This window comes from Bacillus sp. T2.9-1 (assembly GCF_950097965.1).
GTDB lineage: Bacteria > Bacillota > Bacilli > Bacillales > Cytobacillaceae > Niallia > Niallia hominis.
The window spans coordinates 1-57,671 of sequence record NZ_CATNHG010000075.1; the positions used below are offsets into that span (position 1 = coordinate 1).

Here is a 57,671-nt window from a genome sequence, read left to right on the forward strand (position 1 = left end):
TCTCTTACTACCGCCCATTTAATCTCTTTTGTATATACAGTTTTTTTGCCCACGCAAAAACACCTCCGAATAATGTCACAATACTTATCTCAAGTATTGCCATTTTGGAGGTGTTTTATATTGTCTCGCTATTTTAGGTTAGTCCAAATGCTTCATATAATTGTTTGGGTTTTTTATGAATGTTGAAAAAGACGGTTGTGGTAATTAACCGCAGACTGAATGATATATTTTGTTCCATTGCTGTTTTAAGAAAACGCTCATTATTAACAGCTATCATAAAAGGAGAGTAATAAAATTTAATTCTTATCGGGAACAAGGAAAGGGTAGTGGTAGCTGATAAAAATTTATGATATATTTCATAAGTAATAATTTATTCTTTCTGAATGAAAGTTCCTGATAAGGGAATATGTAAACATAATTGCTTAGGAAAAATTAAATGGAGTTGAAAACAAATGTTGCACCAATTTTCGAGAAATGAGTTAGCTATTGGTAAAGAAGGGCTAGAGACGATGAAAAACAGCACTGTGGCTGTTCTAGGAATCGGGGGCGTAGGTTCATTTGCTGCAGAAGCGTTAGCTCGTTCAGGCGTAGGAAGATTAATCTTAATCGATAAAGATGATGTAGATATTACGAATGTCAACAGACAGGTAATTGCATTATTATCCACTGTTGGTCGTCCTAAAGTAGATATTATGAAAGAACGTATCGCAGATATTAATCCAGACTGTGAAGTAATTGCGTTGAAAATGTTCTATACAGAAGAAACGTATGAAGAAATTTTTGCATATGGCTTAGATTTTGTAATGGATGCTTCCGATACAATCTCTTATAAAATACATTTAATGAAAGAATGTTTACAAAGAAATATCCCAATTATTTCAAGTATGGGAGCAGCAAATAAAATGGATCCAACCCGTTTTCAAATTGCAGACATCAGTAAAACACATACAGATCCAATTGCAAAGGTAATTCGAACAAGACTTCGTAAAGAAGGAATTAGAAAAGGGATTAATGTTGTATTCTCTGATGAAAGTCCAATAGTCATTCTCGAAGATGTTCGTAAAGTGGTCGGAAAAGATAATGCGCCAATTCGAAAGGCGAAAATGCCGCCTTCTTCTAATGCTTTTGTTCCTTCTGTAGCTGGTTTAATAATGGCGAGTCATGTTGTTAAAGAGCTATTAACGGATATAAAAATTACACGTGTTAAGGATGAAAAATAAGCTTTTATTTTGGCCATTCTTTAAATAATAGTTAAAATTAAAAAAGGATGATCTCATGAACAATAGAGGTCATCCTTTTGTTTTAATAGAGAAACTGTCCATTAGCAATGAACATAGCCTATTGTATCAGTGTGATCCAAATAGTAAACTAATACAATGAGTTAGATTCCAAGTTTTCTTTAATAAGGCTAATAAAAAATAGATAGTTGAGTGATGAAGAAAATATAAAATAACGAAAGGTAGGTAGTGATATTGTCTTCCGTTGTAGAACTAAAAAATGTTTCTAAAGTAATAAAGGGTAGAAAAATAATTGATTCTTTAAGTTTCCAGGTAGAAGCGGGAGAAGTATTTGGCTTTCTTGGTCCAAATGGTGCAGGTAAAACGACAACAATACGTATGATTGTTGGATTAATAAATATGAGTGATGGAGATATTTATATTTGTAACGAGAGTGTCCGCGATCAATTTGAGAAAGCAATAAAGCATGTAGGAGCAATTGTAGAGAATCCAGAGATGTATAAATTTTTAAGTGGGTATGAGAATCTCATACATTATGCAAGAATGATGAAGGGGATATCTAAAGAGAAAATAATGGAAACTGTTGAATTAGTTGGATTAACAGACCGAATCCATGACAAAGTGCGTACATATTCACTCGGAATGAGACAACGATTAGGTCTTGCTCAAAGCCTCTTGCATGATCCGAAGGTATTGATTTTAGATGAACCAACAAATGGTTTAGACCCAGCCGGGATTCGAGAAATTAGGGATCATTTAAGAATGCTAGCAAGAGAAAGAAATATGGCAGTAATTGTTTCAAGCCACTTATTATCTGAAATGGAAATGATGTGTGACCGAATTGGCATAATTCAAGATGGGAGACTAGTTGATGTACAATTAGTCAAGGACTTTGTTGCCGTTGAGCAAGTGTTTGAAATAGAGCTAAATCCTATTGATGAAGCGATAAATCACTTACAAGAAATTTCACCTGATGTGCTATGTATTAAAAGGGGACAAGGACTTTTAATAACTGTAACGAAGGAAAAAATACCAGAAATAATTAAAACCCTTGTTATACACAATATTGATATTTTTGGAATAAGAGAAGTTTCAAAAACATTAGAGGATCGATTCTTGGAATTGACTAATCAAAAGGAGGGAGAATAATTTTGATTCAGTTAATAAGGAATGAATGGATGAAAATTTGGAAACGTCCAGCAACTCTGGTGATGATTGGTATCTTATTACTTGCTGTTCTACTATTTGGAGCATTTAATAAATATCAATCTAGCGGTTTTTCTGTTCCAGATAATGAAAACTGGAAGCATGGACTTGAATTGGAAAATAAACGCTACCAAGAAATGCTTGAGGATGAACATCTTCCAACAGAAATGAGAGAATATTATACAAAGGAAATGACGATAAATGAGTATCGAATAAAGCATGATTATAGTACAAATGTAGAGTATTCTGCATGGGATTTTGTTTCTGATTGTATCCAGTTAATTAGTATCTCCGGTTTATTTACGATTATTATAGCTGCTGGAATAGTCGCAAATGAGTTTAATTGGGGAACAGTAAAGCTTCTGCTTATCCGACCTTTGAACAGATCGAAGATATTACTATCCAAATATTTAACGGTATTGCTATTCGGTTTGTTATCCATACTTGTCGTGTTTGCCTTTTCGTTTATTCTAGGAGCTATTTTATTTGGTCTTCCAGATGATGCATATCCGTATTTACTTTACAATAATGGGATAGTGAAGGAACAAAGTATGCTCCTTCATTTAATTAGTTTTTATGGGCTAAATTCAATTAGTCTCCTTATGCTTACTACGATGGCGTTTATGATATCGTCAGTTTTCCGGAACAGTTCTCTTGCAATCGGTATTTCCATTTTCTTAATGTTTATGGGGAGTACAGTAACCGTATTGTTAGCCAATTGGTTTGATTGGGCTAAATTTTTATTATTTGCTAATACAGATTTGACACAGTATTTTGAAGGAACACCATTGGTAAGCGGCATGACGTTGACTTTCTCCATTACTATGCTATCCGTTTACTTTATTGTGTTCATTGGTTTAGCCTTTTGGGTATTTAAGAAGAGAGATGTGGCAGCATAATTTTTTGAATGAAGGTTCTTTTGACTTTCATTCTTTTTTCTTCTGTTCTTCTTTTACGATATAATAAATGAAAGAAGTTAAACAAGAAGGTGTATAAATGAACGGGGAACCACTTGCATATCGAATGCGCCCTACTAATCTTGATGAAGTAGTTGGTCAAAAAGAAATTATTGGTAAAACAACAAGTTTATATAAAATGATTAAAAATGGACATGTTCCATCTATGCTTCTATATGGTGAACCTGGAATTGGCAAAACCTCGATTGCTTTTGCCATTGCTGGTACAACAAAGCTTCCCTTTATTGCCCTAAATGCGACTACATCAGGAAAAAAGGATGTAGAAGCTGTAGTGGATGAAGCAAGATTAACAGGTAAAGTCATTCTTTTTTTAGATGAAATTCATCGTTTTAATAAAGCCCAGCAGGATTATTTATTACCCCATGTAGAAAGAGGGGATATTGTTCTAATAGGTGCAACAACAGAAAATCCCTTTCATGATGTGAACCCTGCGATCAGAAGCAGATGTGGTCAAATTAAACAGTTAAAAAGATTAACAGATAGCGATATAGAAGAATTATTGCATCGAGCTTTAAAAGAGGAAAGAGGTCTAGGAAATCTTTCCATTCAAATTAGGGAGGAGCAAATTAAGCGAATATCAAAAGGTACAAATGGGGATGCAAGAAAATCATTAACTCTTCTAGAGTCTATTGTCTATTCATCAGATAAAGAGGACGGCATTTTTACTATCAAGGATGAAACAATTGACCAAATGATAGAAAAGGTTGGCGTTTTTGGCGATAAAAAAGGTTCGCATTTCTATAACCTTTTATCTAGTCTTCAAAAAAGCATCCGTGGTAGTGATGTCGACGCAGCCCTTTACTATCTGGCCCATTTACTTGAAACAGGAGATTTGGTGGCAGTAAATAGAAGATTACTCGTAATTGCCTATGAAGATATTGGCCTTGCGAAAACATCTGTCGGGAATAATGTATTAGCGGCTGTAACAGCGAGTGAAAGATTAGGGCTTCCAGAAGCGCGAATTCCTCTATCTGTAGCAGTGGTTGAGATGTGTTTATCTTCTAAATCCAATGCTGCCTATAAAGCATTAGATGCAGCAATAGCAGATGTCCGCAGTGGCAGAGTTGGAGATATTCCCATGCATTTAAGAGATGGACATTATGAAGGAAGCAAAAAGCTAGGACATGTTGGCTATATTTACCCACATGACCATCCCATTGGAACATTTGGTGGTTGGGTCGATCAAGAATATTTACCAGAGAAGCTCAAAGGAACACAGTATTATCATCCAACAGAAGCAGGAGAAGAGAAGAAACTTGGTGCAATTTATGAAAAATTAGCTGGTTTTAAAAAGGATAGATAAGATTTTCTATCCTTTTTTGACGTGTCTGAAATGTTAACGTCCTTTTTACTAGAAAAAATTTCGAAAATCGAATGAAAAAGTGTACACAAAATTCAAATAACTATTAAAATAGAAGAAAGAGAATAGAAGAGAAGGACGTGAAAAGGTGAAAATCGATAAAATAGAAGTTCAACATGTAAAAATGCCATTGGTGAGTCCCTTTGAGACAAGCTTTGGGAAACTCTTAGAGAAGGACTTTCTCATTATAAAAATATTTAGTGGCGAGCACATTGGGTATGGGGAGTCTGTTGCTTTGCCAGATCCAACCTATAGTGAAGAAACAACAGGAACTGTTTCCTATATGCTAGATGCATTTCTAATTCCACTATTGTTAAAAGAGGAAATTAATCATCCAGATGATGTTACTAAAAGATTTGCGCCTATTAGACGAAATAATATGGCAAAAGCAGCATTAGAAGGAGCTGTGTGGGATTTATATAGTAAGAAAAAGGGGATTTCTCTTTCAAAAGCACTGGGTGGAGTAAGCTCATCCATTGCTGTAGGAGTAAGTATAGGTATCGAAGAGACGACAGACAAGCTCCTATCAAAAGTGGATCGATTCCTATCGGAAGGCTATAAAAAGATCAAAGTAAAAATTAAGCCAGGATATGACTTAGAGCCATTGACTAAAATTCGGGAAACATTTGGCTACGATATTCCTTTAATGGCTGATGCTAACTCTGCATATACGCTAGCAGATATTGAGCGACTGAAAGAAATGGATCCACTTAAATTAATGATGATTGAACAGCCGTTAGCCTATGATGATATTATTGATCATTCGATATTACAGAGTGAGCTTGCAACCCCTATATGTTTAGATGAAAGTATTCATTCGGTAGAAGATGCACGCAAAGCGATTGAACTAGGAAGCTGTAGAATTATTAACATTAAAATTGGTCGCGTTGGGGGACTGACAGAAGCCAAAAAAATACATGATTTATGTGAAAAACATAGCATTCCAGTTTGGTGTGGAGGGATGCTGGAAGGTGGAATTGGAAGAGCCCACAATATTGCCATTACAACCCTACCTTCTTTCACAATCGCTGGAGACACATCTGCATCTAATCGATATTGGAAAGAAGATATTATTTTTCCAGAGGTTACTTTGTCTAGGCCAGGAGAGATTGATGTTCCGACTGGTGATGGTATTGGTTTTAAGTTGAATAAGGAAGTCATTAATAAATACTTGTTAACTACGAAAGTTTATGAAAGTAAAACCGTATGAGAGATTGGGAGGGAAATGATGGATGCATCCCTATATAATAAGAGAGGTCACCGATAAAAAAGACATACAAAAGGTCGTAGAATTTCAAGATGACGTTTGGAACAAAAAGAATACAACGCCTTATCCATTTTTAGTCGCTTCTCTTCATAACGGCGGAATCATCATTGGAGTGTTTTTGAAGGAAGAATTAGTTGGCTTTTGTTATGGGTTTCCTGGATTTTATCAAAATGAAGCCTATCTAGTGTCACATATGATGGCTGTTAAGCAACAAATTCGAGATGGTGGATTAGGCTATAAGATGAAAGTAAAGCAAAAAGAACTAGCATTAAGACAGGGATACAAAAAAATCATATGGACTTTTGATCCATTAGAATCAAGGAATGCCTATCTTAATATTGCAAAACTTGGCGGGATAGTAAAAACCTATTATCCTAATCATTACGGAATAATGAATGATGAATTAAATGGTGGCTTACCTTCTGACAGATTTGTATTAGAATGGGATCTTAAAAAAAGTTCTGTTGATTATGTTCCACTAGAAGAGCAAATTCAATCTTGTGTTTCATGGAAGATGGTTGAAGATATACCTAGCCCCTCCTCGTTAGAAACAATTTCTGAACAAGTTGATTATTATAAGATTCCTGTTCCAAACAATATACATATGATAAAAGAAAGAAACTTTATGATAGCAGAAAAGTGGCGTTTCATACTAAGAGATGCATTTATGCTTCTGTTTAAAAAGGGGTATAAGGTGAAATCATTTCAAACAACAAATAAGTTAGTGAACTATTATATTGTTAGCTCTGTTTAACAAAAAAACTTTCATAATTAAGGAATCAATAATAATTGTGTAGTGGAATAACAATAGGAGGGTGAAAATGCGGGAAGAAATAGACCATTGGGTAGACCAACAAAGAGAGAATATATTGGGAATGTATCACTATCTTCATGAAAATGCTGAAATAAGTTGGGAAGAAATAGAAACCACAAAATTTATAAAGGGTGAATTAGAGAAGCTATCGATTCCTTATGAAATATTTGATGATCAGACAGGAATAGTAGGTTCTTTTGGGGATGGAAACGGACCTGTCATAGGTCTTCGCGCAGATATGGATGCTTTATGGCAGCAAGTGAACGGAGAATGGAAAGCAAATCATTCCTGTGGTCATGATGCACACACGACTATTTTAATTTTTACATTAAAATGTTTAAAGGCATTAGGCGTAGAACCAACAGCTAGCATTAAATGCTTTTTTCAGCCAGCAGAAGAGACTGGTGGTGGCGCGATTTCTTTTATCAATAAAGGACTTTTAGAAGATGTGGATTATTTATTAGGGCTACATGTACGACCAATTCAGGAAATGAGATTTGGCGAATGCTCTCCAGCTATTTATCATGGAGCAGCAGCAAGCATTAAAGGGAAAATTTATGGAATGCAGGCACATGCAGCAAGACCTCATTTAGGAATAAATGTGATTGATAGCCTAACAGCAATTAATTTAGCTATTCGTTCCATCCCGTTAAATCCGGTTATTCCGGCATCGGCAAAATTAACATTTGCTCAAGCGGGAGGAAAGAATTTTAATATTATTCCAGATTATGCGGAGTTTGGACTAGATGTTCGAGCACAAACGAATGAGGCAATGGAGGAACTTATTGCTAAACTAGAAAGCGAAATAAGATTAGCTGGAGAAGTAAATGGTGCAAAAGTAGAATTAGAATTATTATCAGAAATGCCTGCAGCAAACCCTAATAAATGGATGGAAGGGATAGTAGCTAAGAGCATTAAAGAGATCCTTGGCGAGAAAGGGTTAGTTAAACCACCGGTGACACCTGGTGGGGAAGATTTTCATTATTATTCGAAAGCAAATAGCCATCTTCAAACAACAATGATTGGCTTAGGAACTGATTTAGAGCCAGGTCTCCATCATCCAGACATGCATTTTCAGTTAAATAGCTTGCTTCATGGAATAAAAATTATGGTTTTATCAGCAATTAGGATAATGGAAGAAAAACAATAACCGTTAAGAATTTCTTCTTTTTCAGAGAAGAAATTCTTTCTTTTTCCATGGATGAGTAGATGCCATAACTAAAAATAATAGTAAAGCAGGTTAAATAGAAATACAATAATCCGCTGATTAGATAGAAACGGAAAAAATATGATACCCTATTGAATAGATAGGAAATAAAATAATTATACTGGATATTGAACGGAGACTAGGTTTTCTTCTCAACAATTCATTAGTAAATATGCTATAATGCTTAATGGTAATTAGACAGATAGAAACACATAATATAGGAAAAGTAAAAGGGGCAGCAAATGAAATCTTTAATAAGCCAGGATAAACCAGTTGAAAGACTAATCATTTTTATTTTAGGGCTTTTGATTATGTCATTAGGTATTGTTTTAGTTATTACAGCAAATTTAGGATCAGCCCCTTGGGACATTTTAAATATTGGATTGCATATTCAATTTGGCTTAACTATTGGTAGCTGGGCAATTATAGTCGGATTTTTTATATTATTAATTGCAGCCATTCTTTCTAAAAAGTTCCCGCCATTTGGAGCACTATTAAATATGGTGCTAGTAGGAATATTTATTGATTTCTTTTTGCTTCTTCCTATTATGATTACTCCATCGGCACTATTTAACAGATGGATCATGTTTTTAATAGGATTAATCATAATGGGATATGGAATGGGAATCTATATCTCTGCAAAACTTGGGGCAGGCCCAAGAGATAGTTTAATGATTGTCTTGTCTGAAAAATTTGGTGGAAGCATTGCGAAGACTAGATTATTTATGGAAGCCATGGTTTTAATAATAGGATGGATCTTAGGTGGACCGGTTTCATGGGGAACCATTATTTATGCTATCTTAATAGGGAGAATTGCCGGGTGGAGTATTCCACAGTGTACAAAATGGACGGCCTATATATTGAATCGAAACGTGAGAACAGGGAAAAACATTCAACAACCGAAAATGGAGCGGGAGGCAAAATAATGAAGATATCGACTAAAGGAAGATATGGATTAACGATTATGATGGAATTAGCAAAGAAACATGGAGAAGGACCGATTTCTTTAAAGTCCATTGCACAAGCAAATAATCTTTCGGAACATTATTTGGAGCAATTAGTTGCACCATTGCGTAACGCAGGATATGTACGCAGTATTCGCGGAGCTTATGGCGGCTATGTTTTAGGAGATGATCCAAATAAAATAACAGCTGGAGATATTATCCGCATATTAGAAGGACCTATTAGCCCAGTAGAAGGAATTGAAGATGAGGAACCAGCCAAAAAAGCATTATGGATGAAAATCAGAGATGCGGTAAAGGATGTGCTGGATTCAACAACAATTGAAGACCTCGCTAATCACAAAGAAGATGGCAGTACGGATGGTTATATGTTTTATATATAAAAATTTTTTGAAATTATTTTATTTCGATAGTATTTGAAACGTATGGCACGGACTGGTTTTTACATTAACCTGTAAAAACAACAAATATGTGTAAATAGTGATTACAAAAGATAACTAACTAAATGTAGGTGAATAACTTGGAACATATTTATGTGGATCATGCGGCGACTTCGCCCATGCATCCAAAAGTAATTGACAGAATGTATGAAATCATGAAAGACCAATTTGGAAATCCCTCTAGTATTCACTCTTATGGAAGACAGGCTCGAAATATTTTAGATAATGCAAGAGCAGTAATTGCTTCTAGCATTGGTGCACATGAAAATGAAATTATTTTCACGAGTGGTGGCACAGAGGCTGATAATTACGCAATCTTTGGAATTGCAGAGAGCAAAGAAGCTAAAGGAAAACATATTATTACGACAGAAATCGAGCATCACGCTGTATTGCATGCCTGCCAGGAATTAGAGAAAAAAGGCTATGAAATTACTTATCTTCCTGTAAACGAAAATGGAGTAATTGATTTAAATGAATTTCAAACGGTATTAAGAGAAGATACCATTCTTGTTACTATTATGTATGGCAATAATGAAGTAGGCTCCATTCAGCCAATTAAGGAAATTGGTTTAATGTTAAAAGATCATCCAGCTGTATTGCATACAGATGCTGTACAAGCCTATAGTTTAGAAGAAATTGATGTGAAAGAACAGCATATCGATCTTTTATCTGTATCTTCTCATAAGATTAACGGACCTAAAGGAATAGGGTTTTTATATGTAAGAAACGGTATAAAGCTTAATCCCCAACTATTTGGTGGAGAGCAAGAGAAAAAAAGAAGAGCTGGGACAGAAAATGTACCTTCTGTAGCTGGATTTCAGCTTGCGGTAGAAATTGCTGAACAGGATAGAGTACAGAAGAGAGAGCAATATAAAAAATATAAGGAAATGCTGATTGAAATCTTAAAGGAAAATAATATTTCGTTTGAGCAAAACGGATTAGTTGATAATACCCTACCACATGTTTTAAACTTAAGCTTTCCAGGTACAAATGTTGAAGCGATGTTAGTTAATCTAGACTTAGCTGGTGTTGCTGCCTCTAGTGGTTCAGCATGTACGGCTGGATCAATTGAACCATCCCATGTTTTAGTGAGTATGTTTGGAAAAGAATCGGAAAGAACAAAAAATTCGATTCGATTTAGCTTTGGTTTAAATAATACAGAACAACAAATAGAAAAGGTCGGTCATGAGTTAGTTAAAATCATTAACCGTCTGACAAAATAATAACCTTCCCTTCCATGAAAAGGGAAGGGCTGAAGGGGAAATAGAAATGGAAAAAGCACCAAAAGATACACGTGTTGTAGTAGGGATGTCCGGTGGAGTTGACTCGTCTGTTGCAGCACTTCTTTTAAAAGAACAAGGATATGATGTAATCGGAATTTTCATGAAAAACTGGGATGATACAGATGAATTTGGTGTCTGTACAGCTACAGAAGATTACGAAGATGTTATCCGCGTCTGCAATCAACTAGGAATTCCTTATTATGCAGTAAACTTTGAAAAACAATACTGGGATAAAGTATTTACTTATTTCCTAGAAGAGTATAAAGCAGGTAGAACGCCTAACCCTGATGTTATGTGTAATAAAGAAATTAAGTTTAAAGCTTTCTTAGAGCATGCGATGAGTCTTGGGGCAGATTATTTAGCAACAGGACATTACGCACAAGTTGTTAGAGAAGATGGACAAGTGCGCATGCTTAGAGGGAAAGATGATAATAAAGACCAAACGTACTTTTTAAATCAATTAACAGAAGAACAATTAAGCAAAGTAATGTTTCCTATTGGTGGAATGGAAAAATCAAAGGTTCGCGAACTTGCTGCTAAAGCAAATCTTGCAACTGCTACGAAAAAAGACAGTACAGGTATTTGTTTTATCGGAGAACGTAATTTTAAAGAATTCTTAAGTGGATATCTTCCTGCTCAAAAAGGGAATATGGAAACAATGGATGGAGAAATAGTTGGCCGCCATGATGGACTTATGTATTATACAATTGGGCAAAGACATGGTTTAGGCATTGGTGGAAGTGGAGATCCTTGGTTTGTAATCGGCAAGGATTTACAACGAAATGTCCTATATGTTGGACAAGGATTCCATCATGAATTACTTTATTCTGACAGCATTATTGCAACGAATGTTAGCTGGGTATCGAACGATAGAATTGGTACATCTTTTGAATGTACAGCTAAATTCCGTTACCGTCAGCCAGACAATAAAGTGACGGTTGAGGTTATCGATGAAAAAACAGTGAAAGTTATTTTCCATGAACCAATTCGTGCTGTAACTCCAGGACAAGCAGTCGTATTCTATCAAGGAGAAGAATGCTTAGGTGGCGGAACGATTGATAAAGTGTTCCGAGATAGTGAAAGATTAACATATGTTGGGTAATAATAGGTGTCGGCTAATAATAGTTAGTCGGCAGTTATTTTAGAAAAGTCAAAGGAAGCTAGCAATATCCACTGCTTTAAGGATATTTGCTAGTTTCTTTTGGCTGTTGTTTAACCGAATTTTATTTAAAAATATGCTATACTACCAATAAGAAATGGAGTGTTTAAGATGGATAATAGTCAATTAGGAATACAATATATGCAAGAGGGAAAATGGGAGGAAGCAGCAAAGTTTTTTATGGACGAAATAGAGAAAAATCCCCAAAATGCTGTTTCTTATGTGAATTTTGGAAATGTCTTATCAGCTTTAGGAGATGACACAAGAGCATTGTCCTTTTATCAAAAGGCGATTGAAATAGATGATACTACTGCTGCAGCTTATTATAGTGCAGGCGCAGTTTACTATGAGAAAGAAGATTTGGAATCTGCTAAAACAATGTTTGAACAAGCACTAGCAAAGGGATTAGAAACAAGTGATAATTTCTTTATGCTAGGATTAACATATGTTGGTTTAGAAAAGGGGAAGCTTGCTATTCCTTATTTTCAACGTGCAGTTGAATTAAATAATCAAGATGCTGAGGCTTATTTCCAATTAGGTCTTTGCCTAGCACAAAGTGAATATATCGATGAGGCAATCACGCAATTTCAAGCATGTATTTCATTAGATGCTACTCACGCTGATGCATACTATAATTTAGGGGTTGCATATGGTTTTAAAGAAGAGTCAGAGAAAGCAAAAGAAATGTTTGATAAGGCTCTAGAAATTCAGCCAGATCATCTTCTTGCTGGCTATGGGAAGCAAATAATAGAAGGAAAATAATTTTCAAAGTAAAAAGTGAAAGGGGGATGACAGTTGAACGAGCAAAATTCTTTGGATCTTTTTGAAAAAGAAAAAAAGTACATAAAGGGACGTCACCTTGTTACTATTTTTCATAATGAACAAAATCTCTATTCTGTTATAAGAATAAGAGTAGACGAAACCAATCATGATTACGATGATAAAGAAGCAGTTATTACAGGCTATTTGCCAAAGATGAATGAGGAAGAAACTTATACATTCTATGGTGATTTTAAAGAGCATCCAAGATTTGGGCTACAGCTGCAAGCAACTTCCTTTCGAAAAGAGATGCCACAGACAAAGCAAGGAATCATCGCATATTTATCCAGCAATCTGTTTAAGGGGATTGGGGAAAAAACTGCTGAAAATATTGTAGAAACATTGGGAGAAGAAGCAATTTCTAAAATTATGAATCAGCCGTCCATTTTGGATACGGTGCCTAAACTTGCTCCAGATAAGGCAAAGGTATTATATGATACGCTAATGAAAAACCAGGGCTTAGAACAAGCAATGGTTTCGCTCAATCAATTTGGATTTGGTCCACAATTATCAATGAAAATTTATCAAGTATATAAAGAAAATACAATAGAAACTGTGCAGACCAATCCTTATAAATTGGTGGAAGATATAGAAGGGATAGGATTTGGTAAAGCGGATGATTTAGGGGCACAAATAGGGATTATAGGAAATCACCCTGACCGATTAAAAGCAGGGTGTTTATATATTTTAGAGTTAAGCAGTAATCAAGAGGGACATGTTTACCTTCATGCTGAACATTTGCTAGAAAAAGTGAAAACACTACTGGAAGAAAATCAAAAAGAGGAGATTGAATTTTCGCAAATAGCAGATCAAATTATCCAGTTGGAAGAAGAAGGGAAAATTATAGTCGAAAATAAGAAAATATATTTGCCTTCCTTATTTTTCTCAGAAAAAGGACTTGTAAGAAATATTAAGCGAGTAATGGAACAGTCGGAGTACAAAGACCAATTTCCAGAGTCGGAATTTCTTCTAGCATTAGGAAATTTGGAGGATCGTATTGGTGTCCAGTATGCCCCATCCCAACGAGAAGCAATTCAAACGGCGTTGATGTCTCCGATGCTTATATTAACAGGGGGTCCTGGTACAGGAAAAACGACAGTAATAAAAGGAATTGTTGAATTGTATGGAGAATTGCATGGCTGTTCTTTGGATCCGAAAGATTATAAAAATGATGAGCCTTATCCTTTTATTCTTGCTGCACCTACCGGTAGAGCAGCAAAGCGGATGGCAGAGTCTACAGGTTTACCGGCAGTTACCATTCATCGCTTATTAGGGTGGAATGGTACAGGTACATTTGAGCGAGATGAGGATCATCCTCTTGAGGGAAAGATTCTCATTGTGGATGAAACGTCGATGGTTGATATATGGTTAGCTCATCAATTATTTAAAGCTTTACCAGAACATATTCAAGTGATAATAGTAGGGGATGAAGACCAGCTTCCATCCGTAGGGCCTGGACAAGTACTAAAGGATTTACTTGATTCAGCTTGCATCCCAACTGTTAAATTGAAAGATATCTATCGCCAAGCAGAAGGCTCTTCGATTATCGAACTGGCTCATGAAATGAAAAAAGGACAGCTGCCAGCCAATTTACTTACACCACAGGGAGATCGCTCCTTTATAAAATGCTCTTCCAATCAGATTCCGCAAGCGATTGAAAAAATTGTTCTAAATGCCAAAAATAAAGGGTTTGCCCCTATGGATATACAAGTATTGGCTCCGATGTATAGAGGACCAGCGGGGATCGATCGATTGAATGCCATATTACAGGAGATATTAAATCCTAATCCTGATGGCACCAGGAAAGAGCTGAAATTTGGAGAGGTTACATACCGAATTGGTGATAAAGTACTTCAGCTTGTCAATCAACCAGAAAGCAATGTTTTTAATGGTGATATGGGGGAAATTGTATCGATTTTTTATGCGAAGGAAAATACAGAAAAACAAGATATGGTTATTGTCTCTTTTGATGGCATAGAAGCGACGTATACGAGACAGGATTTGAATCAAATAACGCTTGCTTACTGTTGTTCTGTCCATAAATCACAAGGAAGCGAGTTTCCAATCGTCATTATGCCAATAGTTAAAAGCTATTATCGGATGTTAAGACGAAATCTCATTTATACGGGCATCACAAGAAGTAAACAATTCTTAATTCTTTGCGGTGAAATAGAAGCGATGGAACTAGGCGTCAGCAGAAATGACGAATTAAATCGTCAAACGACCTTAAAAGAAAAAATCAAAGAAATGTTTGCAGATGTCTACAAACCAGATGAAAAGGCAGAGCTGTCCACAGAGAATTCTTTTGATTTATTGTACGAAGGCAAAATCAATGAGATTGACCCAATGATCGGCATGGATAATATAACTCCATATGACTTTATGGAAGTATAATGCGGTAAAATGAAATTCCCTCTTTAGGGGATTTTTTTTGCCAAAGTTTGCCCTACATGTTTTTAACTCGTAAGCGAAAAATAGTAATGTTATTCTTCTTCGAATATTCCAGAACGATTCTAAATTTCCATGAAATAATCGCCAACTCCTAAGAAATTCTGGTATAAATGGATGCTGTTTTGAGCATAATGGGAATGCTTACCTGGAAATTCCTGTGTTTCGGAATTTCATGAAACGAATATAATGAGGTGTTTTCCTATGCTCAAATGTCCAAATTGCCAGAGCAAAGATATTGGAAAAATTGGAATCAATCAATACTACTGCTGGAATTGCTTTATTGAATTATCGCTAACAAAAGGGATTATTCATACACATCAAGTTGAAGAAGATGGTAGTTTAAGTTCTTTAGACGATCTATTTGAAGAAGAAGAGCGTCGATTAAGCTAGGTTCTTCTCAAATTTAGGATTGGCGCTCTCTTCTATTAAAAGGGGTGCATAGTAAAATGGGTAAAGCGATAAACACAGCTCTAGCTATTGGCGCTGGAGTAGCAGCGATAAGCTATATGCAAAAAAATAATATGCTAAGTCAGAAGCAAGTAAAAAGAATGCAAAAAAAAGTAATGAAAATGTTCTAATGTATAGGAGGAAGACTGTAGAGTTGTTCGAAAATCTACAGTCTTTTTTATTGAACGGAAGGATATGGATTAGAAAGTGTATAAAAATTCCTTCTATCTCTCACAATAATTTAGGAGGGAGGCAAGGAAATGGACATAAGAATAAAATGGTATTACCGATTAGGATTTACATTATTGCTTTTTATTGTGTTATTTGTGTTCATAAAATTATCACCATTATGGTTACCCATTTTAAGTCTTATCACAAAAGTAATTACTCCTTTTATCATTGGAGCATTTATTACCTATTTATTGCATCCTATTGTAGAGATACTTCATAAAAAAGGTTTACATAGAGGATTATCTGTTGCACTTATCTATATGCTTTTTTTCGGTGGAATTGGATATGCCTTGTATAAAGGAATCCCCATTCTTATACAGCAGCTGGAAGAACTGACAGAAAGTGCTCCCAAGCTTGCAGAACAATATAAAGATCTCATTGACTCGATTCAAGATAAAATGGAATCTTGGCCATTTAATATTCAGGAAAGAGTTGACCGAGGAATCAGCATATTTGAAACAAAGATGGAATCCCTTGTGAATAAGGTAATTAATGGGGCGATGGCAATGATCAATTATTCGATTGTCATTATGCTTATTCCATTTATCTCTTTTTACATGCTTAAAGATATTGATGCGGTAAGAAAAGCTTTTAATGGATTAATCCCCAAAAAATGGCGCAATAGTGCTCATGTCTTTTTGGAGGATGTCAACGAATCATTAGGTAGCTATATAAGAGGACAATTATTAGTTTGTACAATTATTGGTGTCATTTCCATGGTACTATTTTGGTTTTTTCATATGAAGTTTGCACTAGTACTAGGAATCATTGTAGGAGTGACAAATGTTATTCCGTATTTTGGACCTATTATTGGTGCGATACCTGCTTTAATTGTAGCAAGTACTGTTTCGGTTAAAATGCTGATTATTGTGGTCATCATCATTATTATTCTGCAGTTTCTTGAAGGAAATATTTTATCCCCTTACATTGTGGGAAAAAGCACCCATATGCATCCACTATTTATTATGTTTGCTCTTCTTTTAGGGGAGGAAATAGGAGGATTGATTGGCATGATTGTTGCTGTTCCGCTATTATCTATAGCTAAAGTAGCAATTATCCATATGAGAAAACACTTTGGGAAAAAAGAGGCGGAAATAAAACGTATATAAATAGACCGATATTGACAATACTGCCTAATAATCAGTATAATTCGAATGAAGCATATATGGATAAAATGATGAAAGAAAAAAGTAGATTATAGACCACTTGTAAAGAGAGGAATTCCCTTTGGCTGAAAGGAGTTCTCAGTGAAGGATAATTGAAAGCTAGTTCTTGAATGCAGCTAATCCCTGCCGTGTTCCGCGTTAAGGACAATTGAGAGATGGATAATATATTTATAGTATCTTCGTATACTTTTATCCATAATCAGGGTGGTACCGCGAGCAATACTTTCGTCCCTGTCCAGGGATGGAAGTTTTTTTTATGCCGAAAAAAGGTTAAACTCTATATTTGCAAAAAAATACATACAGAGAAATAGGAGGAAATGTGATGAAGAATTTAACTGGTGCAGAAATCAGAAGTAAATTTTTGGAATTTTTCCAAAGCAAAGGACATGCAATTGAACCAAGCGCGTCTTTAGTTCCCCATGAAGATCCATCTTTATTATGGATTAATAGTGGAGTTGCTACATTGAAAAAATATTTTGATGGTCGGGTAATTCCAGAAAATCCAAGAATAACAAATGCACAAAAGTCTATCCGAACAAATGATATTGAAAACGTAGGGAAAACAGCTCGTCATCATACATTCTTTGAAATGCTAGGTAATTTTTCGATTGGTGATTATTTTAAAGAAGAAGCGATTGAATGGGCTTGGGAGTTTTTGACTGATGAGAAGTGGATTGGCTTTGACAAAGAAAAATTATCTGTAACCATTCATCCCGAAGATGAAGAAGCATATCTCTTATGGAGAGATAAGATTGGTGTACCAGAAAACCGAATTATTCGTTTAGAAGGGAATTTCTGGGATATTGGAGAAGGTCCAAGTGGCCCTAATACAGAAATTTTCTATGATCGTGGTCCTGAATATGGCGACGATATTAATGATCCAGAATTATACCCAGGTGGAGAGAATGACCGTTATCTAGAGGTTTGGAATCTTGTGTTCTCTGAATTTAACCATAATCCAGATGGCACTTATACTCCACTTCCAAAGAAGAATATAGATACTGGAATGGGCTTGGAGCGTATGGCATCTGTTGTTCAAAATGTTCCTACAAACTTCGATACAGATTTATTTATGCCAATTATACAAGCTACAGAACAATTGGCAAACGCTAAGTATGGAGAGAATGCTTCAAGTGATGAAGCATTTAAAGTAATCGCAGACCATATACGTACGGTTGCTTTTGCGATTGGAGACGGAGCACTTCCATCAAATGAAGGAAGAGGCTATGTTTTAAGAAGATTATTGCGTAGAGCAGTACGTTATGCAAAGAAAATTAACATTAATCGTCCATTTATGTTTGAATTAGTTCAAGTGGTTGCAGAAATCATGGTTGATTATTATCCAACTGTAAAGGAAAAAACACCGTTCATTCAAAAAGTAATGAAAAGTGAAGAAGAACGTTTCCATGAAACATTAAATGAAGGTCTTGCAATCCTTTCTGAAGTAATGGAGAAAGCAAAGGAAAAGGGCGTAATAGCAGGAGAAGATATTTTCCGCTTATATGATACCTATGGTTTCCCAGTTGAACTAACAGAGGAATATGCGGAAGAACAAGGTCTTGGCATTGATCATGAAGGTTTTGAAAGGGAAATGGAAAGTCAGCGTGATCGCGCAAGAAAAGCTCGTCAAGAAGTAGACAGTATGCAAGTTCAAAGTGGTGTTTTAGGGAATATCAAGGTAGAAAGTCAATTTGTTGGCTACGAACAGTGGGAAACAGAAGCAAAAATAGTTGCCTTATTAAAGGATGGAGAAGAAGTGGAGTCAGCAGAAGCTGGTGACGAAATTCAATTTATTTTAGATAAGACTCCATTCTATGCTGAGAGCGGCGGTCAAATTGCTGACAAGGGAATTGTGAAATCAACACTTGTAACCATACGGGTAGAAGATGTTCAAAAAGCACCTAATGGTCAAAACTTGCATAGAGGAACGATTGAATCAGGAGCCATTATGGTTAAAGATGAATTAAAGGCTACGGTAGATCGCCAAAATCGTTCCAAAATTGTTAAAAACCATACAGCTACTCATTTATTGCATCAGGCACTAAAGGATGTTTTAGGAACACATGTCAATCAAGCAGGTTCCCTTGTACAACCAGATCGTTTACGTTTTGATTTCTCTCATTTTGGACAAATTACAGCTGAGGAATTAGATGAAATAGAAAAAATCGTTAACGAAAAAATTTGGGAAAGCATCGCGGTACAAATTGATTATAAAAATATTGATGAAGCAAAAGCGATGGGTGCGATGGCTCTATTTGGTGAAAAATATGGTAAAATCGTCCGTGTTGTTCAAGTGGGCTCATATAGCTTAGAACTATGTGGTGGCTGTCATGTAGACAATACTTCAGCAATCGGTTTATTTAAAATTGTATCAGAAGCAGGAATCGGTGCAGGAACTAGACGTATAGAAGCAGTAACTGGACAAGCTGCATATCAACAATTAACAGATCAAATTCATTTATTAAAAGATGCTGCAAATAAATTAAAAACAAGTCCAAAGGATGTTGCTACACGAATTGAAAGTCTTCTTACTGAAGTAAAGCAGTTACAACGTGAAAATGAATCGCTTGCTGCAAAACTAAGTAATATAGAAGCAGGAAATCTTGTAGAAAAAGTAAAAATGGTAAATGGGGTGCCGGTGTTAGCAGCATCAATACCAAATGTTGATATGAATAATTTACGTACAATGGCAGATGAATTAAAACAAAAAATTGGCTCTGTTGTATTAGTTCTTGGAAGTGCTAATGAAGGAAAAGTAAATATCATCGCTGGTGTTACGAAAGATTTAATGGATAAAGGCTATCATGCAGGGAAGATTGTTAAAGAAGTGGCTTCTATTTGCGGCGGCGGCGGTGGCGGTCGTCCAGATATGGCTCAAGCAGGCGGGAAGGATCCATCTAAATTAAAGGATGCCCTAGATTTTGTAGAAGATTATGTGAAATCCGTTTGATATTAGGGACAAGTAGTGTAAAATGTAGATAACTCTTAACAGAAATTGTTCGAAAAGGAAATGGGGTGTTTCAAAATGAGCTCATTCGATAAAACAATGAGATTCAATTTTCCAGAAGAACCATATGAACATGATGTAAAAGAAGTACTTTATCAAGTATATGAAGCACTTCAAGAAAAAGGGTATAATCCGATTAATCAAATAGTTGGTTATCTGCTTTCCGGGGATCCTGCTTATATTCCCCGCCATATGGATGCGCGGAATATCATCAGAAAATTAGAGCGTGATGAAATCATTGAGGAACTTGTGAAGTTTTATTTAAAACAGCAACGAGAGGAATAAACATATGCGAGTAATGGGCTTGGATGTTGGCTCAAAAACAGTTGGAGTAGCTGTTAGTGATGCTTTAGGATGGACAGCACAAGGAATTGAAACGATTCAAATCGATGAAGAAAAAGAACGATTTGGTCTAGAACGCATTGGATCCTTGATTGTTGAGTATGATGTAGGTAAAATAGTGGTTGGACTTCCCAAAAATATGAATGGTAGTATAGGCTTTCGTGGTGAAGCTAGCCAATTGTACGGTAAGCTTTTAGAAGAGCGATTTGAATTGCCAGTTATTTTTTGGGATGAACGACTAACAACAATGGCTGCTGAGAGAATCCTTTTAGAAGCAGATGTTAGTAGGAAAAAACGCAAAAAAGTTATTGATAAAATGGCTGCATCCTTGATCTTGCAAGGGTATTTAGACAGCCAAAAATAATGAGGTGGAAATAATGGAACACGGTGAAACTAATACAATTACAGTTGTAGACGAGCAAGGTAATGAACAATTATGTGAGATTCTGTTTACATTTGAATCGGATGAATTCGGAAAATCATATGTATTATACTATCCTATGGGCGAAGGAGATGACGATGAAGAAATCGATATCCACGCATCTTCTTTCATTCCGAACGAGGAAACAGGAGACGGTGAGCTTTCTCCAATTGAAACTGAAGAAGAATGGGATCTTGTTGAAGAAATGCTTAACACATTCCTTGCAGAACAAGAAGAAGAATAATTTACGGTTAAAAAGAGTCCATTTAGGGCTCTTTTTTTGCACTGTTCTAAATAAATTGCTACTTTTTTTGACTATCAGCTTATGTAAACAAATAGAGCAATCCTTCGATTTCAAATCAGCATAATAAACGCCATAGTATCGGAAAATATCTGATGTTAAGTTACTATCCAGCTATGTTAGCCTCCCATCGACAGGTAAATTTTGATAAAAGCTACAAATTTCTTTGCAAAATATAGTATAATAGGTCGAGATATGTAAAAAAGTTTGATTGGTGTGTGTCAAGGAGGGAAAAGGTTGACTAAAAATAAAGACGAAAAGAATGCTTCAAAGAGTAAGAAAGAGTTATTTTTAGCTAATTTAAATCAGAGACAACAAGAAGCGAAATTAGTAAGAAGAATAGTGGCGATCGTTGCCCTTATATTGATTATAATTGTAGCAGTTGTAGGGACTTCTGGTTATTTCTATATAAAATCAGCACTTCAGCCTGTTAGTTCTGACAGTGATAAAGAAATTATTATTGATATTCCAATTGGTTCTGGTGTAAGCACTATTTCTCAATTGCTGGAAGATAATGGACTCGTAAAAAATGCGAAGGTGTTTAAATATTATGTAAAATTTAAAAATGAGTCGAATTTTATGGCAGGGGAGTATCACATGAATCCTTCCATGACGATTCAGGAAATCATTGAAAGCTTAAAAACAGGCAAGATTATGCAGGAGCCAGTTTTTACTATGACAATACCTGAAGGCAAACAGCTCAAGGAAATAGCTGCTATTATTGCAGAGAAAACAAATCAAAAAGAAGAAGAAATTTGGAAGCAATTAAATGATGAGACATTTATCAAGGGGTTAATGGCACAGTATCCTGATATTCTGACAACAGAAATTTGGGCGAAAAATATTAAGTATCCACTTGAGGGATATTTATTCCCCGCCACATATTCTTATTATGAAGAAAAACCAACACTAGAATCAATCATCTCTGTCATGCTTGATAAAACAGAAAGTGTCGTAAATGCATATGAAACGGAGATTGCAAGAGATGATTTAACTGTTCATCAATTCTTGACAATGTCCTCTTTAATAGAAGAAGAGGCTACAAAAAATGTGGATCGAAAAAAAATTGCAAGTGTCTTCTATAACCGGATTGAAGAAGGCATGCCTCTGCAAACAGATCCTACTGTCCTCTATGCATTAGGTGAACATAAGGATAGAGTGCTTTATGAAGACCTAGAGGTAGATTCTCCATATAATACCTATCAAAATGTAGGCTTACCGCCTGGCCCAATTGCGAATGCTGGAACGATTTCCATGGAAGCTGCATTACATCCGGAAGAAACCGATTATTTATATTTTCTAGCTTCGAAAGATGGGAAAGTATACTTCTCTAAATCGCTTAATGAGCATAATGAATTGAAAGCTAAATATATTACAGAGAATAATTAAAAAAGAGACTGCAGGCAAAAAAATTGCTGCAGTCTTTTTGTCGAGTTTAATCTATTTTGATTTCCATCCTAGATTGTTCGAAAATTCGTCAAAATTATACGGTGTTTACCTTTGATAACCGAAGATTTATTAGCATTCAACAATATTTTATGATAAAATAGTACAAGTGTTTTTGAGTATATATTAGTCAATTACCCGAATTTCATACACATTTAATGAGTTGTTAGGTTCTTATTCAGAAGCTAACTATTTTTAGGTAGAAGACAAAAAAGGATAGGGCTTTAAGGAAAATAGGAGGGACTCATCCTTGCAAAATAAACAAATCCTGGATTACATTGAACAATTAATTCCAGAAAGAAATGAGCAATTGCGAGAAATAGAAGAGTATGCTCGACAAAATGAAGTTCCAATCATGGAGTTAGTAGGAATAGAAGCATTATTACAATTATTGCGTATTCAACAGCCTAAAAAAATCTTGGAGGTTGGTACAGCAATTGGCTATTCCGCATTAAGAATGGCAGAGGTACTCCCGTTTTCTCAAATATTAACGATTGAAAGAGACGAACACCGGTATTTAGTAGCGAAAGAAAATGTAAAAAAGCTTAAAAAGGAATCACAAATAATCTTATTGCAAGGTGATGCCCTTGAACTCGATTCCGCTGTAGAACATTATGGACCGTTTGATGCCATTTTCATTGATGCAGCAAAAGGACAGTATCAAAAGTTTTTTAATCTATACAGCCAATTTTTATCAGCTGACGGAATCGTATATACAGATAATATACTATTTCATGGCTTAGTTGCAGAAAGGGAGATAGAGAGTAGAAACCTTCGCCAATTAGTACGTAAAATAAGAAATTACAATCAATGGCTAATGGAAAATCAGGAATACCACACAGCGATTTTGCCTGTCGGAGACGGTATTGCAATTAGTAAAAAGAGGGGATAATCATGAAAAAACCGGAATTACTAGTAACGCCAACCAGCATAAATGATATTGAGCCACTTATTGATAATGGAGCAGATGCATTTGTGATTGGTGAGCAAAAATTTGGTTTGAGATTAGCTGGTGAATTTGATCGTGAGGCAACAAAAAAGACGATTGAAATAGCTCACCAAAGAGGAAAAAAGGTTTATGTAGCTGTAAATGCTATTTTTCATAATGATAAAATAGAGGATGTAACAGAATATCTTCGTTTTTTAAATGATGTGAAAGCAGATGCTGTTATCTATGGAGATCCAGCTGTTTTAATGATTGCTAGAGAAGTAGCTCCAAGCTTGAAATTACACTGGAGTACAGAAACGACAGGAACGAACTGGTATACGTGTAATTACTGGGGGCGAAAAGGAGCGAAAAGAGCAGTTCTGGCGAGAGAAATTAGCATGGATGCTATTATTGAAACAAAAGAGAACGCAGAAGTAGAAATAGAAATTCAGGTTCATGGAATGGCAACAATGTTTCAATCAAAACGTACTTTGCTAGAACACTATTTCCAATATCAAGGGAAAGAAGTGGAATTGGAAGCGAGCAAAACGGATAAGAATTTATTTCTTCATGATAAAGAAAGAGCAAATAAATACCCTATTTTTCAGGACGAAAATGGTACGCATATTATGAGTCCAAATGATATTTGTATTATTGATGAGCTTCAAGACCTTATAGAAGCTGGCGTTGACTCTTTTAAAATTGATGGTCTTCTAAAAGATTCAGCATATATTATTGCAGTTACTGGTTTTTATCATAAAGCAATATCCATGTACTTAAATAATCCAGGTCAATATGACGAAGAAAAAGATAATTTACTTGCTGAAATAGAAAAAATTCAACCACCTAATAGACCATTAGATACAGGATTTTTCTTTAAAGAAACGGTTTACTAAAAAATGGAGGAGAAGGGAAATGACTATAGTTAAAGATCCTATTTCTGAAATAAGAGATGGAAAAAGAGTAATTATAAAGAAACCGGAACTATTAGCACCAGCTGGTAATCTAGAAAAATTAAAGATCGCTGTTGCTTACGGGGCAGATGCTGTATTTATTGGTGGGCAAGAGTATGGACTTCGTTCGAATGCTGGAAACTTCACTTTTGAAGAAATGAAAGAAGGAGTGGAGTTTGCGAAGAATTATCAGGCGAAAGTATATGTAACAACTAATATTTTTGCACATAACGAAAATATCGATGGATTGGAAGATTACTTATTAGGTTTACAGGCAGCAGGTGTTCACGGAATAATAGTTGCCGATCCTTTAATCATTGAAACTTGTCGACGAGTAGCACCGGAAATTGAGGTCCATTTAAGTACACAGCAATCTCTTTCAAATTGGAAGGCTGTTCAATATTGGAAGGAAGAAGGATTAGAACGTGTTGTGCTTGCTCGTGAAACAAGTGCTGATGAAATAAAAGAAATGAAAGAAAAAGTAGATATTGAAATTGAAACCTTTATCCATGGTGCGATGTGCATCGCTTATTCAGGCCGTTGTACATTAAGTAATCATATGACTGCTAGAGATTCAAATCGTGGTGGTTGCTGTCAATCCTGTCGTTGGGACTATGATTTATACAAGCTAGAGGGAGAAGAAGAACAGGCTTTATTTACGGATGGGGATGCCCCTTTTGTAATGAGCCCGAAAGACTTAAAACTAGTTGAATCGATTCCTCGTATGATTGAACTAGGTATTGATAGTTTGAAAATTGAAGGTAGAATGAAATCTATTCATTATATAGCAACAGTTGTTAGTGTATATCGTAAAGTTATTGATGCTTATTGTGCTGATCCAGACAACTTTATCATTCAAGAGGAGTGGCTAAAAGAACTGGATAAATGTGCAAATCGAGAGACAGCACCTGCTTTCTTTGAGGGACAGCCAGGGTATAAAGAGCAAATGTTTGGAAATCATAGCAAAAAGACTACATTTGACTTTGCTGGTTTAGTGCTGGATTATCAAGAAGATACAAAAATGGTAACATTACAACAAAGAAACTTCTTTAAACAGGGGCAGGAAGTCGAATTTTTCGGTCCAGAAATCGATAATTTTACAATGGTTGTTGAAAAAATTTGGGATGCAGATGGCAACGAAATCGATGCAGCAAGACATCCGTTACAGATTGTTAAATTCAAGGTGGATCACCCTGTTTATCCAAATAATATGATGCGAAAGGAGCTTTAATTAGCATGCAGCCGAAACCAGTAGTAATAGGTGTCGCAGGTGGCTCCGGTTCTGGAAAAACAAGTGTGACAAAAGCTATATTTGACCATTTTAAAGGACATTCCATTTTGATGCTCGAACAAGATTATTATTATAAAGATCAATCTCATTTACCTTTTGAGGAGAGATTGAAAACAAATTATGATCATCCTCTCGCATTTGATACGGAGTTATTAATAAGCCACATTCAAAAATTATTAAATTATGAGTCAGTGGAAAAGCCTGTATATAATTATGCCATGCATACCCGTTCAGAGGAAACGATACTAGTTGAGCCAAAGGATGTAATTATTGTTGAAGGTATTTTAATTTTAGAAGATGAAGGTCTAAGAAATTTAATGGATATGAAGCTGTTTGTGGATACAGACGCTGATTTGCGTATTATCAGAAGATTGATGAGAGATATCAAAGAAAGAGGAAGATCCATTGACTCCGTGATTGAACAATATGTAAATGTAGTTCGCCCGATGCATAATCAATTTATAGAACCAACGAAAAGATATGCAGATGTTATCATTCCAGAAGGCGGCCATAATCATGTAGCAATTGACTTGATGGTTACAAAAATTCAAACAATTCTTGAACAAAAATCGCTTTTATGAAACAATAGATAGTATTCATTAAAAAGTACTTAGATAAATTTAGGCTGGGACAAAAGCATTTAGAGAGTCCGACTTTATAGATTTACTATTTAGTTTGATCCCAGCTTCATTTTTCCCAATAATGATTATGTAAGTACCAATAAGTTAAGATAACAGGAAGAAGAGGAATAGAGTGTTAGAAGGCAATGGAGGAAACAAAGTGAACTTCATTAAAGGGAATCAATTTTCAACAAAAACCACTAATCAGTAAAAAAATGTTTAAACAGAACGGTTAATCTGGTAGAAAATGCTTTCTTTTTTCCTCAATCCGTATTAAACTCATTCTATTAGAAAAAAAGCGCGTCTATCCAAAGTTGTCGTGCTAGTATCTTTAATACATAATTTATTAGGGGCTTTTAGAAGAGCATATATGTTATTTTTTCTATTAATCCCATACTTGAAGGAGTGAAGATTTTGGCAATTGAAAAAGAATTTCCAATGACATTAGCAGGTAAAGAAAAATTAGAACAGGAATTAGAGCAATTAAAAACGGTAAAACGTAAAGAAGTAGTAGAACGTATTAAAATTGCACGTAGTTTCGGAGATTTATCTGAGAACTCAGAGTATGATTCAGCGAAAGAAGAGCAAGCATTTGTCGAAGGTCGTATTACGACAATTGAAAATATGATTCGTAATGCAAAGATAATCTCTGAAGACGAACTTGATCGTGACACAGTTTCTCTTGGAAGCTCTGTAACCTTTATCGAGCTTCCAGATGGAGAGGAAGAAACATATACCATCGTTGGTAGTGCGGAGGCAGATCCGTTTGAAGGGAAAATTTCTAACGATTCTCCAATTGCCAAAAGCTTATTCGGAAAAAAAGTTGGAGACAAGGTTATTGTACAAACTCCAGGTGGAGAAATGAATGTACAAATCGTTACAATTAAATAAGTATGATTTAAATAAGTTGGTAACAATATAAAAAGTTATCATGACTTGTTTATAAAGGAGACACCTCGTCAACACTCTTGATGAGGTGTTTTTTATGTGGAGAAAAAGAATAGTTGGCATTGGCATTGTTTTTTTATTTGCCCTTTGTGTTTTGCTTGGTCGGTTAATACAAGTTCAGTTAGTAGAGACAAACCATTTTACTAAGCATAATATTAATTTGGTGGAAGCAAGTGTAAAGCAAAGATCTCAGGAAATGGAATTAGACAATGGTCGGGGAACCTTTCTTGATAAAAATGGGGATGCTCTAACACATCAGACAAAAGCGGTTTTAATATTATTTCCATTTTTAAATAAAATGGATTGGGATAGCAAAAAAGTAGCGGATATTATTGGGACAAGTGAATACAATGTAAAGAAAAGTATAGTAGATGCCGAAGATCCAGTAGTATTTGGAGGTAAGGAACCTTTAGAATTAACAAGCAGTCAAATGTCTGCTATCAATAAGCTAAAAATACCAGGTGTATTTGCTGCGGAGAAAAAATTTCATATCAATAACAATATGGCTGAACAATTGCTTGGTATTACTGGACAAAACTACGAAGAACTTCAAAAGCGTTATCCAGATAGAGAAATATCAAGTAATACATTAATTGGCTTAACCGGATTGGAAAGAAGTTTTGATGAATTTCTGTTGCCAGATGGGGAATCAAAGCTTGTTTACCATGTAGATGCAAAAGGAGGACCGCTATTTGGCTTAAATGTTAAATATGTAGAACCAGCGAATCCTTTTTACCCTGTCAATGTTCGAACTACGATTGATACGGAATTACAAGAGATGGCTGAAAGATTAGTGGATGAACAAGGCATAAAGAAGGGTGGACTTGTTCTGTTGGATCTCGAGGATAATTCTGTTGCAGCCATGGTGTCAAGACCAAAGATAAATAAAACAAATCCATATCAGACAGACGGAGTAAATAACTATATGCTGAAACAGCAAATTGTTGGATCTGTTTTTAAAACCGTCATCGCAGCTGCCGCAATTGATAACAAATTGGATGACCCTAATAGGCAATTCAATTGTAGTAAAAAGATTAACGGTGACCCAGACCCAAATTATCAGCATGGGATGCTAAATTTTACAGAAAGTTTTGCTGTTAGCTGTAACAATACATTTGGAACATTAGCAAAAGAATTAAAAGACATAGATGAGAACTTAATCGAAGAATATGCCGAGAAATTATCCTTAACTAGTTTAGTTGGCTGGGAAGGAAGTGTTTTTCATTCAGCAGATTTTCAGCAGTTTAGTGGAGAAGAAAAGGGGAGAGTGTTTCTTAATGCGGAAGCAAAACAGGACAAAAACTTTGTTGCATTAACAGGTATCGGCCAACATGAAGTTCGAGTTACACCACTAGCTGTTGCCAATATGATGGCTACCATTGCTAGAGGAGGGACGAAGGAAAGTGTACAAATCGTATCAGATATTCAATACAAAAATGGAACGACCTTTTACTCTTTTGATAAACAAGAGCTAGACGGGGAAAGTTTATCTCCTTATACTGCATCAAGACTGCAACAGCTATTAAGAGAAGTTGTTAGAAAAGAGAAAGGGACCGGGAGATGGTTTCAGGATCTTCCTTACACGGTTGCGGGTAAATCAGGAACGGCGGAAACAGGCGTATTTCAGGATGGTAAGCAGCTTCATAATAAATGGTTTGCAGGTTACTTTCCATTTGATAAACCTAAGTATGCTTTAGTAGCGGTAAATTTAGATGTCTTTTCAGATGAAGGGGGAGTAAATCAACTTTTTGCCGATGTAGTAAAGGGGATATATGAAAAGCAGTAAGCTCAGGGACCGATAAAGGAAAATACATAGGGTTCCTACTTTTCTAAAAGCGTACTAACATGTTAAAATATGAACAGTGAAAAAGAATTTGAATGGGAAGCCGTGCTTATATAGATAGAATGGAAGAAGTCAATAGGAGGAGAAACACCTTGAGTAAAGAAATAAATAATGAAAATAGCACAAGATATCAACAGAGATCCAAGAGAAAGAAAACGAATCTTATTTTGAATGGGTTAATTATCGCCGTAATTTTATTAATCGGATTCGTATCTTATTCTATTTTTCATACGAACGATGAAAATAATGCAGATAAAAAACAATCGAGCGGTACGAATACAGGTCAGGAAGCAACAAATGACGAAACAGCTAAAACAACTGAATCTGACGAAGCAACGAATGAGGAAGATACACAAGTAGATGAAGAAGCAGCGGAATCGGAAAATGGAGAAATGGTAACAGAAGGGGGAAGTGATTCCAATGTAGTCAAGACAATAGAGAATTCTTCCTGGGAGCCAGTAGGAACAACACAAACTGGTGAGCATGTTGCATCATATTCAGAAGGTGTGGATTGGAAGGAGCAAGTAAAAGCCTTGTCCTATGCGACTGGATTAGATAGTAATAATATGACGGTGTGGTTCCTTGGCAATAACAACAAAGATCCACAAAAATCAATAGGGACCGTTTCTTCGAAAGACCAATCTGAAAAATATAGAGTGTATATTGAATGGGTTGACGGAAGCGGTTGGAAACCGACAAAAGTAGAGGAAATAAAAGATTTAAATATTCGTTAAGAGTGAAACTGGAGGAAAGACTCTCCAGTTCTTTTTTTGGTTTGTATTAAAAATTCTTTTTCAGTTTGAAATGCACAACAGCTGTATAATAAGGCCGCCCATTATCTAGTAAAGTAACCTGATGAGAAACTGAGTGCACTGAGAGTAGAATGGATTTATTTACTTCAATCTGTTCATTTATTTTTTTCTCGATTGTTTTCAAACTCTCGCCTTCAAAAAATTCTACTTTATCTTCGATTAATTCTAATTGAATATTCATGTATAACTCCCTTTCTACTACTAGTAAAAATATCATAACATAAGCAAACGATGGAAGAATAATAAAATAATGAAACACGCAAAAGAGAGTTATTAAAAAATAGGGAATTAACTTACTATTTTAAGTTTGTTGATAACAGGAAGAAAGATATGATAAATTAAGAACAAGAAATATTTTAAAGCGTAGTATACTGATAGGAATTGTATATTATAACAACAGGGGTGCAAAGTTATGGGAAAAGAGTTCCTAGAAATCTTTGAACAATGGGCTGAATCTTATGATGATAGCCTCACTAATGATATCGAATATGAAGAAGTATTTTGTCATTATGACCATATATTAAACAATGTTGCTAAGCGTTCCACTGGCCATGTTGTAGAATTTGGACCGGGAACTGGGAATCTAACACTTCAATTGATTAAAAAAGGATTTAAGGTTACAGCGATTGAACCATCAGCTGCTATGCGAAAAATTGCAAAGGAGAAAATTGGTGCAAGAGCACAGCTAATAGAAGGAGATTTTCTCGAATTCAAGTTAGATTTTATACCAAATACATTTGTAAGTACTTATGCATTTCATCACTTAACCAATCAAGAAAAAGAGGAAGCGATTAAACAGTATAGTAATTTCCTGCCTATAGGTGGTAAAATAGTGTTTGCTGATACAATGTTTGTCACGAAAGAAGCATACGATGAAGCAATAAAGGTAGCGACCGAAAAGGGACAGCAGCATTTAGCAGAAGACTTACAAAGAGAATACTATACAACAATCCCTTTTCTAACGGAAATCTTAGAGAAAAATGGCTTTTCTGCTCATTTCGAGAAGATGAATGATTTTGTTTGGATTATGGAAGGGGAAAAAATAGACGAAAGAGGTAAATGAATTGAAAATCGCAATTATCGGGGCAATGGAAGAAGAAGTAATTTTATTACGTGAAAGAATAACAAACAAGAAAGAACACACAATCGTTGGATTTCAATTTGTTGAAGGGCAATTATACGGTAAAGAGGTTATCCTACTTCGATCAGGTATAGGAAAAGTAAATGCGGCAATGAGCACAACAATCCTCCTTCAGACATTTAAACCAGATTATCTTATTAATACTGGATCAGCAGGGGGACTAAATCCTGAATTAGAAGTAGGAGATGTAGTTATTTCTAACGACGTGCGCCATCATGATGTTGATGCCACAATTTTTGGTTATGAATATGGGCAAGTTCCACAAATGCCTGCAAGTTTTAAGGCAAATGAAAGGTTAATTGATATAGCTGAACAGAGTGCCAAGGAAATTGGAAATCATGCTGTAGTAACAGGTTTGATTACAACAGGTGATTCGTTTATTAATCAACCTGAAAAAGCAGCATTTATTAAATCAAAATTTGATCAACTACAAGCAGTTGAAATGGAAGCAGCGGCTATTGCTCAAGTAGCATATCAATATAACATTCCATTTGTTATTATTCGTTCCTTATCTGATATTGCTGGTAAAGAATCCCACTTATCCTTTGACCAGTATTTAGAAAAGGCAGCTGTACATTCAGCAAATCTAGTTATGGGAATCGTTAGCAGAATCTAAAAGCGGCGGAGGGTTAAAAACCCTTCACCTTTCTTTTTCTATAAAGTCGAGTAATCCAATAAGAATAATAATAAGTAATTATTTTATGGATACCACGAAATTTTCAACAAAAAGGGTAAGAATAAAATAGGGGGTGTAGAGTTTGAATGTTTATCAAAATGTACATCAATTAATTGGCCATACACCTATTGTGGAACTGACAAATTTTCCATTACCTAAAAGTGTTCGGTTATTTGCGAAGTTAGAATATTATAATCCTGGTGGAAGTATTAAAGATCGATTAGGCTATGAATTAATTCAAGAAGCATTACAAAGTGGAAAGCTAACTAAAGGTGGAACGATTATTGAACCTACTGCAGGGAATACAGGAATTGGGCTGGCACTAGCAGCCTTAAATACAGGAGTAAAAGTAATGGTTTGTGTACCAGAAAAATTTAGTATGGAAAAACAAGCAATTATGAAGGCATTGGGAGCAGAAATTATTCATACACCAACCTCATTAGGAATGAGTGGTGCAATAGAAAAGGCAAAGGAATTGCATCAAGAAATTCCTAATTCTTATATCCCAGGACAATTCGAAAATGAAGTGAATCCAAATACGTATTATAAAACGCTAGGGCCAGAAATTTGGGAGCAATTAAATCATCAAGTCGATATATTTGTCGCCGGAGCCGGAACGGGTGGTACCTTTATGGGAACGGCTCGATATTTAAAAGACCAAAATCCAGCTGTTAAGTCAGTAATAGTAGAACCAGAAGGCTCTATTTTAAACGGTGGACAAAGTGGACCCCATAAAACAGAAGGAATTGGAATGGAATTTCTGCCAGATTTTATCGATCGAAAATTTTTTGACCAAATCTATACGGTTTCAGATTCAGATGCTTTTCATTATGTAAAGCTTGCTGCCGAAAAGGAAGGTTTACTTGTCGGTAGTTCTTCAGGCGCAGCTCTTTATGCAGCTGTTCAAGTAGCGAAGAAAGCAAGAAGTGGTAGCAATATCGTGGTGGTTTTTCCAGATTCTAGTGATCGTTATATAAGCAAAAAAATATTTGATGGAGGAATTTAAATGAAAAGAAAAACAAAATTAATACATGGTGGAGTTCCAAGCGATCCGCATACCGGCGCAGTAAATGTTCCTATCTATCAAGTGAGTACTTATAAACAGGACGTTATTGGAAACCATAAAGGATTTGAATATTCCAGAACTGGTAATCCAACTCGTCATGCATTAGAAGAACTCATTAAGGATTTAGAAGAAGGAACAAGAGGTTTTGCTTTTAGTTCCGGTATGGCAGCTATTACTGCGGTCATGATGCTATTTAAAAAGGGTGACCATATATTATTTACAGACGATGTTTATGGTGGAACTTTCCGAGTAATGACAAAGGTATTAAATAAGTTTGGTATCGAGGCAAGTTTTGTCGATACCAGTGATATTAGCAATATAAAAGAAGCAATAAAAGAAAATACAGTTGCTTTGTATATCGAAACCCCAACCAATCCGTTATTAAAAATAACAGACATCGAGGCAGCTTCTCATGTTGCGAAAGAAAATGGCTTATTTACGATTGTAGATAATACATTCTCTACGCCATATTGGCAAACACCATTAACACTAGGGGCGGATATCGTGCTTCATAGTGCAACAAAGTATTTAGGTGGGCACAGTGATGTCGTCTCTGGATTGGTAGTCGTTAAAGATGAAAAATTAGGAGAAGATCTTCATTTTGTTCAAAATTCAACAGGCGGTGTATTAGGACCAAATGATTCTTGGCTTCTTATCAGAGGGATGAAAACACTTGGAATACGTATGGAGGAACATGAAAGCAATACAAAGCAAATTGTCTCATTTTTAGAAGAACATCCTGCCATTTCAAAGGTATATTATCCAGGTCTAAGCACACATCCAAATCATGAAATAAGCAAGAAGCAAGCACTAGGTTTTGGAGGCATGGTTAGCTTTGATGTTGGAAGTGCAGAAAACGCTGATAAGCTTTTAAAGAAAGTCAAGTTCTTCACCCTAGCAGAAAGCTTAGGGGCTGTAGAAAGTTTAATCTCTGTTCCAGCAAGAATGACCCATGCTTCAATCCCAGCAGAAAGAAGAGCAGAGCTTGGGATAACTGATGGTCTTGTAAGAATTTCTGTTGGACTAGAGGATGTAGAAGATTTAATCGAGGATTTAAAGCAAGCACTACAATAATTTAAAAATAAAAAGGGGCTGGGACAAAACTAAATAACTAGTCTTTAAAGACGAACAATCTTTAATTTAGCTCTTAAATAAAGCTACTTTCTGATGGTTATCTATGTTTTTTAATATAGTTAAGTGTAAAAACTCAGTCGTTCCACTGCGCTACAGACGCTCGCTTTCCGCGGGGAGGAAGCTGAGCCTCCTCGCTGCGCTGCGGGGTCTCAGCCTTTCCTCAACTTCCCGCAGGAGTCGAGCGTCCTTCGCTCCATTTCACTTCGTTTTTAAACCTTTTTCTAAAAAAACAAACACGAACTTTTTTGTAATTTAATTACGTTATAGTTCGTGTTTGTTGTTGGTTGAAATGCTTATGTCTCAGCCTCCTTGTCTGTTTGAAAAGATTAAACAAAAATAGGAGAAATCACTAAATAACTGTGGGTAGCCGTCTAAATTTTAAAAAAAGGTTTACAAAGCTGGCATTGGAGGATATAATTACCAATGTGAGATAAAAAAATTCTAAGGAGGTTGAATAAAATGGAAAGATTTTTACCAGAATTAAACAGTGTACTAGTAATTGAATATGCAATATACACGAATTCAACCACTTCGGAATGGGAAATTTTATCTTAGTTTAGTCTAACTAGAAAATATCCAACCGCAGGGTAGTCGTGTCCTGCGGTTTTATTATGTCTATTTTTAAACCGCAGATAGGTCTATTTGCGGTTTTTTTGTGCGCTCACGAGAAAAAAATTACATTTATGGTAATAATTGATTAAAGAGAGGTGTAAAGGAAATGACATTAAATCTAATTTTTCTAACGGTTACGATTAAGAAAAAGCAGTATACAAATGCTGATTGGATGCAAGAAATGGAAATGAAAAAAAGAATCGAGGAAAATCGTAGAAAACTCGACGAAGTAGGCTATTTAAGAAATGGGTTATAAAAAGTGCTCTCTTAGGAGGTGAAGAAATGACCTTAAGTATATTCTTTATAACAATAACGATTCACTTTAAAAAGATGACAAACGAAGAACATGCTCATTTACAGGAAATTGAGCAAATGTATGAAGAAACAAAAACAAAACAGATTCGTTCTGGGTACTTTTCCCATAACAATTACTAAAAATGTATAAGGAGTGAAAGGAAATGACGTTAAATATGCTATTTTTTACAATTACTATTCATCAAAAACAGATGACAGAAGAAGAAATACGACATCAACAAATTATTGAGGAAATAATGGAAGAGAATAGAAGAAAGCAATTGTCTGCAGTACGCTTTTTATAAAAATTAAGATAAGAACGAGAGGTGGAAGAAAGATGTTTTTAATTATCCTGCAGTGTCGACAATCAATCTTATGGGCAGATAAAGATACTGACTAACGAGGGAACTTATAGAGAAAACATAGTAGGCCAAACTGTGCAACAATTTCTGTTAAAACAACAAACAATCAGTGAATAAGGAAATCCACTGATTGTTTGTGTCTTTTTATTTTTTTATATAGCGATATTCCAATAACTGATTTAAATCGTTCATTTGCTCCAATAACTTTTCTCCAACATTGGTTTCTAATACCTTTTTCCGTTGAAGCTCCCTATCAACAACTCTTTTTACAGATAATACATCTGTACCATTTTCGAGTACATCCTCTTTGGAAGTAAACCGTTTATGTGCAACTAATTGCATTCCGTAAGAATTGTATAATAAGGTATACCCCGCAATTCCTGTTTTTGATTGATATGCTTTGGAGAACCCGCCATCAATAACAATCATTTTTCCATTTGCCTTAATTGGATTTTCCCCATTTATTTCAGCAACAGGAGTATGTCCGTTAATGATATGCCCCTGGTCAGGATTTAATCCGAACTCCTGCAATATATTGCGGCAAATATCTTCTTGTTCTCGCAAAAAATAATAGGCATTCTTTTTTTCTTTATGTGTCTCTTTCTCATTTATAAAATATCGCTCAAACGTAGTCATATCTTTTTTGCCAAATAAGGAGGAATTCTCGCCAGTCCATAAATACCAAACTAAATCTGTAGCAAAGTCATCAGTTATTTCTGGATGATTGAAGCTATAGCGTAAATAGGATTCAAATAAATCAAACAATTCTTTTCCTCTATACTCTTTCCCATCTATTTGCATCGTTTTCATTGAACCGTCCTCATTTAAAGGAATACAGCCATGGATTAATAAATTACTATTGTATTTTAAATAAAGACTTCCTTTGTTCATTAAAAAGTGTATATGTCTCGCGAGCTTTTCTGAATGCTGTATCGAAAAAAGCAGTTTATTTATGACTTGTTCTTCTTCTTTTAAAAGAAGAGAGGGATCTTCTGGATTGATTGTATTAAAGCAAGTATTTTCTAATGAGAAAATTTTTTCATTAAAATTAATTGTGTTCGTTTCATAATCAATTTTTTCTAGTAAAAGACGATGATGCATTTGAAAATCAGGGCGTCTTTTAATAATAGGCATTTCCAATTTAAATTGAATGATAGATATAGCTTGATGAATTTTGGTAATTTGTAATATATTTTCTTCTGTATTCTCTTCTTTTTTTGCATTCATTTTTGGGCGGAAAGCTTTATTATCTTTATAATATTTATTTGCTAAGTTTAAGAGAGGGCGCAAATTGATTCCATATGCATCCTCGATAATATCTAAATTATCGTATCTCGCACATATTCGAATAATATTAGCAAGACATACTTTTGATCCAGCAAATGCACCGATCCATAATACGTCATGATTTCCCCATTGAATATCAACTGAATGGTAGTCCATTAATGTTTCCATTATTTTGTCAGGATAGGGACCCCGGTCATATATATCGCCTACTACATGTAAATGATCGACAACGAGTCTTTGTATGGTATAAGCTAGTCCAATAATTAATTTATTTGCTTGTCCTAATGAAATGATTCTGTTAATGATGCTTGAATAATAATCCGTTTTATTATTCAATTCATTTTTTTCATACAATAATTCTTCAATAATATAAACAAATTGTGGTGGTAATGCTTTTCGAACTTTTGAATTTGTATATTTGGAAGATGCATATGATACTAATCGAATCATTCTTTCGATTGTATCTGCATACCAGGCATCCAGTTCATATGTATGTATAAATGAATTAACTACTCTTTTTAGTTTTTCTTCTGGATAATAAACCGATGTGGCAAATTCATCGATTTCGGCTTTGGAAAGCTCTTCTTTAAATAAATCACGAATTTTTTCTTTCACATTTCCTGAACCATTTCTTAAAACATGTTGAAAGGCATGATACTCACCATGCAGGTCACTGACAAAATGCTCTGTCCCTTTCGGAAGGTTCAGTATGGCGTCAAGGTTTATTATTTCAGTTACCACTTTCTCTTCTGAATCATACTTTTCTGTAAGTAAATCTAAATATTTCGTATCCATCTTGGCTCACCCCCATGTAATAGAAAAAGCTATCAATATATATTATACAAGGAATAAGCGAGAATTTAGTAATTAATTTAAAATATTTGGAAAATAATTCTAATGTCCCTTTTGTTTTGGAAATAAAGATTTAGGTATTTGTCTTCTTTGATGAGATGCTCCAGATATTACCCATAATTGCTTAGAAATAAACTAAAATAAAATAGATTTTCCTAAGTTTATTGTCACGTGGACATGCAAGACCTACTCCCTATTTACATAGTAATGAAGTATAGGCAAATGTCCTTGAATGTGGAGGTGGAAAGATGTCCGGAATCTTATTGTCGCTTGGAGCTTTATTAAAAGAATTAGTATTCCTTGTTTCCTATGTAAAAAATAACGCATTTCCCCAACCATTATCAGCGAGTGATGAAAAAAAATATTTAAGGTTGATGGCTGAAGGAGATTCCCATGCAAGAAATATGTTAATAGAGCATAACTTGCGCTTAGTTGCCCATATTGTGAAAAAATTTGAAAATACAGGTGAAGATTCAGAGGATCTAATTTCGATTGGAACCATCGGTCTTATAAAAGGGATAGAAAGCTTTTCAGAGGGAAAAGGGACGAAATTGGCTACTTATGCGGCTCGGTGTATAGAAAATGAAATCCTAATGCATTTAAGAGCACTGAAAAAAACAAAAAAGGATGTATCCCTGCATGACCCCATTGGTCAGGATAAAGAAGGAAACGAGATTAGCCTCATTGATGTTTTGAAATCAGAATCAGAAGATGTAGTAAATACTATTCAGTTGAATATGGAGCTTGAAAAAGTGAAAGAATATATTGATGTGTTAGATGAAAGAGAGAAAGAAGTAATCATTGGAAGATTTGGACTCGATTTAAAGAAGGAAAAAACACAACGAGAAATTGCGAAAGAACTAGGAATTTCAAGAAGCTATGTTTCTCGGATTGAAAAAAGAGCTTTGATGAAAATGTTTCATGAGTTTTACCGAGCAGAAAAGGAAAAAAAGCGCAAAAATGATTAGCGTTTATACATAAGGATGTTATAAAAAGGTGCATTCTTATGAGGGTAAATTTTTTTCATTAGCTTGAAATTGTAAAAAGAAAGTAATAGGAAAATAGAAGGCTAGAAGAAGCATCTAAAGTCATTGGATAAATCTATGACTAGGTGCTTTTTCTAATCCTTAATATTTCACATAGTGGATAAACTCTGTATTATCTGTAGCTACGGTTTTTACTATATCGCCCTGCCGATTTTTATAAATCTCATATTCACGATAAACCTCTACAATAAAGCCATCCTCTTCTTTCGTCTCTTCTAATTTGTATTCCAGTTCGGGTGCACCGAATATTTCATCTGTATTACTTGAAACCTCTTGATCTTCATTTGTTGGACTATAAAAGAGAACCTGATTTTTATTGATGCTGGCCGTTGGGGTTTCTATGTATGCAATAAAAGCAAGAAGTACAATAACCAATATAAAAGAGATTTTTTTCACAATTAATCTCCTCCTTCCATTTCATTGTATGCATGTCCTTTAGAAGTATGCGAACAAGAAACGAAGGAGTTTTTTAGAACTGGAAAATTTAATCATTTTTATCTATAAAATATCATATCGTAAAAAGTACATGCCTTACTATTATTGAAAGACTGGAGGCTAAGCATCTAGCTTGAAAAGAAGAATAAACAAATAATCTTCAAATCGTGTAAATATTTTATAATAATTGTAATATAAATGAAATATAAATGTTTCTTTCAAAAGGGTTAGAGCTAACGGAAGGGGTTGAAGATTGGTGTTTAGGAGGCTGCTGCTAGTTATCTCACTATTGCTATCTATCCTTACTAATGGACCGAATCATGAAAAAAATGAACTTATAGCAAGTAATCAGCAAGATCAAACGATTGTAACTATTTCTGAGATAAAAGATATGGTTAGAAATATGCAAACAAAAGCAGACGTCAACTCCATTCTAGGTAGGAACTATCAAGAAATAAGAGGAGAATTGTACAATAATACTGTATGGAGATTTGATTTGTATCCCGTCTCAAACTATCAATATATGTCAAAATTTGACACGGTAGATTCTGAAGGTTTACAGGAAGGATTAGTGAAATATATTATTTTTATCAGTTTTGGTGAAGAGGATAATATTATCAGTAAATCTATTTATTATTGCGATATAAAAGGAAATATTTATGAAGTAAAATATATTGAGAATACAGAAAAAGAAGTTATACTATTTTAATCATACATTCGATGAAGTAATCTTGATTATGTTACTAACTATCTACTTTTTCATAATACTTAGGCTTTCAAACAAGCGATTTTTCACCACCTTTCTATACTATTAGAAAGGTGGTGAAAAGTATGGTAAAAATTTTTATCGATCCAGGTCATGGTGGCTCTGATTCTGGTGCAGTAGGAAATGGATTACTAGAAAAAAATATCACATTAATGGTTGCACAAGAAATCAATCTTATACTTCAAAACGAATATGAAGATATTGCTATTCGAATGAGTCGTACGGGAGATGCTACAGTGAGCTTGTCAGAAAGAACAGAGGCGGCTAATAACTGGAATGCTGATTTTTATCTTTCTATTCATATAAATGCTGGTGGTGGAACAGGCTTTGAAAGCTATATATATCCAGGGATTGGTGAACCTACAACAACTTATCAAGAATTAATTCATGAGCAAGTAGTTGCTGATACAGGCTTTATTGATAGAGGAAGGAAGCGTGCAAATTTCTATGTGTTAAGAGAAACACGTATGCCTGCATTATTAACAGAAAATGGTTTTATCGATACAACGTCAGATGCTAACCGCCTAAAAGAAAGCAATTTTATTGTGAAAATTGCTAGAGGTCATGTCCTTGGTTTAGAAAAAGCATTTTCATTAACAAAAAAGCAATCTAAGCCAATATACCGTGTGCAAATTGGTGCATTTTCAGAAAAAGTAAATGCGGATAACCTAGCAGCACAAGCAAGTGAAAAAGGATTTGAAACAGCCGTTCTATTTCGAAATAACCTCTATATTGTACAAATTGGAGCCTTTAGCAGTAGAAATAATGCCGAGCAATTGGCTGCAAAGGCAGAAGATGCAGGTTTTTCGACTTATCTTTCTAATTAGTATAGGAGAATTAGTGAATATATAAAGCAATTTTTGTGATAGAGGAAAATCATTAGAAAATAGGACAATTGCCTAAAACATTGGGTACAAATAAAGAATATTTTATAGAAGAGAGGAGGAATATTAATGGTTGGTTATGGATACCCGAATCAAATACCACCAGCTGTTCCACTTGGAGGAGTAGGACCAACTCCAGTTGGATATGGATTTGGAGCACCTTATGCTGCATACGGAGGCGTATATGGAGGTTCCAGTGGTGTCTGGTATGCATTCTTAATTATTCTGTTTATTGTTATCATTCTTTTTTGGGGTGTTTGGGTATTTGGTGGCTACTTTCGTTAATTAGCATGAAGGATAAGAGAATATGGAAAGAGCCCCGAAAATCTTCGGAAACAGTCATCGTATTAACCATCAATGGGGAAGAAAGAAATTCCCATTGATGGAAATTTTACTTTATTTACGATTCTTAAGAAAGAATGGAAATATTCCGATATTCGAACTATAATAGCATAGTAGTTACTAAGAAAGGAGCTAATAGAATAATGAGTAGAATAGCCTATCAAGAAACATGGGATTTAGATGGATTATTTCCTGGAGGAAGCCATTCTCCCAAGTTTAGAGAGCACTTAGCGATATCAATGGATGAAATAGCTAAATTATCATCATATGTACATAAATTTGAGCCATTGAAAGAAGCGATGGACGGCGATGCTTTGCAACAAATTGTGGAACAATTTGAAATTGTTGTAAAAAAAGTAAGACAGGCAGGTGCCTTCGTAAGTTGTTTAGAGGCACAAAATATGGAGGATAAAGAGGCGAGCGCATTAAGAGGGAGAGTAACCGAATTAAGTGCAACCTTTCAAAATGTATTAACTATTCTGGACGGGAAATTATCCTTATATAGTGACATGGAATGGGATTCCTTATTCAAAGGAAATGAATTAGAACAACTTTATTTTGTCCTGTCAGAAAGAAGAACTGCAGCTAATGAGAAATTATCTGAAGCAGAAGAAACGCTTATAAATAAACTAAGTGTTGATGGATATTATGGTTGGGGCCAAATGTATGATACGATTGTTGGAAAAATCCAGATTCCTTTTCAAGAGGAAAAACTATCTATTGGACAAGCTGCAAATAAATTTTCTAGTCCAGATCGTTCGGTTCGTAAAAGGGTGTTTTCAGAATGCGAAAAGGCATGGGATGCTCATGGAGAAGTTCTCGCAAAAACATTAAACCATTTAGCTGGATTTCGATTAAATGTTTATGGAATGAGAGGGTGGAATAACTTTCTAAAAGAACCGTTAGACATGAATCGCATGCAAGAAAAAACACTGCAAGCAATGTGGAGTGCCATTTCTAAAAAGAAACAGCCTTTTGTGCAGTTCTTGGAAAGAAAAGCAAAACTGTTAGGGTTAGAAAAGCTGAGTTGGTATGATCTGGATGCACCGCTAGGTAAGGTAGAAACAAAAATGTCTTATCAGGAGGGTGCTGACTTTATTATTAAGCACTTTGAACAATTCGGAACAGAGATGGCTATTTTTGCAAAAAAGGCATTTGAAGATAGATGGATTGAAGCAGAAGATCGAAAAGGAAAACGACCTGGAGGATTCCATACTTATTTTCCAGAAAGTGCCCAATCACGCATCTTTATGACATATTCTGGTACTCCATCAAATGTCTCAACCTTAGCCCATGAGCTAGGTCATGGTTTTCATACTTTTGCGATGAGAGATATGCATACATTAAATAGGAATTATGCAATGAATGTTGCAGAAACAGCCTCTACATTTGCAGAGATGATTGTTTCAGATGCGGCTGTGAAAGCTGCGTCCACGGAAGAAGAAAAGCTAGTATTACTAGAAGATAAAATACAGCGTTCTATTGCATTATTAATGAATATTCATGCTCGTTTTCTATTCGAAACAAAATATTATGAAGAAAGACAAAACGGACAAGTTTCTAAGGAGCAACTAAACACACTAATGTTGGCTGCGCAAAAAGAAGCATATGGAGATGCTCTATCCGAATATCATCCTTCTTTCTGGGCTTCAAAATTACACTTCTTTATAACAGGGGTACCTTTTTATAATTTTCCTTATACATTTGGTTTTCTATTTTCTCTTGGGATCTATGCAAAAGCATTAGAGGAAGGAAAAGGTTATGAGGATAAGTATATTTCACTATTAAGGGATACAGCAAGTATGACAGTAGAAGAACTGGCTTATAAACATTTACAAGTTGATTTAACAAAAGAAGATTTTTGGAACAGTGCTATTCAGCTTTGTATAAATGATGTAGAAGAATTTTTGGAGCTAACAAATGAATGAATTTGATCTAAGCAAATCAGATTAAGCATTTTCAAAATAAAGAGACCTCATAAATCTAGCTTGGTTATAGCTACTTTATGAGGTCCTAGTTTTTTTTTAAATAAAATAATGCGTTGTAAGTGTAGTTAAATTTTTCTCCATCTAAAATTTCCAATCATTAATACAGAAAGGATTAGCATGAGGAATAAATAAATATGAAGTGGCAGATATGCGAGCCATAGACAGCTAAAGGTCAGGATACAACCAGCAGCTGTTATTGGTAAGCCTGTAAAATAACCATGACTTTCTGTTATATTAAATCTAGCTAAGCGAAAAGCTCCACACACAATATAAAGGACTGTAAAAAATGATCCTGGTGCTCCAAATTCAAATAGAACTCCTTGATATACTAATAGTGCTGGCGCTACTCCAAATGAAATAATATCACTCATCGAATCAAGCTGTTTGCCTAGTTCTGATTCAATATTAAATTTTCTTGCTGTCATTCCATCCAGGCGATCTGCTAATGCTGCAATAAAAATTAATAATAGACTTAATTGTAGATGTCCCTTTAAACTATAAATAATTGCCAAAGCACCTAAAGAAATATTTGTTAAAGTTAATACATTAGCTAATTGTGTTTTAATCTTCTTCATCGTTTGTTCTAAGACTTCATGTAAAAACATTTATATTCACTCCCAGTATGAAATGAATTTCATACAACTATTTTTAATATAATCATATATAATTTTAATGTAGTATATGAATATTCGTAAAGAAAAATTTTATTTATTGGAGGATTGCTTCGTTGAAAGAAAGAGTATATCGCCATTGTATCGAACTAACGAATGGAAGATGGAGCTCCGCTTTAATTAAGAAATTTGCCTATTCTAAATGGAGCCGTTATATGATTCCTTCCTTTGCAAAGGTATATCAAATAAATATAGGTGAAATGGAAAAACAGTTAAATGAATACCGTTCATTACATGAATTCTTTATTAGAAAATTAAAAGCTAATAGTCGAAAAATAGATGCCGTTGCAGGAGAGATCATTAGTCCTGTTGATGCAGTGATTGAAGATATTGGAAAAGTAAAGAGCGATCAATCCATTATCGTGAAAGGAAAAACGTATTCTATTTATGATATGCTTGGAGACGAAAAAATAGTTAAAAAATATGTTGGAGGAACTTATCTTATTTTTTATTTAAGTCCAAGTCATTATCATCGAATTCATTGTCCTGCAACAGGTATAGTGATAAAACGTTGGACTCTTGGAAATAAATCGTATCCTGTTAATAAATATGGCTTAAAGTGGGGGAAATCAACTCTATCTCGGAATTATCGGTCTATAACTGAAATTAAGACCGAAGAAGGAACTGGCATTTGTATGGTAAAAGTTGGAGCGATGTTTATTAACTCGATTATACTAAGTCATCATAAAGAGCACTTAGTACAAGGAGAGGAAATGGCTTATTTTTCTTTCGGTTCTACAGTTGTTTTACTATTTGAAAAAAATACTTTTATACAGAAAGACTTTCCTTCTATGCCATATCCGGTTAAAATAGGAGAGGTTATTGGCGAAATGAGAAAAAAAGTATAGACTAATCTTTCAAAATTAATGGCTAAGTATGAGTCACTTTGCTTTTTCTTTGTTACCAAAGCAAGGTGTTTTCTGCTGCCATTTTGTATTTTATATAGATATAGTAACTTTTATGTAGCGTAAATAAAAAAACAGCCTAAATGAAAGGGCTGTTTTAAAGTGTATATATAGTTTTATCATTTTTCTTTGTCACTTAATCAAGAGGAAACTTTTATCTTGTTGTTTAAAGAACGTCGGTGAATTTCAGTTTCGATGAGACGAATAAATTCAGGGCTTAAATTAAGTTCCCTAGCTTTATGGTAAGACTCGATCAATAATTCATCTGACAATTTACGCATGCCAGAAACACCTCCATTCAAATCAAAAATAAGTACTTCTTTCTAGTAACATATAAATATGTATTACCTGTGATGCCGAAAAAATTTTTTTTGTTATTCTATTAAGATGAAAGTAGTGCTTTGAAAATGGGCACCATACATACTGTGCGTATAAATTTGACATAGTTTTTTTTGATAGTAATAATTGCTTGTCCAACAATAGTCATTTAAGATACATTTTGTCATTTCCGGGAAGTTAGCCTTGGAAGTTTACTGGATATTATTCTGTATCCTTACTTTAACAAAAATAAACATAGAGAACAACTGTTCGGTTATCCACAATCATAAGTGGATAACCTGTGATTAATTTGTTGAGAAGTATGTAGACGGCGTGTAAATCAATGGGTATTATGTGCATAATGTTATCCACATATGTTGAAAAATGCGATTTTTGTCGAAAATTATTTTATTATTATCAAAAAAAGAATAGATATTGTATCTTCTTTAAGAAGAAAAACGGTATAATATTACTTTCTTCTACCGTGAAAAATGGTTACCATAAAAAGAGAAGCATATATATTGGTAAAAACATAGATATAAAAGAGACAAGAGGTGTATTTTAAGTGTTTAATCAATTTTTACCTGATCAGTTTGTAAAAAATATATTTGAGATTTCACCCGAAAGCTTAAAAGAAAAAGGAATTAAAGGGATTATCACTGATTTAGATAATACGTTAGTAGAATGGGATCGCCCGCTTGCAACACCGCAAATTATTGAATGGTTTGCAGAAATGAAAAGAAATAATATTAAAGTAACAATTGTTTCTAATAATAAGGAAACGAGGGTTAAGTCATTTTCAGATCCATTGCATATTCCTTTTATTTTTGCTGCGCGCAAACCACTTGGTCGAGCATTTAAAAGAGCAGTAATGCAAATGAATGTAAAAAAAGAAGAGACAGTAGTAATCGGAGACCAATTATTAACAGATGTTCTTGGTGGAAATAGAAGTGGGTTTCATACTATTTTAGTAGTTCCTGTTGCACAAACAGATGGTTTTATGACAAGAATCAATCGGAAAATTGAAAGAAGAATTTTAAATTGGTTTCGTAGAAACGGAAAATTGACTTGGGAGGATTAATAAGTGACAGAAAGAATACATTGTATTGGCTGTGGAGTTGCCATTCAAACGGATAATAAAAATGAATTAGGATATGCCCCTTCTTCTTCACTGGAGAAAGAAGAGGTAATTTGCCAAAGATGTTTCCGTTTAAAACATTATAATGAAGTACAGGATGTTTCATTAACAGATGATGACTTTTTAAAGATATTAAATGAGATTGGCAAAAGCGATAGCCTGATTGTTAAATTAGTAGATATATTTGATTTTAATGGAAGCTGGCTACCTGGTCTGCATCGTTTTACCGGGAAAAATAAGGTTTTATTAATTGGAAATAAAGTCGATCTTCTACCTAAATCAGTGAAACAGCAGAAAGTCGTTAATTGGATGAAAAAAGAAGCGAAAGATTTAGGATTAAGACCTGAAGATGTGTATCTTGTTAGTGCTGAAAGAGGGAAGAATGTAAAGGAAGTCTTAGAAGCAATTGATTATCACCGTAATGGAAAAAATGTTTACGTAGTTGGCTGTACAAACGTAGGGAAATCAACATTTATTAATCGAATTCTTAAAGAGGTTTCAGGAGAAGAAAATGTAATCACTACTTCCCATTTTCCAGGTACAACACTAGATATCATTGAGATACCTTTATCAGATGGGAAATTTTTAGTGGATACTCCGGGAATCATCAATCATCATCAAATGGCCCATTTTGTTGACAAAAAGGATTTAAAAGTTATAACTCCAAAGAAGGAAATCAAAGCGAGAATATTTCAATTAAACGACAGACAAACACTTTACTTTGGTGGACTAGCTCGATTTGATTTTGTTAAAGGGGATCGTAATAGCTTTGTTTGTTATTTTTCTAACGAGATAATGATTCATCGAACAAAATTGGAGAATGCAGATGAATTATATAAAAAGCATGCTGGTGAGTTATTAACTCCTCCAAACAGAGAACAGATGGATGAATTTCCCGAATTAGTAAGACACGATTTCTCCATAAAAGAGCCAAAGACGGATATTGTATTTTCGGGCTTAGGCTGGATTACAGTTAATGAACCAAATATTCAAGTATCTGTTTACGTTCCAAAAGGGGTTCATGCCATGCTTCGTAAATCATTGATATAAGGATTAGAAATGTCATAAGGGAAAAGGGAGAGCGGTATGAGGAAGAATTTTGCAGTAATTGGCGATCCAATCGAACATTCCATGTCACCTATTATGCACAATGATCTTTTTCAGTTTTATGGATTAGATGCTGAGATGAAAAAGATACATATAAAAAAGGATTTCCTGCAAAGTGGTTTAAGTGAATTAAGGGACATGAACATGGCAGGCTTTAATGTTACCGTACCACATAAACAAGCTATTATTCCCTTTTTGGATGAACTGGATCCGTTGAGTAAAGCTATTGGTGCTGTAAATACTGTAGTTTGTGAAAATGGTCGATGGATTGGGTATAATACAGATGGAGAAGGATATCTAAAAGGTCTTTTAAAGCAGCTTCCTGATATAAAACAGCGAAGAACCTTAATTATTGGAAGTGGTGGGGCTGCAAGGGGTATTTATTTTACTCTTGCTCATTATGGAGTAGAACAAGTCGATATTTGCAATCGTACCATTTCAAAGGCAAAAGCCTTAAAAGAGGCATGTCCTTATCCAGTAAAAACAAATATAATGGAAATTGCGCTAGCGGAAAAAACGCTTGGAGAATATGGTCTTATTATACAAACAACTTCTATCGGAATGTCACCAAAAATAGATGCTTCTCCCATTCAAATGAGCAATGTGATGGAGGGTGCGTTTGTAAGTGATATAATCTATAATCCATTGGAAACAAAAATATTAAAGGATGCCAAAGCCAAAGGCGCAATAACTCAAAACGGGATTGATATGTTTGTATATCAAGGAGCCCTAGCTTTTGAAAAATGGCAAGGGGTATTTCCAGATACAACTAGAATGAGGCAAAATGTTTTGACACAATTAGGAGGATTAACATGTTAAGAGGTAAGCAGAAAAGATTTTTACGAGCAAAGGCACACCATTTAAGCCCTATATTCCAAGTAGGAAAAGGTGGCGTAAATGATAATATGATTAAGCAAATAAGTGAAGCATTAGAAGTAAGAGAATTATTGAAAATAAGCATTTTACAAAATTGCGATGAAGATAAAGATACCGTTGCAAGTGAATTAGTGAATGGCACGAAAAGTGAGCTAGTTCAAATTATTGGCAATACAATCGTGTTATATAAAGAGTCTAAAGAAAATAAAACGATTAATTTACCATCTTAATTCCGCAGAAGAGGCGATATTTTTGAAAAAAGTAGGGATATTAGGAGGAACGTTTGATCCCCCTCATATTGGTCATCTAATCATTGCGAATGAAGTGCTACATGCAAAAAAATTAGATGAAATATGGTTTATGCCAAACCAAGAACCTCCACATAAAATGAAATCAGGGGACGTAACGAATGCTCATCGAGTGGACATGGTACAGTTATCGATAGAGGCACACACTTCTTTTCGAATCCAAACAATTGAAATGGATAGAGAAGGAAAATCATATACCTTCGATACAATGAAGCTATTAGAAGAAGCTTATCCAGATATTGATTTCTATTTTATAATTGGAGCAGATATGGTAGAATATCTGCCTAAATGGTATAAAGTTCAAGAGCTTATGAAAATGGTACAATTCATTAGTGTAAACCGTCCTAAATATGAACTTGGAACAGATTATCCTGTTCAGTATGTAAAGGTTCCTGATATTAATATTTCCTCTAGCTTAATTCGTGAAAGGGTTAAAGCTGGAGAAACCATTTCATTTTTAGTAAGAGATGAAGTAAAGAGATATATTGAGGAGAATCGATTATATGAAGCGTGAGGAAGCATTACAAATAGTGAAAGAGCAGATAACGGAAAAACGTTATATTCACACAATTGGTGTAATGGAAACAGCTATTAAGTTAGCGACTAAATATGGCGGAAATGTCGAAAAGGCAGAAATGGCAGCGATTTTTCACGATTACGCTAAATTCCGACCGAAGGATGAAATGAAACAGATTATCCTAGAGCAAAATATGAATCCTAATCTTTTATTGTTTCATTCTGAACTTTGGCATGCTCCAGTTGGCGCTTTTCTAGTAGAGAAAGAAGTAGGAATTAACGATAGGGAAATACTAGATGCTATTAGATACCATACTTCGGGGAGACCAGAAATGAGTATGCTAGAAAAAATAGTATACTTGGCTGATTATATGGAACCAGGTAGAGCTTTTCCTGGTGTTGATGAAGTAAGAGAATTAGCAGAACTGGATTTTGAACGTGCATTTTTACAAGCAGTAAAAAACACGATCATGTTTCTCATCCGGAATAATAGAGCAGTATTTCCTTTGAGTTTTGAAACATATAATAGTTATTGTATAAAACATGGAGGTTGATTGAATGGATGAACGTACGTTATTATGGACGGCAGTAAAAGCAGCAGATGCGAAAAGAGCAGAAAATATTGTTGCACTAAATATGAAAGGTATTTCTCTAGTCGCAGATTATTTTGTTATTTGTCATGGTAATTCAGACAAGCAAGTACAAGCAATTGCAAATGAAATTAAAGATAAAGCTAGCGAGCTTGGCATCACGGTTAAACGATTTGAAGGGTATAATGAAGCAAAGTGGATTTTAGTTGACTTAGGTGATATTATCGTTCATGTTTTCCACCGGGATGAAAGAACTTATTATAATTTAGAACGCCTTTGGGGAGACGCGCCAGTTGAAAACATTGAAAGCGTGATTAGTCAATGAGTTATGAGCAGTTTGCCTATCTTTATGATCGACTGATGAATGATGTTCCATACGATAAGTGGATTGAGCTTATAAAAAAAGCAGCAAGCGATTATAAAGTTGATGGAGCAAACCTTCTAGATTTAGCATGTGGAACAGGCGAATTAGCGATTAGATTATCACAGGCTGGTTTTCAAGTAACTGGTGTTGATTTATCAGAGGATATGCTGAGTGTTGCCCAGGCAAAAACGATGGAAGCAGGAGAATCGATTTTTTATCTTGAACAAGATATGTCTCAGTTAGAAGGTTTACCTGTTTTTGATCTTGTTTGTATATGCTGTGATTCCATCAATTATTTACAAACAGAAGAAGAAGTGGTTAATACATTTAACAGTGTTTATGAACATTTGGATGAAAGAGGTCTATTTATATTCGATGTTCATTCTTTGTATAAAATGAATCATTTATTTATTAATCAAACCTATGCTGTCAACGATGAGGACGTAAGCCTTATTTGGCAGTGCTACGAAGGTGACTATCCAAATAGTGTTGAGCATGATTTAAGCTTTTTTCAACTTGACGAAAAAACAGATATGTATTTTCGCTACGATGAACTCCATCTTCAACGAACCTATTCGGTTGAACAGTATAGAGAATGGCTTGAGCAAACTGGTTTTGCTATTCTAAAAGTAGAAGCAGATTTTTCTGATGGTCCAATAGAGGATCATGCAGAAAGAATTTTCTTTTATTGTAAGAAAAAGTGAGAGAGTATCTAAGTTGAAATAATTATTAGAAAATGGAAATGTTCCATAGAGGGATCATTTCCATTTTCTTATGTCCGATTGGAAAATCTTAAAGGCGGATAAAAAAATTTAAATGGAAAGAAGGAATTTACGTTAGTCTTATAGAATGTTTTATTAGCATTAACTATTTTTATGCCCTGAAACAAGATTTTTAAGGGATAGCTGATCATCCTCATATTTTGCATGTGTTGCCTGAAATAACTGGTTAAAAGTATCTCCTAGTTGACGTTCTAATACGTTTATTCCTTCGCCAGTGATACCACCCTTTACACTTACTTTTTCCTGTAAGGTAGGTAAAGTATAATAACCTTTCTTTAATAATTCTCCCAACCCAATAAGCATTTCACTAGCTAATTTAGTTGCTGTTTCTAAATCAATTTCCGTTTCATCCACCGCACCTTCGATAAACTTCCTAGTAAGATAACAAAAAAATGCTGGTCCGCAACTTACTATATCAGAGGCTACCCTCGTAATATTATCTTCAATTTCTAACGGAGTCGAAAACTTTTTATAGAAATTCTCCAGCTGATTTTTCCAAGCTTCTGTACAATTCCTTCCAAAAGAGAACAAAGATACGCCTGCTAATGCTCTATTTGTTATGCTTGGAATTATCCGCGCAACAGAGCAATTAAAGAAAGTTTCAAGCTGGTCAGGGCTAATTGGACTTGTAATGGAAACGACACATTTATCCTTTGTTAAAACAGGAGAAATGTTTTTAGAGACACCATACATATCATGAGGCTTTACACATAAAAAAATAAGATCTGCTTCTTTTGCTATTTCAATAGCATTAGAGCATATATTTATGTTTGGATAATTTTCCTTAATTTCTAATGCTTTGGAAAGTGTTCGATTAAAAATAAATACGTCTTCGGGGGAAATAGCATTTCCATCAATCATCGCTTCTATTAATATTTTCCCCATATTACCTGTACCAATCATTCCAATTTTCATTTTTCCTTCCCCCCCTATAATGAGCGGTTTCTCATATAACGATATGAAGCAAAGATAAAAAATATACCTGAAAGGATGATTAGTTATCATGGACTGGCTTCGAAAAAATAGAAAATTCATTTTTATTGTTTTAGGTTGTTTACTCTTTCTTGTGCTTTATCATTATTCTCCTATCCTTATGCAACCTAATGAGGAAGAAGACTATATTCAGCAAGATGATTTATTTGCAGGTAGCAGTGTGGAGGAAACAGCGATAGATGGTAATAGTGTGGAAGAGGGATTACAAGATAAATTGCTGATTGTAGATGTAAAAGGCGCAGTTAAAAACCCGGGAGTTTATGAAGCAACGGAAGGAGACCGAGTGAATGATATCATAAAAAAAGCAGGAGGGATGTTGGATAAAGGAGAAAAAAATGGGGTGAATTTAGCGATGAAGGTGACAGATGAGATGATTATCTATGTTCCATATATAGGGGAAGAAGATTCTATTATTAGCGAATCTGGAAACCAGACGAGCTTATCCTCAGATGAGGAATTAATAAATATAAATAAGGCTAGTGAAACAGAATTAACTGAATTGCCAGGGGTGGGACCTTCCAAAGCAGCTGCAATCATTGAATATCGTGAACAAAATGGAGGTTTCTCTACAAAAGAGGATATCAAAAACATAAGTGGAATTGGCGAGAAAACATATGAGAAATTAGAAGCATTCATTACCATAAAGTGAAAGACAAATGTTTTACAGAAAATTTAGGTGAGTTATGTCCATGGCTTAGCTTCCTTTTCATAATTGACTCACAACATACTTCTCGATAAACTAAATGAAGAATTAGATTATTGCATTGCATAACTTTGATAATTAATGGGAGTGAATGGGAATTGGATAGAATTTCATGGGATGAGTATTTTATGGCACAAAGTGAATTATTAGCATTAAGAAGCACATGTACAAGATTAGCAGTTGGAGCGACTATCGTACGAGATAAGCGTATTATTGCTGGTGGATATAATGGTAGCATAGCTGGTGGAGTTCATTGTATAGACGAAGGTTGCTATGTCATTGATAATCATTGTGTACGAACCATTCATGCAGAGATGAATGCGATTTTACAATGTGCAAAATTTGGTGTTCCTACAGATGGGGCAGATATATATGTCACTCATTTTCCTTGTCTCCAATGCTGCAAGGCGATTGTACAAGCAGGGATTAAGACAGTGTATTATGCAATAGATTATAAAAATCATCCGTATGCACTTGAGCTGTTTGAACAGGCTAATATTGCAACAGTACAAGTGGAGAGAAATGATTTTGATAAAAAAGAAGAGAAAAAGGCTTTAGTGGAAGCACTTGTTAAGCAATTAAAGGAAAATAATACGGATACTGTTAATGTGGAAACGTTGGAAAAAAGAGCAGAAGAATTATTTTCTATTATCCCTACAGCAAAGACGTCTATTTGATAATTCTTTTCCTTTTCCGATCTACAGCAGTAGATAGGAGCGATTTATGTTTCAAACTAGATTTCTATTCTTCGCCATTTCGGCATTTTTTGGTATTTTATGCTCTTTTTCTCAAACATTATTTTTTTATCTATTATATATTCTTTTTATCCTATGGCTTTATTTGGCTAAAAAAATCACATTAGGATTAAGTGGTTTTCTCATTTGTTTCTTTCTCCTTTTTCTTGTGAGGGGTAGTTATGACAATATAGGAAACCACTCGGAGATAAGCGAAGATGATTCTTCTTTTATCATTACTTTCCTAGAGTCAGCTGATATAGACGGGGATAGGTGGAGGACCGTTGGGCGTGATAAACAAACGAAAGAAAAATTAATCGTTTCCTACAAAATGAATACAGAAAAAGAAAAAAATTTTTTAGAAAGTGAGCGAGTGATTGGGAAAACTTGTATGCTACAGGGGTCATTATCGCTTCCCGCTTCGCAAAGAAACGAGAATGGGTTTGATTATAGACAGTTTCTTAAAAATGATTCAATTTATTGGTTACTTGCAACACAGGATTTAAATTTAACAAACTGTAAGGAAGAAAGTAATCTCCTCTTTTCATTAAAGCAGCTGAGAGAAAAAGGGACTATCTGGATTGCTGAACATTTTTCAGAAACAACCGTACCTATTGCAGAAGCGCTTATTTTTGGCGAACGAGGAATGATGGACGAAAACCTCCAAATTGCGTATCAGCGTTTAGGAATTATCCATCTACTAGCTATTTCTGGCTCCCATGTTGTCGTATTAATAGGGATACTTTATTTTGTGATGATCCGAGCTGGAATTACGAAAGAAAGGGCTAGCACAATTCTTTTACTACTCTTGCCCGTTTATGCTGTATTGACAGGAATAAGTCCATCGGTAGTTAGAGCTGTTTTGACCTCCATGGTACTATTGGCCAAAAATAAATTTCGAATTTTTTCTGGCTTGCCGATGATTGATATAATCAGTGTAGTCTTTTGTTTATGCTTAATTATCGACCCACGGAATCTTTTTAATATTGGTTTTTTGTTATCCTTTATTGTTTGTTTTTTCCTCATCCTTTCTTCCACTCTAATTAGGTCTTATCATACCTCAACCGTCAAAATGTATTTCTTTACTACTTTTATTTCCGAATATGCAGTAATTCCTGTTATATTGTATTATTTTTATGAAATTCCTACTCTATCTTTAGTAGCGAATCTTATTTATATCCCCTTTTATACAATTATTGTTTTGCCGTATTTAATTAGCCTTTATATTCTCTCTTTTCTATTTCCACAAATATTATCCTTTTTTTCTTTTCCTTTGGATCTTATGTTAATGTTTTCAGATAAACTGGTATTAAAGCTTGCTAGCTATCCTTTTAGTACGCTTGTTCTCGGAAGACCATCTTCTGTTTTGCTTGGCGCTTATATTGTCAGTTTACCGATTTTCTTTTTTTTGTATGAAATTATGCCAAAGAAATCGAGGAATTGGCTCTATATTATCCCTATATTGATTATTAGTTTTCAATACATTGACAATGTTTATTCAGCAAAAGGCGAAATTACTTTTATTGATGTAGGCCAAGGTGACAGTATTCTCATTCAATTGCCATATAATAAGGGGACTTATTTAATTGATACTGGTGGGACGGTAACTTTTCCTATGGAGGAATGGCAAAAACGAAAAGATCCTTTTGAAGTAGGTGCAAAAACAGTAGTTCCTTTTTTGAAAAGTAAAGGGATATCTACGATTGATAAACTAATATTGACACACGGTGATTTAGACCATATTGGAGGAAGTACAGCTGTAATAGAGCAATTAAATGTAAAAGAAATAATGTATCCAAATGTAACGGAAGAATCTTCGATAGAAAAAGAAAGACTATTATCGTTAGCAAAGCAGAAAAAAATTCCGATTCACTTTATTCAAGCAGGGAAAAAATGGACTACTGGGAAGGATGCTTTTTTAGTTTTAGCTCCTTTTGAGACAGAGGATTTAACGAAGAATAATGGTTCGATTGTAATTTATGCAAAGGTTGCCAATAGAACATGGTTATTTACAGGTGATCTAGAAAAGGAAGGAGAAGAAGCGTTAATGCTTAACTATCCGCTTTTAAAGGATATAGATATTTTAAAGGTGGGCCATCATGGAAGCAAAACTTCTTCTACTAGTGAATTTATTGAGCAGCTTAAACCGAAAATTGCTATTATATCAGTTGGGGAAAATAATAGTTATAACCATCCAAGTCAAGAAGTGCTTTCTACTTTAAAAGAAAGTAAAGTCAAAGTATTTAGAACAGATGAAAATGGGGGAATTTCTTTTTATTTTTCCGAAAAAGGTGGAACGTTTCAATTGCAAATTCCATAGAATATAGCAAATGAGAATGGCTAAATCAATAAACAATGTCACTCTAATACCTATCCCACTGTAAGATATGCTTAAGCTCTTTGCACATCGCCAAAACACCTAAGCGCTGCGACTAGATTAAGGAAACACAAAGTGCGATAGCTTTTTTGTGTCTGCTTACGCAAAAGGAGACCTGAAATTTGTTAGCCAGCATATGCTAGATAGCAAATGGACTTTAGAACGTTTCTACTTTCTTACCTGTGAACAAAAAATACTTATAAAAAATGACTTGTTTTGCATTTCCTAAGCTGTCAAGACTTGACACAAATAGATTAAAGCCATTCGAGCACACTAGTAATAATACAAGTGCACCGTTACATATGAAGTATCCTAGGCCTTGATATGTAACGTTCATTATAGATTGAAGGAAGGTTTCTCTGATTCCCTTTTTTTGCTACTAGTACTCTTTGGAAAAGCAAGCAAGCTTTTTTGAAGAAATTTCTTAAGCAAGAGAGGAGTTTTCTCGAGGACCTTCTTTCTGTTAATAAATGAGCTAATTTTTGAAAAAGAGGACAACAAATAGGAGTTTCGTATATAATAATGGTTTAGTAATGGTTTATGCTAAAGAGTTATTTAGGGAATGGGGAGAAGAAATGATCGAAGAATTATGGAAAAAAATTAAACGCAAAGATTTTTCTTTTGTCTATTTATTATACGGACTAGAGTCTTTTCTAATAAACGAAACGAAATATTTATTGTTGCAATCTTTATTAAATGAGGAAGATGAGGATTTTAATTTATCTACATATGATTTGGAGGAAACTCCGGTAGAATTAGCGATAGAGGATGCAGAAACAATTCCTTTTTTTGGCGATAGAAAAGTGATTGTTTTAAATAATCCATTCTTCCTTACGGCTGAAAAAACAAAGTCAAAGGTAGAGCATAATGTAAAGAAATTGGAGGAATATTTGAAACAGCCTTCACCGTTTACTACAATGATATTTATCGCTAGTTACGAAAAGTTAGATGAACGGAAAAAAATAACAAAACAGTTAAAAACAGCAGCGTCTATTTTGGAAGCCAAAAAATTAAATGAGCAAGAATTGAAGAAATGGCTCAAGCAGCGTGCAGCATATAATCAGGTTGAAATAAATGAAGATGGATTGGATATGATCCTAAGTCTTGCGGGAACAAATTTATCCCTTTTAACATCTGAGATTGATAAAATGGCTTTATATGTACAAGATTCAAAATTAATAACGAAGGAAATTGTCGAGGAATTAGTGGCGAAATCATTGGAGCAAAATATCTTTAGCCTTGTCGATAAAGTAATCTCTAAAAAAATGGATGAAGCCTTACGGATTTATTATGATTTATTAAAGCAAAATGAAGAGCCATTAAAAATACTTTCGATTATAGCAAATCAATTTCGCTTAATCTATCAAGTAAAAGCACTAGCTCAAAAAGGATATGGGCAACAGCAAATTGCCTCTGTTTTAAAAGTCCATCCATTCCGAGTGAAACTAGCCGCAGGACAAGCTCAGCGTTTTACAGAAGAGGAATTAACAAAATGCATCCAACTATTTGCAGAAGGCGATTATCAGTTAAAAACAGGATCCATGCCAAAAAATATGGTGATAGAAATGATTTTATTTCAATTAGGACATGGAATGTAGGAGAGCGGAATTTATAGTGACAAAAACAGTAGGATGAAAAACCCCTCTTACTGTTTTTGTTTATATTTTGATTTACGGGGTTAATATTATAGCTGAATAAATAAAAAGACATAAAAAAGACTATCTAATTGATAGTCTTTTTTTACTCATTATGCGTTTGAAGCATTTTTTCTTTTCGCTAAACGAGATTTTTTACGAGCAGCAGCATTTTTATGAATAAGACCTTTAGCAGCAGCTTTGTCTAATTTACTAGCAGCTTCTACAAAACTTTCATTTGCAGCAGTTGTATCATTAAGAGCAATAGCAGCTTCAGTCTTTTTAACAGCAGTACGCATTGCAGATTTAACTGTAGTGTTTTGAGCATTACGAGCTTCACTAGTTTTTACACGTTTAATAGCAGATTTAATATTTGGCATTTACGTTCACCTCCTAAAAAGAAGCATCAAGTTCATTATTTAAACTCGATATATACATTCCTAAAAAACTTAAAGAACAAGTGATATTTTATCAAACGAGGACTAATAATGCAAGACTTCCTTCTAATTTGGACAATATGAATTTTTTTGGGGAGAAAGGCAATGCTAATAATATTCTTATATTAATTTAATTGGAAGGGGATAACGATGGAGGAAAAACTAGATTTAAGCATGTATTCTATACGGACTGATTTAGCTATTGAGGCAAAGGATTTAGCTTTACATAAACAAGGGCTTGTTCAAAATGAACAGGATCAATCACAGCTTGAAGGGGTTATCATCAAGGAAAAAGAGGAAAATGGCATTAAAATGTCCTATGTGGAAGTAACAGAAAAGGGCGAAGAAATAATAGGGAAAAAACAAGGTAAATATTTAACAATAGAAGTATTAG

At 34.7% G+C, this 57,671-nt stretch carries 61 protein-coding genes and 1 other annotated feature (1 of these 62 running past the window's edge); of the genes, 54 read left to right on the forward strand and 7 right to left on the reverse strand.

The genetic code is table 11. The features are described 5' to 3' along the window. Positions 1 to 452: 452 nt before the first annotated feature. From QQZ16_RS06085 to QQZ16_RS06220, 28 genes are all read left to right on the forward strand, one after another. Positions 453 to 1,220, forward strand: a complete 768-nt coding sequence (locus QQZ16_RS06085; RefSeq protein WP_031540604.1) for a tRNA threonylcarbamoyladenosine dehydratase — start codon at positions 453 to 455, stop codon at positions 1,218 to 1,220. 252 nt (positions 1,221 to 1,472) lie between these two features. After that, on the forward strand, positions 1,473 to 2,387 hold the full coding sequence (locus QQZ16_RS06090) for an ABC transporter ATP-binding protein (RefSeq protein WP_284561198.1): 915 nt from the start codon (positions 1,473 to 1,475) through the stop codon (positions 2,385 to 2,387). Positions 2,388 to 2,389: 2 nt separating this feature from the next. Then, entirely contained in the window at positions 2,390 to 3,343 is a 954-nt protein-coding gene (locus QQZ16_RS06095) for an ABC transporter permease (protein ID WP_284561199.1), read from the forward strand. A gap of 97 nt (positions 3,344 to 3,440) precedes the next feature. Then, complete coding sequence (locus QQZ16_RS06100; RefSeq protein ID WP_251627470.1) at positions 3,441 to 4,724, forward strand: replication-associated recombination protein A; 1,284 nt, start codon at positions 3,441 to 3,443, stop codon at positions 4,722 to 4,724. A gap of 145 nt (positions 4,725 to 4,869) precedes the next feature. Continuing rightward, positions 4,870 to 5,991 carry an o-succinylbenzoate synthase gene (gene menC, locus QQZ16_RS06105; protein WP_031540600.1) on the forward strand — a complete coding sequence of 374 codons (1,122 nt, stop codon included), beginning with the start codon at positions 4,870 to 4,872 and terminating at the stop codon, positions 5,989 to 5,991. A 22-nt stretch (positions 5,992 to 6,013) separates the two neighbouring features. Further along, positions 6,014 to 6,802, forward strand: a complete 789-nt coding sequence (locus QQZ16_RS06110; RefSeq protein ID WP_251627474.1) for a hypothetical protein — start codon at positions 6,014 to 6,016, stop codon at positions 6,800 to 6,802. A gap of 67 nt (positions 6,803 to 6,869) precedes the next feature. Beyond that, a complete protein-coding gene (locus QQZ16_RS06115) occupies positions 6,870 to 8,012 on the forward strand; it encodes a M20 peptidase aminoacylase family protein (protein WP_035416894.1) in 1,143 nt (380 codons plus the stop codon). 299 nt (positions 8,013 to 8,311) lie between these two features. After that, on the forward strand, positions 8,312 to 8,995 hold the full coding sequence (locus QQZ16_RS06120) for a YczE/YyaS/YitT family protein (RefSeq protein ID WP_251627476.1): 684 nt from the start codon (positions 8,312 to 8,314) through the stop codon (positions 8,993 to 8,995). Beyond that, positions 8,995 to 9,414: a cysteine metabolism transcriptional regulator CymR gene (gene cymR, locus QQZ16_RS06125; RefSeq protein ID WP_031540596.1), complete on the forward strand. Its 420-nt coding sequence runs from the start codon at positions 8,995 to 8,997 to the stop codon at positions 9,412 to 9,414. Before QQZ16_RS06120 ends, cymR begins: the two co-directional genes overlap by 1 nt. Before the next feature lie 137 nt (positions 9,415 to 9,551). Continuing rightward, a complete protein-coding gene (locus QQZ16_RS06130; protein WP_251627478.1) occupies positions 9,552 to 10,694 on the forward strand; it encodes a cysteine desulfurase family protein in 1,143 nt (380 codons plus the stop codon). Between the two features lie 46 nt (positions 10,695 to 10,740). Next, positions 10,741 to 11,856: a tRNA 2-thiouridine(34) synthase MnmA gene (mnmA, locus tag QQZ16_RS06135; protein ID WP_031540594.1), complete on the forward strand. Its 1,116-nt coding sequence runs from the start codon at positions 10,741 to 10,743 to the stop codon at positions 11,854 to 11,856. Between the two features lie 168 nt (positions 11,857 to 12,024). Further along, positions 12,025 to 12,675 (forward strand): tetratricopeptide repeat protein, encoded by a 651-nt coding sequence (locus QQZ16_RS06140; protein ID WP_031538867.1) that lies wholly within the window; start codon positions 12,025 to 12,027, stop codon positions 12,673 to 12,675. Positions 12,676 to 12,708: 33 nt separating this feature from the next. Continuing rightward, the gene (recD2, locus tag QQZ16_RS06145; RefSeq protein WP_251627480.1) at positions 12,709 to 15,126 is read left to right on the forward strand and encodes an SF1B family DNA helicase RecD2; all 2,418 of its coding nucleotides are present in this window, start codon (positions 12,709 to 12,711) and stop codon (positions 15,124 to 15,126) included. 258 nt (positions 15,127 to 15,384) lie between these two features. Beyond that, on the forward strand, positions 15,385 to 15,573 hold the full coding sequence (locus tag QQZ16_RS06150) for a hypothetical protein (RefSeq protein ID WP_016202904.1): 189 nt from the start codon (positions 15,385 to 15,387) through the stop codon (positions 15,571 to 15,573). A 56-nt stretch (positions 15,574 to 15,629) separates the two neighbouring features. Then, entirely contained in the window at positions 15,630 to 15,761 is a 132-nt protein-coding gene (locus QQZ16_RS06155) for a YrzQ family protein (protein ID WP_081836690.1), read from the forward strand. Between the two features lie 129 nt (positions 15,762 to 15,890). After that, positions 15,891 to 16,970, forward strand: a complete 1,080-nt coding sequence (locus tag QQZ16_RS06160) for an AI-2E family transporter (RefSeq protein ID WP_031538870.1) — start codon at positions 15,891 to 15,893, stop codon at positions 16,968 to 16,970. A 59-nt stretch (positions 16,971 to 17,029) separates the two neighbouring features. Beyond that, positions 17,030 to 17,263, forward strand: a binding site (T-box leader). 86 nt (positions 17,264 to 17,349) lie between these two features. Then, positions 17,350 to 19,977 carry an alanine--tRNA ligase gene (gene alaS / locus QQZ16_RS06165; protein WP_235247720.1) on the forward strand — a complete coding sequence of 876 codons (2,628 nt, stop codon included), beginning with the start codon at positions 17,350 to 17,352 and terminating at the stop codon, positions 19,975 to 19,977. 75 nt (positions 19,978 to 20,052) lie between these two features. Then, positions 20,053 to 20,319: an IreB family regulatory phosphoprotein gene (locus tag QQZ16_RS06170; RefSeq protein WP_031538876.1), complete on the forward strand. Its 267-nt coding sequence runs from the start codon at positions 20,053 to 20,055 to the stop codon at positions 20,317 to 20,319. Positions 20,320 to 20,323: 4 nt separating this feature from the next. Further along, complete coding sequence (ruvX, locus tag QQZ16_RS06175) at positions 20,324 to 20,740, forward strand: Holliday junction resolvase RuvX (RefSeq protein WP_031538877.1); 417 nt, start codon at positions 20,324 to 20,326, stop codon at positions 20,738 to 20,740. Positions 20,741 to 20,753: 13 nt separating this feature from the next. Beyond that, positions 20,754 to 21,041, forward strand: a complete 288-nt coding sequence (locus QQZ16_RS06180) for a DUF1292 domain-containing protein (protein WP_031538878.1) — start codon at positions 20,754 to 20,756, stop codon at positions 21,039 to 21,041. A 294-nt stretch (positions 21,042 to 21,335) separates the two neighbouring features. Beyond that, the gene (mltG, locus tag QQZ16_RS06185) at positions 21,336 to 22,487 is read left to right on the forward strand and encodes an endolytic transglycosylase MltG (protein WP_235247719.1); all 1,152 of its coding nucleotides are present in this window, start codon (positions 21,336 to 21,338) and stop codon (positions 22,485 to 22,487) included. 307 nt (positions 22,488 to 22,794) lie between these two features. Beyond that, complete coding sequence (locus QQZ16_RS06190; RefSeq protein ID WP_031538880.1) at positions 22,795 to 23,436, forward strand: O-methyltransferase; 642 nt, start codon at positions 22,795 to 22,797, stop codon at positions 23,434 to 23,436. Positions 23,437 to 23,438: 2 nt separating this feature from the next. Then, positions 23,439 to 24,368: a peptidase U32 family protein gene (locus QQZ16_RS06195; RefSeq protein ID WP_031538881.1), complete on the forward strand. Its 930-nt coding sequence runs from the start codon at positions 23,439 to 23,441 to the stop codon at positions 24,366 to 24,368. Between the two features lie 19 nt (positions 24,369 to 24,387). Then, on the forward strand, positions 24,388 to 25,656 hold the full coding sequence (locus QQZ16_RS06200; protein WP_235247718.1) for a peptidase U32 family protein: 1,269 nt from the start codon (positions 24,388 to 24,390) through the stop codon (positions 25,654 to 25,656). Positions 25,657 to 25,661: 5 nt separating this feature from the next. Continuing rightward, the gene (gene udk / locus QQZ16_RS06205) at positions 25,662 to 26,297 is read left to right on the forward strand and encodes a uridine kinase (RefSeq protein WP_031538884.1); all 636 of its coding nucleotides are present in this window, start codon (positions 25,662 to 25,664) and stop codon (positions 26,295 to 26,297) included. 453 nt (positions 26,298 to 26,750) lie between these two features. Further along, positions 26,751 to 27,227, forward strand: coding sequence for a transcription elongation factor GreA (greA, locus tag QQZ16_RS06210; protein ID WP_031538886.1), 477 nt, complete (start codon positions 26,751 to 26,753; stop codon positions 27,225 to 27,227). A 94-nt stretch (positions 27,228 to 27,321) separates the two neighbouring features. Then, positions 27,322 to 29,070 (forward strand): peptidoglycan D,D-transpeptidase FtsI family protein, encoded by a 1,749-nt coding sequence (locus QQZ16_RS06215; RefSeq protein WP_235247717.1) that lies wholly within the window; start codon positions 27,322 to 27,324, stop codon positions 29,068 to 29,070. A gap of 149 nt (positions 29,071 to 29,219) precedes the next feature. Next, positions 29,220 to 29,861 (forward strand): DUF1510 family protein, encoded by a 642-nt coding sequence (locus QQZ16_RS06220; RefSeq protein ID WP_235247898.1) that lies wholly within the window; start codon positions 29,220 to 29,222, stop codon positions 29,859 to 29,861. 46 nt (positions 29,862 to 29,907) lie between these two features. On the opposite strand, the gene QQZ16_RS06225 is transcribed toward QQZ16_RS06220, so the two are convergent. Continuing rightward, positions 29,908 to 30,120, reverse strand: a complete 213-nt coding sequence (locus QQZ16_RS06225; protein WP_031538889.1) for a YrzA family protein — start codon at positions 30,118 to 30,120, stop codon at positions 29,908 to 29,910. Between the two features lie 231 nt (positions 30,121 to 30,351). Between QQZ16_RS06225 and QQZ16_RS06230 the strand changes: the two genes are divergently transcribed. The 7 genes from QQZ16_RS06230 to QQZ16_RS06260 all read left to right on the forward strand — a co-directional run bounded on the left by QQZ16_RS06230 (position 30,352) and on the right by QQZ16_RS06260 (position 35,167). Continuing rightward, positions 30,352 to 31,002, forward strand: a complete 651-nt coding sequence (locus QQZ16_RS06230) for a class I SAM-dependent methyltransferase (protein ID WP_235247900.1) — start codon at positions 30,352 to 30,354, stop codon at positions 31,000 to 31,002. A gap of 1 nt (position 31,003) precedes the next feature. After that, on the forward strand, positions 31,004 to 31,696 hold the full coding sequence (gene mtnN / locus QQZ16_RS06235; RefSeq protein ID WP_235247917.1) for a 5'-methylthioadenosine/S-adenosylhomocysteine nucleosidase: 693 nt from the start codon (positions 31,004 to 31,006) through the stop codon (positions 31,694 to 31,696). 142 nt (positions 31,697 to 31,838) lie between these two features. Then, complete coding sequence (cysK, locus tag QQZ16_RS06240; RefSeq protein WP_235247919.1) at positions 31,839 to 32,762, forward strand: cysteine synthase A; 924 nt, start codon at positions 31,839 to 31,841, stop codon at positions 32,760 to 32,762. Further along, positions 32,763 to 33,896, forward strand: coding sequence for a bifunctional cystathionine gamma-lyase/homocysteine desulfhydrase (locus QQZ16_RS06245; RefSeq protein WP_235247927.1), 1,134 nt, complete (start codon positions 32,763 to 32,765; stop codon positions 33,894 to 33,896). It abuts the gene before it with no gap. A 778-nt stretch (positions 33,897 to 34,674) separates the two neighbouring features. Beyond that, positions 34,675 to 34,824, forward strand: a complete 150-nt coding sequence (locus QQZ16_RS06250) for a YrzI family small protein (RefSeq protein WP_235247929.1) — start codon at positions 34,675 to 34,677, stop codon at positions 34,822 to 34,824. A gap of 26 nt (positions 34,825 to 34,850) precedes the next feature. Then, positions 34,851 to 35,003, forward strand: coding sequence for a YrzI family small protein (locus QQZ16_RS06255; protein WP_235247931.1), 153 nt, complete (start codon positions 34,851 to 34,853; stop codon positions 35,001 to 35,003). 23 nt (positions 35,004 to 35,026) lie between these two features. After that, entirely contained in the window at positions 35,027 to 35,167 is a 141-nt protein-coding gene (locus QQZ16_RS06260) for a YrzI family small protein (protein ID WP_081836693.1), read from the forward strand. 201 nt (positions 35,168 to 35,368) lie between these two features. Here QQZ16_RS06260 and QQZ16_RS06265 read toward each other — a convergent pair whose 3' ends face one another. Continuing rightward, positions 35,369 to 37,306, reverse strand: coding sequence for a fructose-1,6-bisphosphatase (locus tag QQZ16_RS06265; RefSeq protein ID WP_284561200.1), 1,938 nt, complete (start codon positions 37,304 to 37,306; stop codon positions 35,369 to 35,371). A gap of 305 nt (positions 37,307 to 37,611) precedes the next feature. Here QQZ16_RS06265 and sigK point away from each other — a divergent pair, with 305 nt between their 5' ends. Then, the gene (sigK, locus tag QQZ16_RS06270) at positions 37,612 to 38,331 is read left to right on the forward strand and encodes an RNA polymerase sporulation sigma factor SigK (protein WP_031538899.1); all 720 of its coding nucleotides are present in this window, start codon (positions 37,612 to 37,614) and stop codon (positions 38,329 to 38,331) included. 159 nt (positions 38,332 to 38,490) lie between these two features. Here the strand turns inward: sigK and QQZ16_RS06275 are convergent, their stop codons facing one another. After that, positions 38,491 to 38,805, reverse strand: a complete 315-nt coding sequence (locus QQZ16_RS06275) for a hypothetical protein (protein ID WP_031538901.1) — start codon at positions 38,803 to 38,805, stop codon at positions 38,491 to 38,493. A gap of 292 nt (positions 38,806 to 39,097) precedes the next feature. On the opposite strand from QQZ16_RS06275, the gene QQZ16_RS06280 reads away from it, so the two are divergent. The 4 genes from QQZ16_RS06280 to QQZ16_RS06295 all read left to right on the forward strand — a co-directional run bounded on the left by QQZ16_RS06280 (position 39,098) and on the right by QQZ16_RS06295 (position 42,764). Further along, positions 39,098 to 39,553: a hypothetical protein gene (locus QQZ16_RS06280; protein ID WP_109769190.1), complete on the forward strand. Its 456-nt coding sequence runs from the start codon at positions 39,098 to 39,100 to the stop codon at positions 39,551 to 39,553. A 122-nt stretch (positions 39,554 to 39,675) separates the two neighbouring features. Further along, on the forward strand, positions 39,676 to 40,437 hold the full coding sequence (locus QQZ16_RS06285; protein WP_235247933.1) for an N-acetylmuramoyl-L-alanine amidase: 762 nt from the start codon (positions 39,676 to 39,678) through the stop codon (positions 40,435 to 40,437). Positions 40,438 to 40,563: 126 nt separating this feature from the next. Further along, on the forward strand, positions 40,564 to 40,779 hold the full coding sequence (locus tag QQZ16_RS06290; RefSeq protein WP_031538904.1) for a hypothetical protein: 216 nt from the start codon (positions 40,564 to 40,566) through the stop codon (positions 40,777 to 40,779). Between the two features lie 200 nt (positions 40,780 to 40,979). After that, positions 40,980 to 42,764, forward strand: coding sequence for a M3 family oligoendopeptidase (locus tag QQZ16_RS06295; protein WP_235247935.1), 1,785 nt, complete (start codon positions 40,980 to 40,982; stop codon positions 42,762 to 42,764). 125 nt (positions 42,765 to 42,889) lie between these two features. Here the strand turns inward: QQZ16_RS06295 and pssA are convergent, their stop codons facing one another. Further along, a complete protein-coding gene (pssA, locus tag QQZ16_RS06300) occupies positions 42,890 to 43,429 on the reverse strand; it encodes a CDP-diacylglycerol--serine O-phosphatidyltransferase (protein ID WP_235247943.1) in 540 nt (179 codons plus the stop codon). Between the two features lie 122 nt (positions 43,430 to 43,551). Between pssA and QQZ16_RS06305 the strand changes: the two genes are divergently transcribed. Continuing rightward, entirely contained in the window at positions 43,552 to 44,343 is a 792-nt protein-coding gene (locus QQZ16_RS06305) for a phosphatidylserine decarboxylase (protein WP_031536567.1), read from the forward strand. A gap of 197 nt (positions 44,344 to 44,540) precedes the next feature. Here the strand turns inward: QQZ16_RS06305 and QQZ16_RS06310 are convergent, their stop codons facing one another. After that, positions 44,541 to 44,681 (reverse strand): sporulation histidine kinase inhibitor Sda, encoded by a 141-nt coding sequence (locus tag QQZ16_RS06310; protein WP_048719030.1) that lies wholly within the window; start codon positions 44,679 to 44,681, stop codon positions 44,541 to 44,543. Between the two features lie 602 nt (positions 44,682 to 45,283). On the opposite strand from QQZ16_RS06310, the gene QQZ16_RS06315 reads away from it, so the two are divergent. The 8 genes from QQZ16_RS06315 to QQZ16_RS06350 are packed head-to-tail and all read left to right on the forward strand — an operon-like array spanning position 45,284 to position 50,321. Next, positions 45,284 to 45,799 carry a YqeG family HAD IIIA-type phosphatase gene (locus tag QQZ16_RS06315; RefSeq protein ID WP_235247945.1) on the forward strand — a complete coding sequence of 172 codons (516 nt, stop codon included), beginning with the start codon at positions 45,284 to 45,286 and terminating at the stop codon, positions 45,797 to 45,799. A 3-nt stretch (positions 45,800 to 45,802) separates the two neighbouring features. Then, on the forward strand, positions 45,803 to 46,906 hold the full coding sequence (gene yqeH, locus QQZ16_RS06320; protein ID WP_235247946.1) for a ribosome biogenesis GTPase YqeH: 1,104 nt from the start codon (positions 45,803 to 45,805) through the stop codon (positions 46,904 to 46,906). Between the two features lie 36 nt (positions 46,907 to 46,942). Next, positions 46,943 to 47,782, forward strand: a complete 840-nt coding sequence (aroE, locus tag QQZ16_RS06325; protein WP_031536570.1) for a shikimate dehydrogenase — start codon at positions 46,943 to 46,945, stop codon at positions 47,780 to 47,782. Beyond that, positions 47,776 to 48,069, forward strand: coding sequence for a ribosome assembly RNA-binding protein YhbY (gene yhbY / locus QQZ16_RS06330; RefSeq protein ID WP_016202941.1), 294 nt, complete (start codon positions 47,776 to 47,778; stop codon positions 48,067 to 48,069). The genes aroE and yhbY overlap by 7 nt, the downstream gene beginning before the upstream one ends. 22 nt (positions 48,070 to 48,091) lie before the next feature. Continuing rightward, entirely contained in the window at positions 48,092 to 48,661 is a 570-nt protein-coding gene (locus QQZ16_RS06335) for a nicotinate-nucleotide adenylyltransferase (RefSeq protein WP_284561201.1), read from the forward strand. After that, positions 48,651 to 49,217, forward strand: coding sequence for a bis(5'-nucleosyl)-tetraphosphatase (symmetrical) YqeK (gene yqeK / locus QQZ16_RS06340; RefSeq protein ID WP_284561202.1), 567 nt, complete (start codon positions 48,651 to 48,653; stop codon positions 49,215 to 49,217). The genes QQZ16_RS06335 and yqeK overlap by 11 nt, the downstream gene beginning before the upstream one ends. Before the next feature lie 4 nt (positions 49,218 to 49,221). Next, the gene (gene rsfS, locus QQZ16_RS06345) at positions 49,222 to 49,578 is read left to right on the forward strand and encodes a ribosome silencing factor (RefSeq protein ID WP_031536573.1); all 357 of its coding nucleotides are present in this window, start codon (positions 49,222 to 49,224) and stop codon (positions 49,576 to 49,578) included. Beyond that, positions 49,575 to 50,321, forward strand: coding sequence for a class I SAM-dependent methyltransferase (locus QQZ16_RS06350; protein ID WP_031536574.1), 747 nt, complete (start codon positions 49,575 to 49,577; stop codon positions 50,319 to 50,321). The genes rsfS and QQZ16_RS06350 overlap by 4 nt, the downstream gene beginning before the upstream one ends. A gap of 159 nt (positions 50,322 to 50,480) precedes the next feature. Here QQZ16_RS06350 and comER read toward each other — a convergent pair whose 3' ends face one another. After that, entirely contained in the window at positions 50,481 to 51,314 is an 834-nt protein-coding gene (comER, locus tag QQZ16_RS06355) for a late competence protein ComER (RefSeq protein ID WP_031536575.1), read from the reverse strand. Between the two features lie 88 nt (positions 51,315 to 51,402). On the opposite strand from comER, the gene QQZ16_RS06360 reads away from it, so the two are divergent. The 4 genes from QQZ16_RS06360 to holA all read left to right on the forward strand — a co-directional run bounded on the left by QQZ16_RS06360 (position 51,403) and on the right by holA (position 56,804). Continuing rightward, the gene (locus tag QQZ16_RS06360) at positions 51,403 to 52,041 is read left to right on the forward strand and encodes a helix-hairpin-helix domain-containing protein (RefSeq protein ID WP_031536577.1); all 639 of its coding nucleotides are present in this window, start codon (positions 51,403 to 51,405) and stop codon (positions 52,039 to 52,041) included. Positions 52,042 to 52,193: 152 nt separating this feature from the next. Next, positions 52,194 to 52,772 carry a ComE operon protein 2 gene (locus QQZ16_RS06365; RefSeq protein ID WP_031536578.1) on the forward strand — a complete coding sequence of 193 codons (579 nt, stop codon included), beginning with the start codon at positions 52,194 to 52,196 and terminating at the stop codon, positions 52,770 to 52,772. 46 nt (positions 52,773 to 52,818) lie between these two features. Further along, on the forward strand, positions 52,819 to 55,149 hold the full coding sequence (locus QQZ16_RS06370) for a DNA internalization-related competence protein ComEC/Rec2 (RefSeq protein WP_235247948.1): 2,331 nt from the start codon (positions 52,819 to 52,821) through the stop codon (positions 55,147 to 55,149). A gap of 632 nt (positions 55,150 to 55,781) precedes the next feature. Beyond that, positions 55,782 to 56,804, forward strand: a complete 1,023-nt coding sequence (holA, locus tag QQZ16_RS06375; RefSeq protein ID WP_031536580.1) for a DNA polymerase III subunit delta — start codon at positions 55,782 to 55,784, stop codon at positions 56,802 to 56,804. 149 nt (positions 56,805 to 56,953) lie between these two features. On the opposite strand, the gene rpsT is transcribed toward holA, so the two are convergent. Continuing rightward, complete coding sequence (rpsT, locus tag QQZ16_RS06380) at positions 56,954 to 57,220, reverse strand: 30S ribosomal protein S20 (RefSeq protein ID WP_031536581.1); 267 nt, start codon at positions 57,218 to 57,220, stop codon at positions 56,954 to 56,956. A 207-nt stretch (positions 57,221 to 57,427) separates the two neighbouring features. Here rpsT and gpr point away from each other — a divergent pair, with 207 nt between their 5' ends. Continuing rightward, positions 57,428 to 57,671, forward strand: the 5' portion of a protein-coding gene (gene gpr, locus QQZ16_RS06385) for a GPR endopeptidase (RefSeq protein WP_031536582.1). The gene runs 878 nt beyond the window's last position; 244 of the gene's 1,122 nt are visible here — the first part of the coding sequence; it begins with the start codon at positions 57,428 to 57,430; the stop codon falls past the right edge of the window.

Bases quoted from the DNA above. Each gene is read 5' to 3' on its own strand.
- QQZ16_RS06295 (WP_235247935.1), top strand. From the start codon at position 40,980: ATGAGTAGAATAGCCTATCAAGAAACATGGGATTTAGATGGATTATTT.
- cymR (WP_031540596.1), top strand. From the start codon at position 8,995: ATGAAGATATCGACTAAAGGAAGATATGGATTAACGATTATGATGGAA.
- QQZ16_RS06370 (WP_235247948.1), top strand. From the start codon at position 52,819: ATGTTTCAAACTAGATTTCTATTCTTCGCCATTTCGGCATTTTTTGGT.
- sigK (WP_031538899.1), top strand. From the start codon at position 37,612: ATGTCCGGAATCTTATTGTCGCTTGGAGCTTTATTAAAAGAATTAGTA.
- QQZ16_RS06215 (WP_235247717.1), top strand. From the start codon at position 27,322: ATGTGGAGAAAAAGAATAGTTGGCATTGGCATTGTTTTTTTATTTGCC.
- QQZ16_RS06195 (WP_031538881.1), top strand. From the start codon at position 23,439: ATGAAAAAACCGGAATTACTAGTAACGCCAACCAGCATAAATGATATT.
- alaS (WP_235247720.1), top strand. From the start codon at position 17,350: ATGAAGAATTTAACTGGTGCAGAAATCAGAAGTAAATTTTTGGAATTT.
- comER (WP_031536575.1), bottom strand. From the start codon at position 51,314: ATGAAAATTGGAATGATTGGTACAGGTAATATGGGGAAAATATTAATA.
- QQZ16_RS06085 (WP_031540604.1), top strand. From the start codon at position 453: ATGTTGCACCAATTTTCGAGAAATGAGTTAGCTATTGGTAAAGAAGGG.
- QQZ16_RS06200 (WP_235247718.1), top strand. From the start codon at position 24,388: ATGACTATAGTTAAAGATCCTATTTCTGAAATAAGAGATGGAAAAAGA.
- aroE (WP_031536570.1), top strand. From the start codon at position 46,943: ATGAGGAAGAATTTTGCAGTAATTGGCGATCCAATCGAACATTCCATG.
- rpsT (WP_031536581.1), bottom strand. From the start codon at position 57,220: ATGCCAAATATTAAATCTGCTATTAAACGTGTAAAAACTAGTGAAGCT.
- QQZ16_RS06290 (WP_031538904.1), top strand. From the start codon at position 40,564: ATGGTTGGTTATGGATACCCGAATCAAATACCACCAGCTGTTCCACTT.
- QQZ16_RS06115 (WP_035416894.1), top strand. From the start codon at position 6,870: ATGCGGGAAGAAATAGACCATTGGGTAGACCAACAAAGAGAGAATATA.
- QQZ16_RS06250 (WP_235247929.1), top strand. From the start codon at position 34,675: ATGACATTAAATCTAATTTTTCTAACGGTTACGATTAAGAAAAAGCAG.
- QQZ16_RS06160 (WP_031538870.1), top strand. From the start codon at position 15,891: ATGGACATAAGAATAAAATGGTATTACCGATTAGGATTTACATTATTG.
- ruvX (WP_031538877.1), top strand. From the start codon at position 20,324: ATGCGAGTAATGGGCTTGGATGTTGGCTCAAAAACAGTTGGAGTAGCT.
- QQZ16_RS06255 (WP_235247931.1), top strand. From the start codon at position 34,851: ATGACCTTAAGTATATTCTTTATAACAATAACGATTCACTTTAAAAAG.
- QQZ16_RS06360 (WP_031536577.1), top strand. From the start codon at position 51,403: ATGGACTGGCTTCGAAAAAATAGAAAATTCATTTTTATTGTTTTAGGT.
- holA (WP_031536580.1), top strand. From the start codon at position 55,782: ATGATCGAAGAATTATGGAAAAAAATTAAACGCAAAGATTTTTCTTTT.
- QQZ16_RS06350 (WP_031536574.1), top strand. From the start codon at position 49,575: ATGAGTTATGAGCAGTTTGCCTATCTTTATGATCGACTGATGAATGAT.
- QQZ16_RS06265 (WP_284561200.1), bottom strand. From the start codon at position 37,306: ATGGATACGAAATATTTAGATTTACTTACAGAAAAGTATGATTCAGAA.
- QQZ16_RS06180 (WP_031538878.1), top strand. From the start codon at position 20,754: ATGGAACACGGTGAAACTAATACAATTACAGTTGTAGACGAGCAAGGT.
- QQZ16_RS06310 (WP_048719030.1), bottom strand. From the start codon at position 44,681: ATGCGTAAATTGTCAGATGAATTATTGATCGAGTCTTACCATAAAGCT.
- QQZ16_RS06260 (WP_081836693.1), top strand. From the start codon at position 35,027: ATGACGTTAAATATGCTATTTTTTACAATTACTATTCATCAAAAACAG.
- QQZ16_RS06110 (WP_251627474.1), top strand. From the start codon at position 6,014: ATGCATCCCTATATAATAAGAGAGGTCACCGATAAAAAAGACATACAA.
- udk (WP_031538884.1), top strand. From the start codon at position 25,662: ATGCAGCCGAAACCAGTAGTAATAGGTGTCGCAGGTGGCTCCGGTTCT.
- rsfS (WP_031536573.1), top strand. From the start codon at position 49,222: ATGGATGAACGTACGTTATTATGGACGGCAGTAAAAGCAGCAGATGCG.
- QQZ16_RS06100 (WP_251627470.1), top strand. From the start codon at position 3,441: ATGAACGGGGAACCACTTGCATATCGAATGCGCCCTACTAATCTTGAT.
- QQZ16_RS06140 (WP_031538867.1), top strand. From the start codon at position 12,025: ATGGATAATAGTCAATTAGGAATACAATATATGCAAGAGGGAAAATGG.
- mnmA (WP_031540594.1), top strand. From the start codon at position 10,741: ATGGAAAAAGCACCAAAAGATACACGTGTTGTAGTAGGGATGTCCGGT.
- QQZ16_RS06225 (WP_031538889.1), bottom strand. From the start codon at position 30,120: ATGAATATTCAATTAGAATTAATCGAAGATAAAGTAGAATTTTTTGAA.
- QQZ16_RS06150 (WP_016202904.1), top strand. From the start codon at position 15,385: ATGCTCAAATGTCCAAATTGCCAGAGCAAAGATATTGGAAAAATTGGA.
- QQZ16_RS06120 (WP_251627476.1), top strand. From the start codon at position 8,312: ATGAAATCTTTAATAAGCCAGGATAAACCAGTTGAAAGACTAATCATT.
- QQZ16_RS06155 (WP_081836690.1), top strand. From the start codon at position 15,630: ATGGGTAAAGCGATAAACACAGCTCTAGCTATTGGCGCTGGAGTAGCA.
- QQZ16_RS06230 (WP_235247900.1), top strand. From the start codon at position 30,352: ATGGGAAAAGAGTTCCTAGAAATCTTTGAACAATGGGCTGAATCTTAT.
- QQZ16_RS06170 (WP_031538876.1), top strand. From the start codon at position 20,053: ATGAGCTCATTCGATAAAACAATGAGATTCAATTTTCCAGAAGAACCA.
- QQZ16_RS06285 (WP_235247933.1), top strand. From the start codon at position 39,676: ATGGTAAAAATTTTTATCGATCCAGGTCATGGTGGCTCTGATTCTGGT.
- yqeK (WP_284561202.1), top strand. From the start codon at position 48,651: ATGAAGCGTGAGGAAGCATTACAAATAGTGAAAGAGCAGATAACGGAA.
- QQZ16_RS06245 (WP_235247927.1), top strand. From the start codon at position 32,763: ATGAAAAGAAAAACAAAATTAATACATGGTGGAGTTCCAAGCGATCCG.
- yhbY (WP_016202941.1), top strand. From the start codon at position 47,776: ATGTTAAGAGGTAAGCAGAAAAGATTTTTACGAGCAAAGGCACACCAT.
- pssA (WP_235247943.1), bottom strand. From the start codon at position 43,429: ATGTTTTTACATGAAGTCTTAGAACAAACGATGAAGAAGATTAAAACA.